The organism is Microbacterium sp. NPDC055442, from assembly GCF_053644215.1.
The window spans coordinates 473184-530032 of record NZ_JBSHLF010000002.1 but is presented as its reverse complement, the minus strand read 5'-3'; the positions used below and the strand labels follow the sequence as shown (position 1 = coordinate 530032).

The 56849-nt window shown below is 68.9% G+C and carries 52 protein-coding genes and 4 tRNA genes (1 of these 56 only partly in view); 36 read left to right on the top strand and 20 right to left on the bottom strand.

Annotated features, from left to right (window positions below; genetic code table 11):
* The first annotated feature begins 2 nt into the window (after positions 1 to 2).
* A complete protein-coding gene (ligA, locus tag ACWIBS_RS06995; protein ID WP_376127566.1) occupies positions 3 to 2387 on the top strand; it encodes an NAD-dependent DNA ligase LigA in 2385 nt (794 codons plus the stop codon).
* 153 nt (positions 2388 to 2540) lie between these two features.
* On the opposite strand, the gene ACWIBS_RS06990 is transcribed toward ligA, so the two are convergent.
* A complete protein-coding gene (locus tag ACWIBS_RS06990; RefSeq protein WP_376127564.1) occupies positions 2541 to 4241 on the bottom strand; it encodes a long-chain-fatty-acid--CoA ligase in 1701 nt (566 codons plus the stop codon).
* 55 nt (positions 4242 to 4296) lie between these two features.
* Here ACWIBS_RS06990 and gatC point away from each other — a divergent pair, with 55 nt between their 5' ends.
* The 6 genes from gatC to ACWIBS_RS06960 are packed head-to-tail and all read left to right on the top strand — an operon-like array spanning position 4297 to position 9886.
* The gene (gene gatC / locus ACWIBS_RS06985; RefSeq protein ID WP_376127562.1) at positions 4297 to 4596 is read left to right on the top strand and encodes an Asp-tRNA(Asn)/Glu-tRNA(Gln) amidotransferase subunit GatC; all 300 of its coding nucleotides are present in this window, start codon (positions 4297 to 4299) and stop codon (positions 4594 to 4596) included.
* Positions 4593 to 6116, top strand: coding sequence for an Asp-tRNA(Asn)/Glu-tRNA(Gln) amidotransferase subunit GatA (gene gatA / locus ACWIBS_RS06980; protein ID WP_376127560.1), 1524 nt, complete (start codon positions 4593 to 4595; stop codon positions 6114 to 6116). The genes gatC and gatA overlap by 4 nt, the downstream gene beginning before the upstream one ends.
* Positions 6116 to 7645 carry an Asp-tRNA(Asn)/Glu-tRNA(Gln) amidotransferase subunit GatB gene (gene gatB, locus ACWIBS_RS06975; protein ID WP_376127558.1) on the top strand — a complete coding sequence of 510 codons (1530 nt, stop codon included), beginning with the start codon at positions 6116 to 6118 and terminating at the stop codon, positions 7643 to 7645. The genes gatA and gatB overlap by 1 nt, the downstream gene beginning before the upstream one ends.
* Before the next feature lie 49 nt (positions 7646 to 7694).
* A complete protein-coding gene (gene dinB / locus ACWIBS_RS06970) occupies positions 7695 to 8954 on the top strand; it encodes a DNA polymerase IV (protein WP_376127556.1) in 1260 nt (419 codons plus the stop codon).
* A gap of 43 nt (positions 8955 to 8997) precedes the next feature.
* On the top strand, positions 8998 to 9318 hold the full coding sequence (locus ACWIBS_RS06965) for a hypothetical protein (protein ID WP_376127554.1): 321 nt from the start codon (positions 8998 to 9000) through the stop codon (positions 9316 to 9318).
* Positions 9293 to 9886 carry a nucleoside/nucleotide kinase family protein gene (locus ACWIBS_RS06960; protein WP_376127553.1) on the top strand — a complete coding sequence of 198 codons (594 nt, stop codon included), beginning with the start codon at positions 9293 to 9295 and terminating at the stop codon, positions 9884 to 9886. The genes ACWIBS_RS06965 and ACWIBS_RS06960 overlap by 26 nt, the downstream gene beginning before the upstream one ends.
* Before the next feature lie 4 nt (positions 9887 to 9890).
* On the opposite strand, the gene ACWIBS_RS06955 is transcribed toward ACWIBS_RS06960, so the two are convergent.
* The 6 genes from ACWIBS_RS06955 to ACWIBS_RS06930 form a co-directional block, all read right to left on the bottom strand.
* The gene (locus tag ACWIBS_RS06955; RefSeq protein WP_376127551.1) at positions 9891 to 10376 is read right to left on the bottom strand and encodes a DUF2017 family protein; all 486 of its coding nucleotides are present in this window, start codon (positions 10374 to 10376) and stop codon (positions 9891 to 9893) included.
* Positions 10373 to 10654, bottom strand: a complete 282-nt coding sequence (gene clpS / locus ACWIBS_RS06950; protein ID WP_376127650.1) for an ATP-dependent Clp protease adapter ClpS — start codon at positions 10652 to 10654, stop codon at positions 10373 to 10375. The genes ACWIBS_RS06955 and clpS overlap by 4 nt, the downstream gene beginning before the upstream one ends.
* 14 nt (positions 10655 to 10668) lie before the next feature.
* Positions 10669 to 11016 (bottom strand): metallopeptidase family protein, encoded by a 348-nt coding sequence (locus ACWIBS_RS06945; RefSeq protein ID WP_376127648.1) that lies wholly within the window; start codon positions 11014 to 11016, stop codon positions 10669 to 10671.
* Positions 11017 to 11042: 26 nt separating this feature from the next.
* Positions 11043 to 11118 (bottom strand) — tRNA-His (locus ACWIBS_RS06940).
* A 37-nt stretch (positions 11119 to 11155) separates the two neighbouring features.
* Positions 11156 to 11782, bottom strand: coding sequence for an oligoribonuclease (gene orn, locus ACWIBS_RS06935; RefSeq protein ID WP_376127550.1), 627 nt, complete (start codon positions 11780 to 11782; stop codon positions 11156 to 11158).
* Between the two features lie 39 nt (positions 11783 to 11821).
* Positions 11822 to 11894 (bottom strand) — tRNA-Arg (locus tag ACWIBS_RS06930).
* 109 nt (positions 11895 to 12003) lie between these two features.
* Here ACWIBS_RS06930 and ACWIBS_RS06925 point away from each other — a divergent pair.
* Positions 12004 to 12216 carry a methyltransferase gene (locus tag ACWIBS_RS06925; protein WP_376127548.1) on the top strand — a complete coding sequence of 71 codons (213 nt, stop codon included), beginning with the start codon at positions 12004 to 12006 and terminating at the stop codon, positions 12214 to 12216.
* Positions 12217 to 12223: 7 nt separating this feature from the next.
* Here ACWIBS_RS06925 and yczE read toward each other — a convergent pair whose 3' ends face one another.
* Positions 12224 to 12862 carry a membrane protein YczE gene (yczE, locus tag ACWIBS_RS06920; RefSeq protein WP_376127646.1) on the bottom strand — a complete coding sequence of 213 codons (639 nt, stop codon included), beginning with the start codon at positions 12860 to 12862 and terminating at the stop codon, positions 12224 to 12226.
* Between the two features lie 38 nt (positions 12863 to 12900).
* Positions 12901 to 13164 carry a hypothetical protein gene (locus tag ACWIBS_RS06915; protein ID WP_376127546.1) on the bottom strand — a complete coding sequence of 88 codons (264 nt, stop codon included), beginning with the start codon at positions 13162 to 13164 and terminating at the stop codon, positions 12901 to 12903.
* A 220-nt stretch (positions 13165 to 13384) separates the two neighbouring features.
* Here ACWIBS_RS06915 and ACWIBS_RS06910 point away from each other — a divergent pair, with 220 nt between their 5' ends.
* From ACWIBS_RS06910 to ACWIBS_RS06895, 4 genes are all read left to right on the top strand, one after another.
* Complete coding sequence (locus ACWIBS_RS06910) at positions 13385 to 13888, top strand: single-stranded DNA-binding protein (protein ID WP_376127544.1); 504 nt, start codon at positions 13385 to 13387, stop codon at positions 13886 to 13888.
* Positions 13889 to 13930: 42 nt separating this feature from the next.
* Positions 13931 to 14440 (top strand): DUF6993 domain-containing protein, encoded by a 510-nt coding sequence (locus tag ACWIBS_RS06905; RefSeq protein WP_376127542.1) that lies wholly within the window; start codon positions 13931 to 13933, stop codon positions 14438 to 14440.
* 61 nt (positions 14441 to 14501) lie between these two features.
* The gene (gene ettA, locus ACWIBS_RS06900; protein ID WP_376127540.1) at positions 14502 to 16181 is read left to right on the top strand and encodes an energy-dependent translational throttle protein EttA; all 1680 of its coding nucleotides are present in this window, start codon (positions 14502 to 14504) and stop codon (positions 16179 to 16181) included.
* Positions 16174 to 16668: an acyl-CoA thioesterase gene (locus tag ACWIBS_RS06895; RefSeq protein WP_376127539.1), complete on the top strand. Its 495-nt coding sequence runs from the start codon at positions 16174 to 16176 to the stop codon at positions 16666 to 16668. Before ettA ends, ACWIBS_RS06895 begins: the two co-directional genes overlap by 8 nt.
* 5 nt (positions 16669 to 16673) lie before the next feature.
* Here ACWIBS_RS06895 and ACWIBS_RS06890 read toward each other — a convergent pair whose 3' ends face one another.
* Positions 16674 to 17522, bottom strand: a complete 849-nt coding sequence (locus ACWIBS_RS06890; RefSeq protein ID WP_376127644.1) for an acyl-CoA thioesterase — start codon at positions 17520 to 17522, stop codon at positions 16674 to 16676.
* Positions 17523 to 17641: 119 nt separating this feature from the next.
* Between ACWIBS_RS06890 and ACWIBS_RS06885 the strand changes: the two genes are divergently transcribed.
* Positions 17642 to 18313, top strand: coding sequence for a hypothetical protein (locus ACWIBS_RS06885; protein WP_376127538.1), 672 nt, complete (start codon positions 17642 to 17644; stop codon positions 18311 to 18313).
* Between the two features lie 5 nt (positions 18314 to 18318).
* Here ACWIBS_RS06885 and ACWIBS_RS06880 read toward each other — a convergent pair whose 3' ends face one another.
* The 4 genes from ACWIBS_RS06880 to pepN all read right to left on the bottom strand — a co-directional run bounded on the left by ACWIBS_RS06880 (position 18319) and on the right by pepN (position 24214).
* Positions 18319 to 19983 carry an FAD-binding dehydrogenase gene (locus tag ACWIBS_RS06880; protein ID WP_376127537.1) on the bottom strand — a complete coding sequence of 555 codons (1665 nt, stop codon included), beginning with the start codon at positions 19981 to 19983 and terminating at the stop codon, positions 18319 to 18321.
* A gap of 27 nt (positions 19984 to 20010) precedes the next feature.
* Positions 20011 to 20478, bottom strand: a complete 468-nt coding sequence (locus ACWIBS_RS06875; protein ID WP_376127535.1) for a globin — start codon at positions 20476 to 20478, stop codon at positions 20011 to 20013.
* Positions 20475 to 21575, bottom strand: coding sequence for a mechanosensitive ion channel family protein (locus ACWIBS_RS06870; protein ID WP_376127642.1), 1101 nt, complete (start codon positions 21573 to 21575; stop codon positions 20475 to 20477). The genes ACWIBS_RS06875 and ACWIBS_RS06870 overlap by 4 nt, the downstream gene beginning before the upstream one ends.
* 74 nt (positions 21576 to 21649) lie before the next feature.
* Complete coding sequence (gene pepN, locus ACWIBS_RS06865; protein WP_376127533.1) at positions 21650 to 24214, bottom strand: aminopeptidase N; 2565 nt, start codon at positions 24212 to 24214, stop codon at positions 21650 to 21652.
* 133 nt (positions 24215 to 24347) lie between these two features.
* Here pepN and ACWIBS_RS06860 point away from each other — a divergent pair, with 133 nt between their 5' ends.
* From ACWIBS_RS06860 to ACWIBS_RS06825, 8 genes are all read left to right on the top strand, one after another.
* Positions 24348 to 25532, top strand: a complete 1185-nt coding sequence (locus ACWIBS_RS06860; RefSeq protein WP_376127532.1) for a ferrochelatase — start codon at positions 24348 to 24350, stop codon at positions 25530 to 25532.
* Between the two features lie 29 nt (positions 25533 to 25561).
* A complete protein-coding gene (locus tag ACWIBS_RS06855) occupies positions 25562 to 26098 on the top strand; it encodes a ribose-5-phosphate isomerase (protein WP_376127530.1) in 537 nt (178 codons plus the stop codon).
* Positions 26098 to 27096, top strand: coding sequence for an Fpg/Nei family DNA glycosylase (locus ACWIBS_RS06850; RefSeq protein WP_376127528.1), 999 nt, complete (start codon positions 26098 to 26100; stop codon positions 27094 to 27096). The genes ACWIBS_RS06855 and ACWIBS_RS06850 overlap by 1 nt, the downstream gene beginning before the upstream one ends.
* Before the next feature lie 16 nt (positions 27097 to 27112).
* A complete protein-coding gene (locus tag ACWIBS_RS06845; RefSeq protein WP_376127526.1) occupies positions 27113 to 27763 on the top strand; it encodes an FMN-binding negative transcriptional regulator in 651 nt (216 codons plus the stop codon).
* On the top strand, positions 27760 to 29256 hold the full coding sequence (locus tag ACWIBS_RS06840; protein ID WP_376127524.1) for an amidohydrolase: 1497 nt from the start codon (positions 27760 to 27762) through the stop codon (positions 29254 to 29256). Before ACWIBS_RS06845 ends, ACWIBS_RS06840 begins: the two co-directional genes overlap by 4 nt.
* A gap of 85 nt (positions 29257 to 29341) precedes the next feature.
* Positions 29342 to 30892 carry a multicopper oxidase family protein gene (locus ACWIBS_RS06835; RefSeq protein ID WP_376127522.1) on the top strand — a complete coding sequence of 517 codons (1551 nt, stop codon included), beginning with the start codon at positions 29342 to 29344 and terminating at the stop codon, positions 30890 to 30892.
* Positions 30873 to 32237 carry a sensor histidine kinase gene (locus ACWIBS_RS06830; RefSeq protein WP_376127521.1) on the top strand — a complete coding sequence of 455 codons (1365 nt, stop codon included), beginning with the start codon at positions 30873 to 30875 and terminating at the stop codon, positions 32235 to 32237. Before ACWIBS_RS06835 ends, ACWIBS_RS06830 begins: the two co-directional genes overlap by 20 nt.
* Before the next feature lie 20 nt (positions 32238 to 32257).
* Complete coding sequence (locus ACWIBS_RS06825; protein ID WP_376127519.1) at positions 32258 to 32920, top strand: response regulator transcription factor; 663 nt, start codon at positions 32258 to 32260, stop codon at positions 32918 to 32920.
* 151 nt (positions 32921 to 33071) lie between these two features.
* On the opposite strand, the gene ACWIBS_RS06820 is transcribed toward ACWIBS_RS06825, so the two are convergent.
* Positions 33072 to 33557, bottom strand: a complete 486-nt coding sequence (locus tag ACWIBS_RS06820; protein ID WP_376127517.1) for a Dps family protein — start codon at positions 33555 to 33557, stop codon at positions 33072 to 33074.
* Positions 33558 to 33715: 158 nt separating this feature from the next.
* On the opposite strand from ACWIBS_RS06820, the gene ACWIBS_RS06815 reads away from it, so the two are divergent.
* Positions 33716 to 35860: an acyltransferase family protein gene (locus ACWIBS_RS06815; RefSeq protein WP_376127515.1), complete on the top strand. Its 2145-nt coding sequence runs from the start codon at positions 33716 to 33718 to the stop codon at positions 35858 to 35860.
* A gap of 9 nt (positions 35861 to 35869) precedes the next feature.
* Positions 35870 to 36406, top strand: a complete 537-nt coding sequence (locus ACWIBS_RS06810; RefSeq protein ID WP_376127514.1) for a gamma carbonic anhydrase family protein — start codon at positions 35870 to 35872, stop codon at positions 36404 to 36406.
* Between the two features lie 17 nt (positions 36407 to 36423).
* Here ACWIBS_RS06810 and ACWIBS_RS06805 read toward each other — a convergent pair whose 3' ends face one another.
* Positions 36424 to 36792: a hypothetical protein gene (locus ACWIBS_RS06805; RefSeq protein WP_376127512.1), complete on the bottom strand. Its 369-nt coding sequence runs from the start codon at positions 36790 to 36792 to the stop codon at positions 36424 to 36426.
* 245 nt (positions 36793 to 37037) lie between these two features.
* Between ACWIBS_RS06805 and ACWIBS_RS06800 the strand changes: the two genes are divergently transcribed.
* Positions 37038 to 37301: a hypothetical protein gene (locus ACWIBS_RS06800; protein WP_376127510.1), complete on the top strand. Its 264-nt coding sequence runs from the start codon at positions 37038 to 37040 to the stop codon at positions 37299 to 37301.
* Between the two features lie 402 nt (positions 37302 to 37703).
* Here ACWIBS_RS06800 and ACWIBS_RS06795 read toward each other — a convergent pair.
* Positions 37704 to 37774, bottom strand: a tRNA-Gly gene (locus tag ACWIBS_RS06795).
* Between the two features lie 160 nt (positions 37775 to 37934).
* On the opposite strand from ACWIBS_RS06795, the gene ACWIBS_RS06790 reads away from it, so the two are divergent.
* The 5 genes from ACWIBS_RS06790 to clpX all read left to right on the top strand — a co-directional run bounded on the left by ACWIBS_RS06790 (position 37935) and on the right by clpX (position 42371).
* A tRNA-Pro gene (locus ACWIBS_RS06790) sits at positions 37935 to 38008 on the top strand.
* 85 nt (positions 38009 to 38093) lie between these two features.
* Complete coding sequence (gene tig, locus ACWIBS_RS06785; RefSeq protein ID WP_376127508.1) at positions 38094 to 39536, top strand: trigger factor; 1443 nt, start codon at positions 38094 to 38096, stop codon at positions 39534 to 39536.
* 130 nt (positions 39537 to 39666) lie between these two features.
* A complete protein-coding gene (locus ACWIBS_RS06780; RefSeq protein ID WP_376127506.1) occupies positions 39667 to 40251 on the top strand; it encodes an ATP-dependent Clp protease proteolytic subunit in 585 nt (194 codons plus the stop codon).
* A gap of 29 nt (positions 40252 to 40280) precedes the next feature.
* Positions 40281 to 40946, top strand: coding sequence for an ATP-dependent Clp protease proteolytic subunit (locus ACWIBS_RS06775; protein WP_376127504.1), 666 nt, complete (start codon positions 40281 to 40283; stop codon positions 40944 to 40946).
* A gap of 156 nt (positions 40947 to 41102) precedes the next feature.
* Positions 41103 to 42371, top strand: a complete 1269-nt coding sequence (clpX, locus tag ACWIBS_RS06770; protein ID WP_376127503.1) for an ATP-dependent Clp protease ATP-binding subunit ClpX — start codon at positions 41103 to 41105, stop codon at positions 42369 to 42371.
* Between the two features lie 18 nt (positions 42372 to 42389).
* Here the strand turns inward: clpX and ACWIBS_RS06765 are convergent, their stop codons facing one another.
* Positions 42390 to 44441 (bottom strand): M3 family metallopeptidase, encoded by a 2052-nt coding sequence (locus ACWIBS_RS06765; protein ID WP_376127501.1) that lies wholly within the window; start codon positions 44439 to 44441, stop codon positions 42390 to 42392.
* A 91-nt stretch (positions 44442 to 44532) separates the two neighbouring features.
* On the opposite strand from ACWIBS_RS06765, the gene ACWIBS_RS06760 reads away from it, so the two are divergent.
* Together ACWIBS_RS06760 and ACWIBS_RS06755 are read left to right on the top strand one after the other, a co-directional pair.
* A complete protein-coding gene (locus ACWIBS_RS06760) occupies positions 44533 to 45138 on the top strand; it encodes an ArsR/SmtB family transcription factor (protein WP_376127499.1) in 606 nt (201 codons plus the stop codon).
* Positions 45135 to 45377 (top strand): hypothetical protein, encoded by a 243-nt coding sequence (locus tag ACWIBS_RS06755; protein WP_376127497.1) that lies wholly within the window; start codon positions 45135 to 45137, stop codon positions 45375 to 45377. The genes ACWIBS_RS06760 and ACWIBS_RS06755 overlap by 4 nt, the downstream gene beginning before the upstream one ends.
* A 36-nt stretch (positions 45378 to 45413) precedes the next feature.
* Here the strand turns inward: ACWIBS_RS06755 and ACWIBS_RS06750 are convergent, their stop codons facing one another.
* A complete protein-coding gene (locus ACWIBS_RS06750) occupies positions 45414 to 45662 on the bottom strand; it encodes a hypothetical protein (protein WP_376127495.1) in 249 nt (82 codons plus the stop codon).
* Entirely contained in the window at positions 45662 to 48238 is a 2577-nt protein-coding gene (valS, locus tag ACWIBS_RS06745) for a valine--tRNA ligase (protein WP_376127493.1), read from the bottom strand. The genes ACWIBS_RS06750 and valS overlap by 1 nt, the downstream gene beginning before the upstream one ends.
* Before the next feature lie 163 nt (positions 48239 to 48401).
* On the opposite strand from valS, the gene ACWIBS_RS06740 reads away from it, so the two are divergent.
* The 5 genes from ACWIBS_RS06740 to ileS all read left to right on the top strand — a co-directional run.
* The gene (locus ACWIBS_RS06740; protein ID WP_376127491.1) at positions 48402 to 50027 is read left to right on the top strand and encodes an ABC transporter substrate-binding protein; all 1626 of its coding nucleotides are present in this window, start codon (positions 48402 to 48404) and stop codon (positions 50025 to 50027) included.
* Complete coding sequence (locus ACWIBS_RS06735; protein ID WP_376127489.1) at positions 50024 to 50992, top strand: ABC transporter permease; 969 nt, start codon at positions 50024 to 50026, stop codon at positions 50990 to 50992. Before ACWIBS_RS06740 ends, ACWIBS_RS06735 begins: the two co-directional genes overlap by 4 nt.
* Positions 50989 to 51801, top strand: a complete 813-nt coding sequence (locus ACWIBS_RS06730; protein WP_376127487.1) for an ABC transporter permease — start codon at positions 50989 to 50991, stop codon at positions 51799 to 51801. Before ACWIBS_RS06735 ends, ACWIBS_RS06730 begins: the two co-directional genes overlap by 4 nt.
* The gene (locus tag ACWIBS_RS06725) at positions 51798 to 53345 is read left to right on the top strand and encodes a dipeptide ABC transporter ATP-binding protein (protein WP_376127485.1); all 1548 of its coding nucleotides are present in this window, start codon (positions 51798 to 51800) and stop codon (positions 53343 to 53345) included. The genes ACWIBS_RS06730 and ACWIBS_RS06725 overlap by 4 nt, the downstream gene beginning before the upstream one ends.
* A gap of 188 nt (positions 53346 to 53533) precedes the next feature.
* Positions 53534 to 56849, top strand: partial view of an isoleucine--tRNA ligase gene (ileS, locus tag ACWIBS_RS06720; RefSeq protein WP_376127483.1) — the 5' portion only. The gene runs 257 nt beyond the window's last position; only the first 3316 of its 3573 coding nucleotides appear in the window; the start codon lies at positions 53534 to 53536; its stop codon lies beyond the right edge, outside the window.

Genomic DNA, 56849 nt, shown 5'->3' with positions numbered 1-56849 from the left:
ACGTGTCGGAGAACATCTCGCGAGAAGACGCCCGGGCTGAGGCTGAGCGCCTGACGGGGCTCATCCTCGATGCGAAGGACGCCTATTACGGGCGCGACACGTCGATCGTCGATGACGCCACGTACGACGGGTGGATGCGGAGCCTCACCGAGCTCGAGCGGCTCTATCCCGAGCTGCAGGGGCAGGACTCACCCACGCAGATGGTCGGTGCCGCTGAATCGACGGGCCTCGACACGATCGAGCACGCCGAGCGCATGCTCAGCCTCGACAACGTGTTCTCGATCGATGAGCTGCGGGAGTGGGCCGGCAAGACCCAAGCGGCGGTCGGTCGCGAGGTCGCGTGGCTCACCGAGCTCAAGATCGACGGACTCGCGATCAACCTGCGCTACGAGGACGGAGTGCTCACATCGGCGGCCACACGCGGTGACGGACGCGTCGGCGAGATCGTCACCGAGAACGCGGTGAAGGTCACGGGGATGCCCGCGCGGCTGACGGGCACCGGGCATCCGCCGATCGTCGAAGTGCGCGGCGAGGTCTTCATCCCGGTTGCCGCCTTCGAGAAGCTCAACGCGGCGCAGGCTGACTTCCGCGAGCGGGCATTCGCCGAGTCGCTCGCACGGTGGGACGCCCGCACGACCGCGAAGAAGCCGTTCGACGAGGAGAAGGCACGCATCGCAGCGGCCCGACGCTTCCCTTCCTTCGCGAATCCGCGCAATGCGGCCAGCGGCGGTCTGCGGCAGCAGCTCGGCAAGAAGGAAGGGCTCGAACTCGAAGCCGGCATCATCCGGATCGAGTCCCTCCGGCTCTATGTCCACGGCATCGGGGCGTGGTCGGAACCGCCGGTTGCGACGCAGAGCGAGGTCTACGGACTCCTCGCCGCTTGGGGGCTCCCCACCAGTCCGCGCACGAAGGTGTGCGACAGCATCGACGAGGTCGCCGACTTCGTCGCCCACTACGGCGAGCACCGTCACGATATCGAGCACGAACTCGACGGCATCGTCGTCAAGGTCGACAACCTCGCCGATCATGCCGAGCTCGGCGCGACGAGCCGCGCACCGCGCTGGGCCATCGCCTACAAATACCCGCCCGAAGAAGTCCAGACCACACTCCTCGACATCGTCGTCTCAGTGGGCCGCACGGGACGCGCCACACCGTTCGCCGTCATGGCGCCCGCGCACGTCGCGGGATCGGTCGTGCGTCAGGCGACGCTCCACAACAAGGACGTCGTGCGTGCCAAGGGCGTGCTGATCGGCGACACCGTCGTGCTGCGCAAGGCGGGCGACGTCATCCCCGAAGTGCTCGGGCCCGTCGTCGAGCTGCGGGACGGCACGGAGCGCGAGTTCGTCATGCCCGAGCGGTGCCCCGAGTGCGGGTCGCTGCTCGCCCCCGCGAAGGAAGGCGACATCGACCTGCGCTGCCCGAACACGAGATCGTGCCCGGCCCAGGTGCGCGGTCGCGTCGAGCACATCGGGTCGCGCGGCGCACTCGACATCGAGGTCCTCGGCGAAGTGACGGCCGCCGCGCTCACGCAGGCGGAGCCTCCGGCCGTCGCACCGCTTGTGACCGAGGCCGGTCTGTTCTCGCTGACGCTCGAAGACCTCGTGCCGATCTCCGTGATCGTTCGCGACGCCGAGACGGGCCAGCCGAAGATCGACGAGACTACGGGCGAGCCCGTGCGGCGCACGCCGTTTCAGAAGCTCGGGCCTGCGCAGTATCCGCCAGGGAGCGAACAGCTGGATGCCGCAGCCCGGCGTCGCGCGGGCATCCGCAAGGACCACCGAGAAGTCCTCCCGTCGGAAGCCGCGCTCAAGCTGCTCGCCGAACTCGAAAAGGCGAAGACGAAAGAGCTGTGGCGGCTCCTCGTATCTCTGAACATCCGTCACGTCGGCCCTGTCGCCGCCCGTGCGCTCGCGCAGTGGTTCGGGTCGCTCGACGCGATCCGTGACGCGAGCCTCGAAGATCTCGCCGCGGTGGAGGGCGTGGGCGACATCATCGCGGTGTCGCTGCGAGACTGGTTCGCCGTCGACTGGCACCGGGAGATCGTGCGGCAGTGGTCGGATGCGGGTGTCCGGTGGGCGACGCCGGGTCATCCGGGCCCGGGTGCGGTCTCGGCGGGCGGTGTGCTCGAGGGGCTCACGGTCGTCGCGACGGGATCGCTCGACGGCTTCACGCGCGAAGGCGCTCAGGAAGCGATCATCGCGGCGGGTGGCAAGGCCGCGTCGAGTGTCTCGAAGAAGACCGACTTCGTCGCGGCGGGCCCCGGCGCCGGATCCAAGCTCGCCAAGGCGGAGGACCTCGGCGTGCGCATCATCGATGCGGCGCAGTTCCGCATCCTCGTCGAGCAGGGGCCCGCCGCCCTCGACGTGCTCGACCCCGACGCGGGGTAGCGGCACGAGCCTGTGTCGTAGGTATGGTCTCCTCCTCTGCCATCGAGAGAAGAGGGGCATCGGACGCGGATACTCGCGCACGACGGCTGGAGACATTGCACAAGCTCATGGAGTCCGAGTGATCTTCGTCTCGGCGCTGGGCGGCGGCTGCGACTAGGAGCCGGACGTGAGGGTGAGCAGCCGGTCCCGCACCTGCCTGCGTAGCACCTTGCCGATGAGGGACTTCGGCAGTTCATCGACGACGAAGACACGGCGGGGCACCTTGTAGGGCGTGAGGATGCCGCGAGCGAACTCCCGGATCGCGTCCACATCGACGTCCTCGCCGCCGTCCACGACGATCGCCGCGACGACCTCTTCGCCGGAGTGTTCGCTGGGCAGCCCGACGACGGCGGCATCCTCGACCTGGGGATGCTGACGCAGGGCGATCTCGACCTCGGTCGGAGCGACGTTGAAGCCGCCCGTGATGATGAGCTCCTTGATCCGGTCGACGATGCGCACGAAGCCGGCATCGTCGATCTGGACGATGTCTCCCGTGCGGAACCACCCGTCCGCGAAGACCCGTTCGGTCTCCTCGGGCTTGCCGTAGTAGCCCTGGAACACCTGGGGTCCGCGGACGATCAGTTCGCCGCGCTCGCCCGGCGGGACGTCGACGGTCGGCTCGTCGGGATCGACGACGCGCGCTTCGGTGCCGGGCAGCGGAAGCCCCACCGTCCCCGGCACGCGGTTGGCGGCGACGGGATTGGCCATGAGGACGGGCGAGCATTCGCTCAGGCCGTATCCCTCGACCAGATAGCCGCCCGTGGCCTCCTCGAACGGCACGACGAGTTCGTGCGGAAGCGCCATCGCGCCCGAGATCGCGACCTCGGTCCCCGCGAGCGAGACGCCCCTCTCTCGCGCGGCTGCGAGCAGCCGGTCGGCGATCGGCGGGACGAGCGGCAGGAAGGTCGCGGGGTGCTTCTTCGTGACCTCGAGCACCATGTCGGGGTCGAACCGTGGGAACAGCACGAGCCGCGCGCCCATCGACATCGCGAAGGTCAGACACAGCGTCAGCCCGTAGGCGTGGAACATGGGCAGCACGGCGTACACGACGCATCCGGGACCCCGCACGATGGACGGCACCCAGGCGCGCGCCTGCGCGGCGTTCGACAGGAGGTTCCGGTGCGTCAGCGCGGCCCCCTTGGGGGTGCCGGTCGTGCCGCTCGTGTACTGGATGAGCGCGAGGTCGTCCGTACCGGGCCGCGGATGCGTCGCCGGCAGCGGCGCGGAGGCGACGACCTGATCCCAGGGGATGGTCCCCGATACGCGTTCGTGAAGAGCCGTCCGGGCCTCGCGGGCCTTCGCGATCGGCAGCTTGAGAGCGAGACGCGTCGCGAACGGCATGGCCTTCGTGACGTCGACCGAGACGATCGAGCTCACGGAGAGGTCGGCCGGGAACTCCTGCACCGTCGCGACGACCTTCGACCACACGATGGCGTGTTTCGCGCCGTGGTCCTCGAACTGCTTGCGCAGCTCTCGCGGCGTGTAGAGCGGATTGTGCTCGACGACGACGGCGCCGAGCCGCAGGATCGCATAGAACGCGACGATGTGCTGCGGGCAGTTGGGCAGCACGATCGCGACGGGGTCACCCGCGCGCACCCCCAGCGCTTTGAGTCCCGCCGCCGCGCGCTCGATCTGCTCGTGCATGTGCCGGTAGCTCGTCTCGCGTCCGAAGAACTGCAGGGCGACGGCATCCGGATAGTCCCGCACCGACGCGTCGACGATGTCGACGAGCGAGCCGGAGACGGGATCGAGGTCGGCAGGCACTCCCTCGGCGTAGCTGGCGATCCACGGGCGGGGCGGGTTGTATGTCGTCACGGCGGACAGCCTATTCCGGTCGGGTGCGCGCCGCGCGCGCTCGTAGGATGGAGGGGTGTCGGAAATCACCCCAGATCTCGTGCGCCATCTCGGCGTGCTCGCCCGCATACAGCTGAGCGACGAGGAGGTCGAGCGCCTCACGGGTCAGCTCGACGTCATCGTCGACAACATCGCGAAGGTGTCGCAGGTCGCGACGCCCGACGTGCCCGCGACGAGTCACCCCGTTCCGCTGCAGAACGTCTTCCGCTCGGATGTCCCCGGCGACATGCTGACGATCGCTCAGGTGCTCCAGAATGCTCCGGATGCCGCGGACGACCGCTTCCGCGTCACGGCGATCCTGGGGGAGGAGCAGTGAGCGACCTCACGCGGCTGAGCGCCGCAGACCTCGCGGCCCGGATCGCCTCGGGCGACGTGTCCAGCGTCGAGGTGACGCAGGCGCACCTCGACCGGATCGCGGCCGTCGACGGCGATGTGCACGCGTTCCTGCATGTCAGCGATCACGCGCTCGATGTCGCGGCCGACATCGACCGTCGCCGTGCGGCGGGGGAGCGGCTCGGACCCGTCGCGGGCGTCCCGCTCGCGATCAAGGACGTCCTGGTGACGACCGACATGCCGTCCACGAGCGGCTCGCGCATCCTCGAGGGCTACATGTCGCCCTACGACGCGACCGTCGTCGCGCGTTCACGCGCGGCGGGACTCGTGCCGCTCGGCAAGACGAACATGGACGAGTTCGCGATGGGCTCCTCGACGGAGCACTCCGCGTACGGACCGACGCGCAACCCCTGGGACCTCGAGCGGATCCCGGGTGGATCCGGCGGAGGGTCCGCCGCGGCCGTCGCGGCGTTCGAAACGCCGCTCGCGCTCGGCTCCGACACCGGCGGATCGATCCGTCAGCCCGCACACGTGACGGGCACCGTCGGCATGAAGCCCACGTACGGCGGCGTGAGCCGCTACGGTGCGATCGCACTGGCCTCTTCACTCGACCAGGTCGGGCCCGTCACGCGGACGGTGCTGGATGCCGGACTCCTCCACGACGTCATCGGGGGACATGATCCCCACGACTCCACGTCGCTCACGGATGCCTGGCCGTCGTTCGCCGATGCCGCCCGCGAAGGTGCATCGGGCGACGTCCTCAAGGGGCTGCGCGTCGGCGTCATCCGGGAGCTTCCCGACAGCGGCTTCCAGTCGGGTGTCGCGGCGTCGTTTCGGCAGGCGCTTGCGGCGATGGAGGCGCAGGGCGCCGAGATCGTCGATGTCAGCGCGCCCCACTTCGAGTACGGCGTCGCCGCCTACTACCTGATCCTCCCCGCCGAGGCGTCGAGCAACCTCGCGAAGTTCGACTCCGTGCGCTTCGGCATGCGGGTCACGCCGCACGCATCCGCGACGGTCGAAGAGGTCATGGCCGCCACGCGTGAAGCCGGCTTCGGCGACGAGGTCAAGCGCCGCGTCATCCTCGGCACGTACGCGTTGTCGGCCGGCTACTACGACGCCTACTACGGCTCGGCGCAGAAGGTCCGCACCCTCATCCAGCGCGACTTCGACGAGGCGTTCGCGCAGGTCGACGTCATCGCGACGCCCTCCGCACCGACGACGGCGTTCAGGCTCGGTGAGAAGATCGACGACCCGCTGCAGATGTACCTCAACGACGTGACGACGATCCCGGCGAACCTCGCGGGCGTGCCGGGCATCTCGATCCCATCCGGTCTCGCGGCCGAGGACGGCCTGCCCGTCGGCATCCAGTTCCTCGCCCCGACCCGCGAGGACGCGCGCCTGTACCGAGTGGGGGCCGCCGTCGAGGCGCTTCTCGTGGATTCCTGGGGTGGACCGCTTCTCGACAGAGCACCGTCCCTCGATGCGAGCGGAGGTGCTCTCTGATGGCGAAGGCCAAACTGATGGATTTCGACAAGGCGCTTGAGCAGTTCGAGCCGGTGCTCGGCTTCGAAGTGCACGTCGAGCTCAACACCGAGACGAAGATGTTCTCGTCGGCGGCGAACCCTGCGAACTCCGCGAACCACGACGCGGCGCCGAACACGCTCGTCGCTCCCGTGGACATGGGCCTGCCGGGGGCGATGCCGACCGTCAACGAGACCGCCGTGCGCTACTCGATCAGCCTGGGGCTCGCACTCGGCTGCTCGATCGCACCCTCGAGCCGGTTCGCGCGGAAGAACTACTTCTACCCCGATCTGGGCAAGAACTACCAGATCTCGCAGTACGACGAGCCGATCGCGTTCGAGGGGTCCGTCGACATCGAGCTCGCCGGCGGCGACATCGTCACCGTCCCGATCGAGCGCGCGCACATGGAAGAGGATGCCGGCAAGCTGACGCACGTCGGCGGGGCGACCGGCCGCATCCAGGGCGCCGAGTACTCGCTCGTGGACTACAACCGCGCCGGAGTGCCGCTCGTCGAGATCGTCACGAAGCCGATCTTCGGCGCCGAGCACCGTGCGCCCGAGATCGCGAAGGCCTACGTCGCGACGATCCGCGACATCGTGATCTCGCTGGGCATCTCGGAGGCCCGCATGGAGCGGGGCAATCTGCGCTGCGACGCGAACGTGTCGCTGCGCCCCCGGGTCGCGGCCGGTGAGCCCGCCGCACCGCTCGGCACGCGCACCGAGACGAAGAACGTCAACTCGATGCGCTCCGTCGAGCGGGCCGTCCGGTACGAGATCCAGCGTCAGGCCGCGATCCTCGCGGCGGGCGGCACGATCACGCAGGAGACCCGCCACTGGCACGAGGACACCGGCACGACCTCTCCGGGTCGTCCGAAGTCGGACGCCGACGACTACCGCTACTTCCCCGAGCCGGATCTGCTGCCCGTCGCCCCGTCGCTCGAGCTGATCGACGAGCTGCGCGCAGCGCTGCCCGAACCGCCGGCCGTGCGTCGCCGGCGTCTGAAGGGCGATTGGGGCTTCACCGACCTCGAGCTTCAGGACGTCGTCAACGCCGGACTCCTGGCCGAGGTCGAGGCCACGGTCGCCGCCGGCGCGTCTCCCGCCGCCGCGCGCAAGTGGTGGACGGGCGAGCTCTCGCGCGTCGCGAACGCCGAGGGCAAAGAGCCCGCCGAGCTCGTCGAGCCCGCGGCGGTCGCCGAGCTGCAGACGCTCGTCGACGCGGGCACGCTCACCGACAAGCTCGCTCGTCAGGTGCTCGAGGGCATGATCGCGGGAGAGGGTACGCCGCAGCATATCGTCGATGCGCGCGGCCTCGCCGTCGTGTCCGACGACGGTGCGCTCATCGCCGCCATCGACGACGCGCTCGCCGCGCAGCCGGACGTGCTCGCCAAGATCCGCGACGGCAAGGTGCAGGCCGCCGGTGCCGTGATCGGCGCCGTCATGAAGGCCATGCGAGGACAGGCGGATGCCGCGCGGGTGCGCGAGCTGATCCTCGAGCGCGCGGCAGGATGACCATTCTCCTCGGGCGCCGGATGTCGGTGCCCGAGGAGAGAATGGACGCATGGGGCGAGGCGACGGCAGCGGACGGATGGTGTCACCGCAGGGTGCGGATGACACCGGCACCGGCATCCTGCATGTCGACATGGACGCCTTCTACGCGGCCGTCGCCGTGCTCGATGATCCGACGCTCGCCGGCAAGCCGATCATCATCGGCGCACCCGAGAGCCGCTCGGTCGTCTCGAGCGCGTCCTACGAAGCACGCCGCTTCGGGGTGCGCTCGGCGATGCCGGTCGGGCAGGCGCTCCGGCTGTGTCCCACGGCGATCGTCGTGCCGCCGCGCTTCGACCGCTACCTCGCGCTTTCCGCGCAGGTCATGGGCGTCTTCCGCGATGTCACACCGCTCGTCGAGCCGCTGTCGATCGACGAGGCCTTCCTCGACGTGCGCGGTGCGCGAAGGCTGTGGGGCAGTCCCGGAACGATCGCTCGGATGCTGCGCGCCCAGGTGCGCGCCGAGACCGGCCTGACGTGCTCGATCGGCGTCGCCGCCACGAAGCACATCGCGAAGATGGCGTCGACCCTGTCCAAGCCCGACGGCCTGCTCATCGTGACCCCTGCCGATACCGCGGCGTTCCTGGCGCCGCGCCCCGTACGAGCGCTGTGGGGCATCGGCCCCAAGGCGGGCGACGCGCTCGAACGCCGCGGCATCCGCACCGTCGCCGATGTGCTCGAAGAGCCGCGGGAGGTGCTCGATCGCGCTCTCGGCCCGGCGCTCGGCGATCGCCTGTGGCATCTCGCACGAGGGATCGACCCGCGCCCGATCGACACGACACGGGTGGAGAAGAGCATCGGGCACGAAGAGACCTTCCGCGACGACATCGCCGACGAGACGATTCTGAGAGCCGAGCTGCGTCGCCTCGCCGATCGCGTGGGTGCGCGTCTGCGGCAGCACGGATGGGAGGCGTCGACCGTGTCGATCAAGGTGCGCTTCGCCGACTTCACGACGGTGACGAGGTCTCAGACGCTCGCCGAGCCCACGGCCGTCGGGCAGCGGATCGGCAGCGCCGCTCACGACCTGTTCGCCGGTGTCCACCGGGGCCTTCCGGTGCGGCTCGTGGGCGTGCGCGCAGAGAAGCTCAGCCCCTCGGGCTCGGGCGCACCCGCCCTGTGGGATGACGACGACGGATGGCGGCGGATCGAAGGCGCACTCGACGGAGCCGCGACGAAATTCGGCCGGAACGCGATCACGCGGGCGACTCTGCTCGGTGCGCGCCGAGACGGCGGCTCCCAGCCCTCGCACCCTCGACCGCCGTCGGCGTCGTGATCCGGCTCTGGGCACGATCGACGCGGGCGGGTAGCGTGGAGGCATGCCCAACATCGCTCTCGAACTCTCCAAGCAATCCGTCTCGCTCGGCGTGAAGAGCGCCTATGGCGAACCCCAGGACGTCAACGGTGTCACGTTCATTCCGGTCGCTCTGACGTGGTCCGGGTTCGGCGGCGGCTCCGATGACGAGGGGAACGGCGGCGGCGGAGGCGGCGGCTATTCGGTCCCCGTGGGCGCCTATGTCCGCAAGGGCGACGACCTGCGCTTCGAGCCGAACCTGGTTTCGCTGCTGGCGGTCGCGATCCCGTTCGTGTGCGTCGCCGGGCGTGCGCTCAGCCGTGTCATCCGCGCCCTCAAGAAGTAGCACCGACGTCGTCGGCCGGGCGCTGACCGCTGCGACATCACGGATCCTGCAGGCCGTCGAGGCGATCGAGGCGCCCAACCCCGTCATCCTCATCGACGGACGCAGCGGCGCCGGCAAGTCGTCGCTCGCGCTGCGCACCGCCGCGGAGTGGCCGGGCGCGGGCCGTGTGCAGCTCGTCGCGCTGGATTCGCTGTATCCCGGTTGGGACGGACTCGAGCTCGGCGTCGAACGCGCACGTGTCGACATCCTGCGCCCGCACGCGCGGGGCACGATCGGGACCTGGAACCGGTGGGACTGGCACGAAGAGCGTGAGGCCGAAGCCCATGCCGTCGACCCGGCCCTTCCGCTCATCATCGAGGGCGCCGGCATCCTCACGCCCGGAACGGCGCTCCTTGCCGATGTCCGCGTGTGGTGCGAATCGCCCTCGGTATCACGCCGTCGACGGGCGCTCGAGCGCGACGGTGACAGCTACCGGCCGCACTGGGAGCGATGGGCGGAGCAAGAGCAAGCCCACATCGAACGCAACGACCCGGCCGCGCTCGCGACAGTCCGCGTCGAGATTCCCTGACCGCTCAGCCCCCGTCGACGGCGCGGACGAGCCCGTCGAGTCGGTAGCCGAGCCAGTCGTAGATACCGAATCGCGGATCCTCGGGGTGGTGGTCGTCTTCGTCGCTGATGTCGAGGCGCGTCGCGAGCACGAGGCGCACCGCCGACAGCGTACGCAGCCATGCGCGCGCCTCGTCGGGATCGAGGCGGAGCTCGACGGCTTCGACGAGGCGAGGATCCTCCGGATCCTCGGGCAGCTCGCCGATCGCGGCGAGAGAGGCGAGGACGACCGTCGCGTCCTCGGAGCGCCGGGCGAGCAGTTCGCGTTCGGTGAGCGAGCGGAACTCTCTCGCTGCCTCCGGGTCGGAGTACGCATCGGGGACGAGGCGGCGAAGCGCGGGGTCTCCGACGACGTCGCTCTCGGCGAGCAGCCGGTCGAACTGGTTCACGAGGTCGGCGAGGTGCGCCCCTTCGATGCGGGCGAGTTCGAGAACGATCGTCCGTTCGGTCATGGTGCCTCCCGGATCGTGGCCCACAGGCCGTAGTCGTGCATGGCCTGCGTATGCAGCTCCATCTGCTCGCGCGCCCCCTCGGCCACGACCGCATGACCGTCGTGGTGCACCGCGAGCATGAGCCGTTCCGCCTCGCTCCGCGCATAGCCGAAGTACTCACGGAAGACGTGCGTGACGTAGCTCATCAGATTGACCGGATCGTTCCACACGACCGTCTGCCACGGGCGCGGACGGTCGACCAACTGCTGTGACGTGGGGGAGCGGTCGGTGTCGGGCAGAACCGTCGGGGTCTTCACGCCCACCCCAGTTCGTGCAGCCGATCGTCGTCGATGCCGTAGAAGTGGGCGATCTCGTGGACGAGGGTCGTGTGGATCTCATCGCGCAGTTCGTCGAGCGTCTCGCACGTGATCAGATGCGGCTCGCGGTAGACGATGATCCGATCGGGGAGCTCACCGCCGCCGTACTGGCCGCGCTCCGTCAACGCCCATCCGTCGTACAGACCGAGCAGATCGAGACTGCCGTCCTCGGGCCGATCTTCGACGACGAAGACGACATTGTCGAGGCCGTCGACCATCTCATCGGGCAGCCTGTCGAGCTCGTCCACGACGAGTTCCTCGAATGCCGCGGCATCCATCTCCATACGATGCCCCATGGCCTCGCTTCTCTTGGGGTGAGTAACGGGGCTCGAACCCGCGACATCGGCCACCACAAGGCCGCGCTCTACCAACTGAGCTATACCCACCATGTCTCCCGCTTTCGCGAGCAACCAGAAGATTCTCTCATACCTCCGACGAGAATGACGAAACGGCCGCGGCCGCAGCGGCACGCGCGTCGTCGCTCGTCGGGCCGGGCTCGGGAACGAACACCGCCCGCCGATAGTAGACGAGCTCGCGAATCGATTCGAGGATGTCGGCCAGGGCGCGGTGACCGCCGTCCTTGGCCGGCGCGTGGATGTATGCGCGCGGATGCCACCGTCGTGAGAGCTCCTTGATGCTCGAGACGTCGACGTTGCGGTAGTGCAGCCATCGATCGACTCGGGGCATGTACTTCGCGAGGAACATGCGGTCGGTGCCGATCGTATTGCCGGCGAGGGGCGCTTTGCCCTGCTGCGGCACGAACCGCTGGATGTATTCGAGAGCCTGGAACTCCGCGTCGGCGACGGAGACGCCGCCGGGGATCTCGGAGAGCAGGCCCGACTTCTCGTGCATCGCGGTGACGAAGTCGTTCATGTGCTCGAGCGCCGAGGCATCGGGCTTGATGACGATGTGGAAGCCCTCGTCGAGGGGTCGCAACTCGAAGTCCGTCACGACGATCGCGATCTCGACGAGTTCATCGACCTCGAGATCGAGACCGGTCATTTCGCAATCGATCCAGACAAGCCGGTCATTCTCAGAGGCACCCACCATGGGACCCATCCTAATGACGGGACGGACACTCGATTTCGGCCCCCCAGAGGTGATTCGAACACCTGACCGGCGGATTAGAAGGCCGCTGCTCTATCCACTGAGCTACTGGGGGTCAACGTCATCAAGGGTAGCGGCCGCTCACAGCGGCCGGGAATCGGCGGATGCGCTGGTTCTTTCCCCGCGGGCGGCGTAGCGTCTGGTGCATCGGAAGGAGTTCGATGATGAGCACGACCGAGACATCACACGCATTGTGGGTCGCATACGGTGCCGGCGGAGTGGTCGGCAGCATCCGCAAATCCGACGAGGGGTACACCGTCACGATGGCCGGAGCGCCCGCTGCCGCCGGAACATACCCTTCGATGGATGTGGCGAAGCAGGCGCTGCACGCCCGGATGGCACCGGGGAGTGACTGGCCGAAGTTCCTCGAGCACTGAGCGGCGCTCAGGGCGAAGGAGGAAGCGCCTCGTCTGCCGTGAGCGTGGTGGTCGCCCGCGTGCCGCGGGCCGGGCGACGGGTGTCCAGCAGCGGAAGGGCGACATGCACGAGGGGGCCGATGAGAACGGCGAACAGGACCGTCCCAAGCCCGACCGTGCCGCCCAGCAGCCACCCCACGAACAGCACCGTGAGTTCGACGGCGGCGCGGCACACCCAGATGGGCCAGCGCAGCCGCGTGTGCATGCCGGTCATCAGACCGTCGCGCGGACCCGGTCCGAAGTGGGCGCCGATGTACAGCCCCGACGCGAGCGCCACGAGCAGGATGCCGGCGAGCAGGACGGCGATCTGCGCGAGCAGCCCCTCGATCGGCGGGACGACGGTGAGGACCGCCTGCATGCTGGTGCCGACGACGAGGATGTTCGCGATCGTGCCGACCCCCGGCTTCTGACGCAGCGGGATCCACAGCAGCAGCACGAGAAAACCGAGCAGATTCGTGATCCAGCCGATGCCGACGCCGGTGTGGATCGAGATGCCTTCGGCCAGGACGGTCCACGGGTCGACACCCAAGCCCGCCTGAACGGTGAGCGCGCACCCGGCACCGTAGAGCAGCAGCCCGATGAGCAGTTGGATGACGCGGCGTGGCACAAGCACCATCCAACCCCATATTCGTGCGCCCGGAGCGGTCAGCGCGTGTAGCGCAGGCAGTCCAGGGCGTCGTCTATCGACCAGAAGTCGCCGAGGTCGCGGAAGGCGCGCGAGCCGACGTGGAACCGACGCGCACGGTAGCGAGTGCCCCCCGTACTGTTCCGTGCCTGGACGTGACCGATGACGCGGCCCGTCGGATCGAGGACGCGCCAGAGCGCGGGCGCGGCGGATGCGAGTCGGAGCGGGGTGGGCCGACGCGGACGCGGAGCGACCGCGACCGGTGGGTGGAGCTGGATGGACATGTGCTCTCCCTTCCTCCGTCGAACATAGATGCGACCTCGGACATCGCCGTGGCGGTCCGATTCCTCCCCAGGTGGGGACGCTCGCCGTTCTCTCCCCAGATCCGGCGGCCCCGCGGAGGACGCGGTTCGCGCGGACCAAGGTGGGACAGCAGTGGTGCCGGCCGGGCACGCCGGCACCACTGCGAGCCAACCGACCAAGGCTCCGAGCAGAGGAGAAGAAATGAACGGAACGACCATCACGGTCGCGGGGAACATCGCGACGGATCCGGAGCAGCGAAGCACAGCGGGCGGCGTCCCCTACACGCGATTCCGAATCGCGTGCGGGGAACGTCGTCGTGACAAGACGACCGGCGAATGGGCTGACGCGGGTACCAACTGGTACACCGTCTCGGTCTTCCGATCACTCGGCGAGAACGCCGCGCGGTCCCTGCGGAAGGGGCAGCGCGTCCTCGTGTCGGGAAGGCTGCGCATCCGAAACTGGGAGACTGCGCAGAACCACGGGACAGAGGCCGAGATCGACGCCGAGGCGATCGGTCACGATCTGCGCTGGGGGACGACGACGTTCGAGAAGACGGCCCACGCCGGCGGCGCACCGTCGTCGCCATCGCGCGAATGGGAGAATCCATCCGTTCCGCGCACGGACGACGCCGTCGACGCGGGCTGGCCGCTGGTCACCGTCCCGGCGGGAGACACCGCGGAATCCCACGAAGAGGTGCCCTACTGAGCCGCCGACGGCCGCCGGGGACGGCGCCTCTAGACTGTTCCGGTGCCCCGATCCACTCAGAAGGACTCTGTTCGAGTCCGCCGTGCGACGGCGACAGCGGCCGCGGTATGCGCCGGTCTGCTGGTGCTGAGCGGATGCACCGACACCGCCCCCGCCCCGGTTGAGTCGGCGACGGGGAGTGCGCCCCCGACACCGACCGAGACGCCGACGCCCGACGCGGTCGTGTTCCTTCCCGACGGCACAGCCTCGGACAATCTGCCGATCTTCCGCCAGGTCGTCGAGGCCGTGTGGGCGGGGGAGCACAACGACGCGGGCCGCGCCTACATCGACGCGCTCACCGCGGCCGGATTCGACAGGGCGGCGATGGAGGTCACGGAGGACCTCTCGACCGTCGGGCACCGCGCCGAGAGCCTGCAGTTCTCGGTGCTGTGGGGATCCGAATGTCTCATCGGGCAGGTCGGTCCCGCGACCGGCGATCCCGTCGCCACGGTCGTCGACGCACTGGCCGAAGGCGGATGCCTCATCGGGCGCACGCGGCCGATCGACTGGTGACCTGCTCACGGCCGGTAGGCTGGGGGGCTGACGTCCGCAGTCCAAGGAGAGCAGGATTCGCATGGCTGAGTACATCTACTCGATGGTCCGCGCCCGCAAGGCGGTCGGCGAGAAGCTGATCCTCGATGACGTGACGATGGCGTTCCTCCCCGGAGCGAAGATCGGCATGGTCGGCCCCAACGGGGCCGGAAAGTCCACGATCCTCAAGATCATGGCGGGCCTGGACACGCCGTCCAACGGCGAGGCGAAGCTCAGCCCCGGGTTCACGGTCGGCATCCTCATGCAGGAGCCCGAACTCGACGAGTCCAAGACGGTGCTGGAGAACATCCAGGACGGCATCGCGATCAAAGCGAAGCTCGACCGGTTCAACGAGATCTCCGCGCTGATGAGCGACCCCGATGCCGACTTCGACGCGCTGCTGGCCGAGATGGGCACGCTGCAGGAGGAGATCGACGCCGCTGACGCCTGGGACCTCGACTCGCAGCTCGAGCAGGCGATGGACGCGCTGCGCACGCCCCCCGGCGATGCGTCGGTCTCGAACCTGTCCGGCGGTGAGAAGCGTCGGGTCGCGCTGACCAAGCTGCTGCTGCAGAAGCCCGACCTGCTGCTGCTGGACGAACCGACGAACCACCTCGACGCCGAGAGCGTGCTGTGGCTCGAACAGCACCTGCAGAAGTACACCGGCGCCGTCATCGCCATCACGCACGATCGCTACTTCCTCGACAACGTGGCGGAATGGATCGCCGAGGTCGACCGCGGTCGCCTCATCGGCTACGAGGGCAACTACTCGACGTACCTCGAGAAGAAGCGCGATCGGCTCGAAGTGCAGGGCAAGAAGGACGCCAAGCTCGCCAAGCGACTCGCCGACGAGCTGGAGTGGGTCCGCTCCAACCAGAAGGGCCGCCAAGCCAAGTCCAAGGCGCGCCTGGCCCGTTACGAGGAGATGGCCTCCGAGGCCGAGCGCACGCGCAAGCTCGATTTCGAGGAGATCCAGATCCCGCCGGGCCCGCGACTCGGCGGCGTCGTGATCGAGGCGAAGAACCTGCAGAAGGGGTTCGACGGCCGCTCGCTCATCGACAACCTGAGCTTCAGCCTGCCGCCCAACGGAATCGTGGGCGTCATCGGGCCCAACGGCGTCGGGAAGACGACGCTGTTCAAGACGATCGTCGGCCTCGAGCCGCTCGACGGCGGCCAGCTCAAGATCGGCGAGACCGTCAAGATCAGCTACGTCGACCAGTCGCGGGGGAACATCGACCCGAACAAGACCCTGTGGGAGGTCGTGTCCGACGGACTGGACATCATCACGGTCGGAAAGATCGAGATCCCGTCGCGCGCGTACGTCTCGAAGTTCGGGTTCAAGGGCCCTGACCAGCAGAAGAAGGCCGGCGTGCTCTCGGGTGGCGAGCGAAACCGACTCAACCTCGCTCTCACGCTCAAAGAGGGCGGCAACCTCCTGCTGCTGGACGAGCCGACGAACGACCTCGATGTCGAAACGCTGCAGTCGCTCGAGAACGCGCTGCTGGAGTTCCCCGGCTGCGCCGTCGTGATCACGCACGATCGCTGGTTCCTCGACCGCATCGCGACCCACATCCTCGCGTACGAGGGAACCGAAGAGAACCCGGACAACTGGTACTGGTTCGAGGGTAACTTCGACGCGTACGAGCAGAACAAGATCGAGCGCCTCGGGCCCGACGCGGCCAAGCCGAACCGCTCGGCATACCGCAAGCTCACGCGTGACTGACGCCGCCGGTCTCGGCCGAGTGCACATCCCGATCCATCTGCGGTGGGGAGACCTCGACGCGCTCGGCCACGTCAACAACACATCGATGCTCAAGCTGCTCGAAGAGGCTCGTCTGCGCGCCTTCTGGCTGCCCGAAGGCGATGCCGAAGCCGCCCCGACCGCGATCTTCGACATGACGGTGCTCGAAGGCGGCGGCGAGCGCGCGACCCTCGTCGCCCGACAGGAGATCGAGTACCTGCGTCCCGTGCCCTACGGGCACCGGCCGCTCGACGTGCAGCTGTGGATCAGCAAGATCGGCGGTTCGAGCATCGAGGTCTGCTTCGAGGTGTTCAGCCCGCTGGGCGATGATCCGCAAGTGCTCTACGCCCGGTCGTCGGCCGTCGTGGTGCTCGTGGACGTCGCCGCCGGATCGCCGACGCGCCTGACCGCGCACGAGCGATCGACATTGTCGCCGTTCCTCGGCGACCCGATCCGCTATCGTCGCTGATCCGCTCAGCCCTCGCCCGGCACCCGCACCATGACCTCCTGAGCGACGCTCGCGATGAGTACGCCCTCGCGCGAGTAGATGCGCCCGTTCGCGAGCCCGCGACCGCCGCGCGCGCTGGGGGACTCCTGGACGTAGAGCATCCAGTCGTCCACGCGCCCCGGACGGTGCCACCACATCGCGTGATCGAGACTCGCGACCTTGAGTCCCGGCGTCGCCCACGGAATGCCGTGCGCGCGCAGGATCGCCTCCTGGATGGTGAGATCGCTGAGGTACGCCAGGGCTGCGCGGTGGAGGGCCGGATCGTCGGGCACCGCGCTGCGCACCCGCATCCACACCGCCTGCTCGGGGCGATGCTCGCCGGTCACCTTCGTGTAGATCGGCGATGCGACGTGGCGCAGATCCAGCGGCCGATCCGTGTACATCCGCTTCGTCATGGGATGCAGCCCGTCGAGCTGTGATTCGACGTCGGGCAGGTCCTCGGGGTCGGGCACTCCGGTGGGCATCGGAGCCTGATGCTCGAGCCCCGTGTCCTCGTCCTGGAAGGAGGCGATCATCGAGAAGATCGGCACGCCCTCCTGGAACGCCTGCGTGCGACGAGTCGAGAACGAACGACCGTCGTGGATGCGGTCCACCGCGAACGTGATGTGCGCGTCGGCGTCACCGGGGCGCAGGAAGTACCCGTGCATGGAATGCACCGTGCGGTCGTCGGGAAGCGTCCGTGACGCCGCGACGATCGACTGCGCGAGCACCTGCCCGCCGTAGACGCGTCCGAGCGGCATCGACTGCGACACGCCCGTGAAGATGTCTTCGGTCGTGCGCGCTTCGGAATCGGCGAGGTCGAGCACGGCCAGCATCGAAGCGACAGGATCCGCCTGCGTTCTCGCGTGCGTGGGCTCGGGGGCATCCGTCACTGGGGTCTCCATCTCTGGTCGGCCGGAGTCTCGCCCCGCTGCCGCTTGGTAGTTTAGGTCGGATGTCCCCACGTCTTGTCTTCGGCGACGCGGCTTCGGCTGCCGATGCGCTCACCTTCGCCGGCCGCGCGGCCGTTCTCGGGGACGGCGCCGTGCGGCTGCGCGGCGCGGACGGCGTGCTCGCGATGACCAGCGCGCCCCTCGCGCCGCGCGGGCTGATGGATTCCACGCCCACGGTGCTCGGGATGCGGGTGCTCACGGTCGACCCCGAACTGGTGTGCGACATCGTCGTCGAGGCGAGCGAGCTGCGCGCGGCCGATGACGATGCCACGGCCGTCGTGCTGCCGGAGACCGGTCTCTCGCCGGCATGGACGGGTGTCTCGCCGCCGCGCGGCGGCTGGCAGCAGGGCGAAGCGATCGCCGCGGCCACACTCGCGTCGCGGGCGCAATGGGGCATCGCCGCGGTCGCCGAGGCGGTGCCGCGCGACGCGGGCGAAGACGCCGTGCGCGCCGTGCGCGCATCGGTGTGGGGGAGCCCCGACGAGGCGCTCGACGGGCTGCCGCTGGGGGTGGCGTTCGCCGCCTTCGGGCTCGGCTTCATCGGAGGCGAGGAGCACGCGGTCATCCGCACGGCGGGTGCCTGGACGAGACTCACGCTCGCGCGCGGCCACGTCCTCGTACGCGGTCCGGTCCGCAGCGGGCTGACGGAGGTCCGCCCCACGGGGCGGTCCTGATCCGGTCAGACGGAGGCCGCCATCGCGCGACCCGCGATCCGTCCGGAGAACAGGCATCCCCCGAGGAACGTCCCCTCGAGAGCCCGATAGCCGTGCATGCCGCCGCCCCCGAACCCGCTCGCCTCCCCGGCCGCGTAGAGGCCGGGCACGGGGTCGCCCTGTGACGACAGCGCGCGAGCGGCGAGGTCGGTCTCGATGCCGCCGAGCGACTTGCGCGTCAGGACGTGCAGCTTGACGGCGATGAGGGGACCGGCCGCGGGGTCGAGGATCCGATGCGGTGCTGCCGTTCGGATGAGGCGGTCACCGCGGTAGGCGCGCGCCGAGCGCAGCATCGCGATCTGCGCATCCTTCGTGAAGTCGTTGTCGACCGCCCGATCGCGGGCTTCGACCTCGAATCGGACACGAGCCGCATCGATCAGGTCGCCGCCCGGCAGAGCCTGCATGCCCCGGATGAGGTCGTCGAGCGAGTCGCGCACGACGAAGTCCGCGCCGCGGTCCATGAACGCCTGCACGGGTCCTGCGGCGCCCTTCCCGAGTCGGGAGCGGGCGAGCAGCGCGAGGTCCTTCCCGGTCAGGTCCGGATTCTGCTCGCTGCCCGACAGCGTGAACTCTTTCTCGATGATCTTCTGCGACAGCACGAACCACGAGTGATCGTGTCCCGTCCCGCGCAGGTGGGCGAGGGTTCCGAGCGTGTCGAATCCGGGGAAGAGCGGCACGGGCAGACGATGTCCCGTGGCGTCCAGCCAGATCGAGGACGGTCCCGGGAGGATCCGGATGCCGTGATCCGGCCAAACCGGGTCCCAGTTCTGCAGACCCTCGACGTAATGCCACATGCGGTCCTCGTTGATGAACCGGGCACCCGCACTCTGCGCGGGTCCGACCATGGACCCGTCGACGTACGCGGGGACACCGGTCACCATCGTCATCGGTGGCGTGCCCAGACGCGGCGGCCAGTGTCGCCGGACGAGGTCATGGTTGCCGCCGATGCCTCCCGCCGCGATGAGCGTCGCGCTCGCTGCGATCTCGAACGAGCCGACCACGTCCCGCGAGGACGCATGCCCCCGGGCCGCCCCCGAGGGAGCGAGCACATCGCCGATCGCGCCGGTGACGACGCCGTCGGTGAACGACAGCGAGCTGACCCGGTGGCGCGGCAGGATGGTGATGCGGCCGACCGCCTCGGCCTGTTCCACGGCGGCGCGAAAAGGCGCCACGACGCCGGGCCCCGTGCCCCACGTGACGTGGAATCGGGGAACCGAGTTGCCGGGGCCCGTCGCGGAATAGCCGCCGCGCTCGGCCCACCCGACGATCGGGAAGAAGCCGACGCCCTTCTCGCGCAGCCAGGAGCGCTTCTCGGCATGAGCGAAGTCGAGGTAGGCCTCGGCCCAGCGGCGTGGCCAGGCGTCTTCGTCGCGGTCGAAGCCGGCGGTGCCGAGCCAGTCCTGGCGGGCGAGGTCGAGCGAGTCCGCGATGCCCATGCGGCGTTGTTCCGGTGAGTCGACGAAGAACAGTCCGCCGAACGACCACCAGGCCTGCCCGCCCAGGTTGACCCGCGGCTCCTGATCGATGATCACGACCTGCTTGCCGGCGGCGGCGGCTTCGCCCGCTGCGACGAGCCCCGCAAGACCCCATCCGATGATGAGCACGTCGGTGCTGCGGGTCGTGGTGGGCATGGCGACTCCTTCGTCGGTGGACGTCTCTCAGTCGGCGGCCGGAGACTCCGGGGTGAGCACGATCGATGCCGAATCGCGGCCGTCCGGAGACGGGCCGATTTCGGTGGGCTCGAACGTGTTGACCATGGCGTGCGCAGCGCGCTCGAGATAGTCCCACAGCGTCGCCTCGTGCAGGGGCGAGAGGGAGAGCTCGTCGACGGCGACCCGCATGTGGGCGAGCCAGCGGTCCCGCGCGTCGGGGTTGACGTGGAAGGGCGAGTGGCGGGCTCGCAGGCGAGGGTGGCCGCGTTCCTGGCTGTAGGTCGTCGGCCCGCCCCAATACTGCTCCAGGAACAGCAGCAGGCGGCGTTCGGCGGGCCCCAGATCCTCCTCGGGATACATCGGCTTCAGCACGTCGTCGTCGGCGACCCCGCGATAGAAGACCTCGACGAGACGCGTGAACGTCGCGTGGCCGCCGATCTCGTCGAAGAAGGTCGGGGATGCGGCATCCGTCATGAGTCCTCCGGAGGTGTGTCGGGTGTTGCGGGCGGCGTCTTCGGCGTCCGCTTCGGCTTCCACACCGGCCGGGCAGCCGACGCAGGGCTGATCGTGGCCTGCGGCTTGGTCCGGGGCGGATTCGAGCCGCGCACGCGGCCGGCACTCTCGAGACCGCTCAGCATGACCGTGCTGAGCTGCGGGACCGAGACACCCAGATCGTCCATCGAGCGCTTGATACGCACCCGCAGCTCACGGGCGACGTCGTCCTTCGCGTTCGCGCGCGTCTTCATGACCAGACGGATCACGAGCGCGTCACCGGTCACCGATTCGAGTCCCCACACCTCGGGGTTCTCGAGGATGCGCGTGCGCCACTTGGGATCCTTCGCCAGTTCGCCGGCGGTGTCGAGCATGGTCTGCTCGACCGCGTCGATATCGCTGTCGGCGGGAACGGCGAGGTCGATGATGACGCGCGACCAGCCCTGCGAGAGGTTGCCGATCCGCAGGATCTCGCCGTTGCGCACATACCAGAGCGTGCCGTTGACGTCGCGCACGTGCGTGATGCGGACGCTGACGTATTCGACGATTCCGGTGGCCAGCCCCAGATCGACGACGTCACCGATGCCGACCTGGTCCTCGGCGACGATGAAGATGCCGTTGAGCACGTCCTTGACGATGTTCTGCGCGCCGAAGCCGAGGCCCGCGCCGATCGCGGCGGTGAGAAGCGTGAGTGAGGCGAGGGCGTTGGGCGCGAGCACGTTGACGATGAGCAGCAGCGCGACGATGACGATCGAGACGTTGACGATGTTCTGCAGGATCGACCCGAGCGTCCGGGTGCGCTGCACGAGGCGGACCGATGCGAGAGGCGACCGCTCGAGCGCCATCGTGTCGGTCACGTCGGCCTTCGTCTTGGCGCCGTTGACGATGCGATGCACGACGCGACGGATGACCAGTCGCAGCGCCCACGCGATCAGGAACGCCACGACGATGATGCCCGCGACCCGCAGAATGTTCCAGCCGGATTCGACGAGGAACGCCAGCACCTGTTCCCAGAAATGAGGATCGGTGATGACCGGCGCATCCGGGTCGGGCGCGGTCGTGTCGGCGAGGGTCCACATCATCGCCCCGATCCTAACGACGGATGCCTCGGCTTCGCCTGAGTGCGAGAGCCGAGGCATCCATGATCACGCGTCTACTCGGCGTCGCGATCCTGCACGTCGAGAGCGCGCTCGACGCCCGCGAGGTTCTCGGCGACGAGACGGCGCAGCGCCGGCGGCGCGTCCAGGTGCGACGCGAGCCATGCGCGCGTCGCGTCGCGCAGCTCGATGTCCGCGAGCGCGGCCGGGTAGAGCCCGAAGATCAGGTACTCCGCGATCTTGTACGTGCGCGATTCCCAGACCGGCAGCAGCATGTCGAAGTACGCCGGCACGAAGTCGCGCAGCAGATCCCGGCTCGCCGGGTTGCCGAATCCCAGAGCCGCCGCGCGCACGAGCGTGTTGGGCAGATCGTCGTTGCCGACGAGGGCATCCCACGCTGCGCGCTTGGCTTCGCCCGTGGGCAGCGCGGCCTTCGCCTGTGCGGCGAATTCCCCGCCCTTCGCCGTGTTGTCGCCGGCGAGTGCGGCGTCGATGTCCTCCGCCGTGACGAGACCCCCCGCGGCGAGCGAGACGAGCAGCTGCCAGGACAGGTCGGTGTCGATCTCGAGCCCCGTGAGCACGTCCTCGCCGTCCCGCAGCCGACGCACCTGCTCCCACTGCGCGGTCGTCGACGCGGCGGCGGCGAACGACGTCGCGAACTGCAGCTGGCTATCGCTGCCGGCCTCGGCGGTCGCGGCGAGCTGCCAGAGCGCGTCGGCGACCTTCTTCCGGGTGGCGTCGCGCGTCTCGGGTGCGACGTACGAGTTCGCCGCGAGCAGCAGCTGCGCCAGCGTCGTGCGGACCGTCGTCGATTCGGTCTCGGACGCGATGTTGCGCAGCACCAGGTCGACGTAGTCCGAGGCCGAGGCTTCGGCGTCGCGCGTCTGATCCCAGGCAGCGCCCCACACGAGCGAACGCGCGAGAGGGTCGTGGATCTTGCCGAGGTGGTCGATCGCCGTCTGCAGGGAACGCTCGTCGAGACGGATCTTCGCGTACGCGAGGTCGCCGTCGTTGAGCAGCACGAGATCGCCGCGTGAGACGCCCTTCAACTCGGGCACCTCGGTCAGATCTCCGTCGACGTCGAGCTCGAGATCGTGCACGCGGACGAGTGCGTCGTCCTGGAGCCGGTAGATGCCCACGCCGAGGCGGTGCGGCCGGATCGTGGGGTAGTCGGCGGGCGCGGTCTGGACGATCGCGAACCGCGTGATCAACCCGTCGACGTCGGTCACGATCTCGGGGGAGAGGGTGTTGACCCCCGACGTCTCGAGCCATTTGCGCGCCCATGTCGTCAGGTCGCGGCCGCTGGTCTCCTCGAGTTCGGCGAGCAGATCGCCGAACTCGGTGTTCGACCACTCGTGCTTCTTGAAGTATGCCGCGACGCCCGCGAAGAACTGCTCGATGCCGACCCAGGCGGCGAGCTGCTTGAGGACCGAGCCGCCCTTGGCGTATGTGATGCCGTCGAAGTTGACCTGCACGTCTTCGAGATCGGTGATCTCGGCGACGACGGGATGCGTCGAAGGCAGCTGATCCTGGCGGTAGGCCCAGGTCTTCTCCATCGCGTTGAACGTCGTCCACGCCTCGGTCCACTCCGTGGCCTCGGCGGTCGCGATCGTGGAGGCCCACTCCGCGAACGACTCGTTGAGCCAGAGGTCGTTCCACCACTTCATGGTGACGAGATCGCCGAACCACATGTGGGCGAGCTCGTGCAGGATCGTGACGACCCGGCGCTCCTTGACGGCGTCGGTCACCTTCGAGCGGAAGACGTACGTCTCGGTGAACGTGACGGCACCGGCGTTCTCCATCGCACCGGCGTTGAACTCGGGCACGAAGAGCTGGTCGTACTTCGCGAAGGGGTACGGGTAGTCGAACTTCTCCTCGAAGTACGCGAAGCCCTCACGCGTCTTGTCGAAGATGTAGTCGGCGTCGAGGTGCTGCCAGAGGCTCTTGCGGGCGTACACGCCGAGCGGGATGACACGACCCGACGTGCTCGTCAGCTCGGAGAACGTCGCCTCGTAGGGGCCCGCCACGAGCGCCGTGATGTACGACGAGATCGGCGGCGTCGACTCGAACGTCCACGTGGCCGTGCCGTCGCCGTGACGCTTCGGCTCGGGAGTGGGGGAGTTCGAGACGACCTTCCACGGTTCGGGAGCGGTCACGGTGAACTGGAACGTCGCCTTGATGTCCGGCTGCTCGAAGACGGCGTACATGCGCCGCGAATCGGGCACCTCGAACTGCGAATACAGGTAGACCTCGCCGTCGACGGGGTCGACGAAGCGGTGCAGGCCTTCGCCCGTGTTGGTGTAGAGGCAGTCGGCGTCGATGACGAGCTCGTTCTGAGCGGCGAGCTCCGTCAGCGCGATGCGCGAGTCGGCGAACGCCGAGACCGGCACGTCGCGCCCGTTGAGCGTGATCGAGTGCACCTCGCGCGCGATCAGGTCGATGAAGGTTTCGGCACCCTCGAGCGCGCCGAAACGGACGGTCGTGCGCGATCCGAAGACCTCGTCGCCCTTCGTGAGGTCGAGTGCGACGTCGTACGTGATCGCGTTCAGCGCGGTCGTCGAGGGGCGGATGACGGCGCGGCGTTCCTGCGCCTCGATCCGAGTGAGGTTCTCTCCAGGCACTGCGATGCTCCCGTGGTCTGTGGATCGGGTCGATGCCGGACGCGGGTGGCGACGGCGGCAACCCGAACAGCCTACGTCAGCGGGTCCGCGCTCCGCGGGCCGAGAACGCCTCGCACGCTGTCAGGATGGACGCATGACGATTCGCGAAGGCCAGCACGTTCCGTTCGCGTCGGATGCCGCGGCGTCCGGAGCCCCCCATGTCGAGACGCCCCTGGCCTATGACGGTCTGCTTCTGGCAGGCTTCGGCGGTCCGGAGGGACAGGACGACGTCATCCCGTTCCTGCGCAATGTCACCCGCGGTCGTGGGATCCCCGACGAACGCCTCGAAGAGGTCGCGCACCACTACCGCCACTTCGGCGGGATCAGCCCCATCAATGCGCAGAACCGGGCGCTCAAGGCGGCCCTCGAGGCCGAACTCGCCCGGCGCGGCATCGACCTGCCGGTGTACTGGGGCAACCGCAACTGGGCGCCGTACCTCGAAGAGGCGGTCACCGAGGCTGCGGCCGCCGGCGACACGACGCTGCTCGCGCTCGCCACGAGCGCCTACTCGTCGTTCTCGAGCTGCCGCCAGTACCGCGAGGACTTCGCACGCGTGCTGACGGCGACCGACCTCGCGGCATCCGTCACGATCGACAAGGTGCGCCAGTTCTTCGACCACCCGGGGTTCGTCACGCCCTTCATCGACGGCGTGCGCGACGCGGTCTCGGGTTTCCTCGCCGACGGCATCGACGCCGCAGCCGTGCGCGTGCTGTTCTCGACCCACAGCATCCCGACGGACGACGCCGAGCGGTCGGGACCGCGCGACGGTGATCTCGGACCGCTGGGCGCCTACCCCGCGCAGCATCTCGCCGTCGCCGAGGTCGTCATGGCCGCGGTCGCCGCCGAGATCCCCGCCGCGGCGACGGTCGGGTGGGAGCTGGTGTACCAGTCCCGCTCGGGTCCGCCCACGCAGCCCTGGCTCGAGCCGGACATCAACGACGTCATCGAGAAGCTGCCCGCCGACGGTGTCGCCGCCGTCGCGATCGTCCCGCTCGGGTTCATGAGCGACCACATGGAAGTGCTGTGGGACCTCGACACCGAGGCGATGGAGTCCGCCGAGGAAGCGGGTGTGCGCGCCGTCCGCACGCCGACCCCCGGCATCGACCCCGTCTTCGTCTCGGGCCTGATCGACCTCGTCGAAGAGCGGCTGCGGGGGACTCCCGCCGCTGATCGCCCCCACCTGACCGACCTCGGGCCGTGGCTCGACGTGTGCCGCCCCGCGTGCTGCGAGAACATCCGCGCGGGGTTCAAGCCGGCCGCCGCGGGAGTCGCGCCCTGACGCCGGTGCCCGTCCCTAGGATGGGTGCCATGCGCATCCACATCGCGACCGATCACGCCGGCCTCGAGTTCTCCACGCAGCTCCAGCACCACCTCGCAGAGAAGGGCCACGAGGTCGTCGACCACGGCCCGATCGAGTACGACGCCGTCGATGACTACCCCTCGTTCTGCATCCGGGCGGCGCAGGCCGTCGCGCGGGACCAGGCCGACGGCGTCGAGACGCTCGGCGTCGTCTTCGGAGGTTCGGGCAACGGCGAGCAGATCGCGGCCAACAAGGTGCGCGGCATCCGCGCGGCGCTCGTGTGGAGCATCGCGACGGCAGAACTCGCCCGTGAGCACAACGACGCGAACGTCATCGCGATCGGCGCCCGCCAGCACACGTTCGACGAGGCGACGACCTTCATCGACCGCTTCATCGCGACCCCGTTCCCGGGAGATGAGCGTCACGTGCGCCGGATCGGGCAGATCGCCGCGTTCGAGATCGACGGATCGCTCGAACCCGACCCCCGTGCCGCGATCGCCGTCGGCGGCGAGTCCGCCGACGCGATGGACCCCGAGGCGGGCTGATGCCCGAGGGGCATTCCGTCCACCGCATCGCCCGTCAGTTCGACCGCAATTTCGTGGGGCGCATCGTCGCCGCCTCGAGCCCTCAGGGTCGCTTCGCCGACGGAGCAGCGGTGATCGACGGTCGCACGGTGACCGCCGTCCGTGCCGTCGGCAAGCAGATGTTCCTCGAGTTCGACGACGGCATCTGGCTGCGCGTGCATCTGGGCATGTACGGCGCATGGGACTTCGCGGGCGAGATCGTCGCGGATGCCACGATCGCGGCCGCCAACGGACGCATGGGGCAGACGAATCAGCGCGGCACCACCGACGCCGAGCCGATCATGGATGCCGCGGGCGAGAACTCGCTGACATCGATCGGCGCTCCCCGCCGTGCGCGCGTGCACGTGCGCATGTCCGAGCAGACGACGGGCCTGTCCGGCGAAGACGACGAGTGGCCGCCGCCGGTCGTCGGGCAGGTGCGGCTGCGGCTGCTGACCGACACGACGTGCGCCGATCTGCGCGGGCCGACGGCGTGCGCGCTGCAGACGCCCGACGAGATGGCGGCGACCATCGCGAAGCTCGGCCCCGACCCGCTCGTCGACGACGTCGCCGAGGGGGAAGAGCGATTCGTCGCCGTCGTGCGCCGCAAGCCCACCCCGATCGGGCTGCTCCTCATGGACCAGGCGGTCGTGAGCGGCATCGGCAACGTCTACCGCGCCGAGATGCTGTTCCGCGCCCGCCAGAACCCGCACACTCCGGGTCGTGACGTGCCCGAAGAGACCGTGCGCGAGCTCTGGCGCGATTGGGTCAGGCTGCTGTCGATCGGGGTCGAGACCGGTCAGATGATGACGATGGACGACCTGAGTGCCGACGAATGGCGCGCCGCCATGGCCAGCCGCGACGACCGCCACTGGGTCTACCACCGGGCGGGGCTTCCGTGTCGCATCTGCGGCACGTCCGTCGTCGTCGAAGAGGCGGCCGGTCGCAAGCTCTACTGGTGCCCGAATTGTCAGCGGTGAAACCTAAGCTGAGGGGATGCGTCAGAACCCGAGCTTCGCGATGACCGACCTCGCCGAGCTGCGACGACTCATCGACGAGAATCCGTGGGTCACCCTCGTGAGCAAGACCGATGACGGCCTCGTGGCGTCCCACTACGCCGTACTGCTGGACGACACGCGCGACGACCTCACGATCGTGGGCCACGTCGGTCGTCCCGACGATCTGATCCACGGCCTCGGCGAGCGGGAGCTGCTCGTGGTCGTCCAAGGTCCGCACGGATACATATCGCCCGGGTGGTACGACGGCGGCACCCAGGTGCCGACCTGGAACTTCGTCTCGGCACACCTCACCGGCATCCCCGAGATCCTCTCGCACGACGAGAATCTGAGCGTGCTCGACGGGCTCGTCGAGCGGTTCGAACGGGGGATGCCGCAGCCCCGGCTGATGTGGGAGCCGCCGAACGATCCCGCCGCGGTCGAACGTCTGGCGAAGGGGACCGTCGGCTTCCGGCTGACGCCGTCGAAGGTCGTCGCCAAGCGCAAGCTGAGTCAGAACAAGTCGACCGACGTGGTCGAGACGATCATCGCCGAGCTGGCGGGAGACGCGCCGTGGGCGAATCCGTCACTCGCCGCCGAGATGCGTCGCGCGCACGACGCGATGGCCGCGGCCCGCGGAGCGGGAGCATGAAGGGCGCGCGGATCGCGACGATCGCGAACGCCCGCATCGCCGGTGCCGGGCGCGAGTTGCTTCCCGATGAGGGGCCCGTCGACGTCTTCGTCTCAGACGGGCGCATCGCCGACATCGCCCCGGCGGGTGCTCTGGCGCACCGAGGCGAGACGCTTCACGCCGACGGGTCCTGGCTCGTGCCCGGGCTGTGGGACCACCATGTGCACGTCGTGCAGTGGGCACTCGTCGCGCAGCGAGAAGCACTCGGCGCCGCCGCGAGCGCGCGCGAGGCGGCACGAATCATGGGGAGTGCGCCGGTCCTCGCCGACGGACGACGCGTGGGCGTCGGTTTCCGCGACGCCCTCTGGCCGGACGCACCGACGCGCGAGATGCTCGACGCCACGACCGGCGACATCCCCACCTACCTCATCAACGCCGACGTGCACAGCGTGTGGCTCAACTCCGCCGCCCTGCGCCGTGAGGGCCACCCGCCGGACGGCGACGGCATGCTCCGCGAGGAGCCCGCCTTCGAGATCTCCCGCCGGCTCAACGCCGTCGACGCGGCCGTGGCCGACGACCTCGTCGCCGCGATGGCGCGGGATGCCGCCTCCCGCGGTGTCGTCGGCGTCGTCGATCTCGACATGTCGTGGAACGAGGACGCGTGGGTACGTCGTCTGGCATCGGGGTTCGACACGCTGCGTGTCGAGTACGGCATCTACCCGCAGTTCCTCGACCGCGCGATCGCCGACGGGCTGCGCACCGGCGACGTCGCCCGCGGGGCGGCATCCGATCTCGTTCGCGTCGGCCCGCTCAAGGTCATCACCGACGGCTCGCTCGGCACGCGCACCGCCGCCTGTTCGCATGCCTACCCCGAGGACCCGTCCCACCGCGGTCTGCTCACGGTCGACCCCGGCACACTGCGGAGCCTCATGACGCGTGCGACCGGGGCGGGCATCGCCTGCGCGATCCACGCGATCGGTGACGTCGCGAACTCGCACGCGCTCGACGCGTTCGCGGCGACGGGAGCGTGGGGCACGATCGAGCATGCCCAGCTCGTCGCGCACGCCGACATCCCGCGGTTCGGTCGCCTCGGCGTCGGGGCGAGCGTGCAGCCCGAGCATGCGATCGACGACCGTGACATGACCGACGCGATCTGGGCCGGCCAGACGGCGCTGCCCTACCCGCTGCGCGCGCTCGCCGACACGGGCGCGAACCTGCTGTTCGGGTCGGATGCTCCCGTCGCGCCGCTCGACCCGTGGGCGGCGATGGCCGCCGCCGTCTTCCGCAACCGCGACGGCCGTGAGCCGTGGCGTCCCGAGGAGGGTGTCGATCGCGCGACGGCATTGGCGGCATCGACACACGGCGGCTCGGCGAAGGGCGCACGCATCGAGGTGGGCGCCGTCGCGGACCTCGCGCTGACCGAGCACGATCCGCTCGAGGCGACCGAGGCGCAGCTGCGTGGCATGCGCGTGGCGGCGACGCTGCTCGCCGGACGCGTGACGCACGCGGGGTAGGCGGCGGAGGGCGGGGGCTGTCCCCCCGATACCTTCGGATGCTGCTCGGATGCCGCGGGACGCACGTTCTCGCGACGCTGGATGAGTGTCCACAGCTTCGCCCACGCCACCCGTCTCACCCGCGCCGTCACCGCACCGGCGCCGTAGGCGTCTGCTCGCCGTGCTCGTCGCGGTGCCCCTCGTGGCGGCGGTCGCGACGGGCTGCCTGTGGGCGCTGACCGAGGTCGGTCGCACGGCGCCCCCCGCCGCCGGCACGACGACGTTCGACACCGAACTCGCGATCCCGCCGCTGGACGAAGGCCGTATGGAAGACGGCGTGCGCGTGTTCGACCTCGTCGCGCAGGAGGGGGCGAGCGACATCGTCTCGCAGGGGACGACGCGGACGCTCGGCTACAACGGCGCACATCTGGGTCCGACGCTCGCCGCGCAGCGCGGCGAATCGGTGCGGGTCGATGTCACGAATGAGCTCGGCGACCCCACGACCGTGCATTGGCACGGCATGCACGTGCCCGCAGCGATGGACGGGGGACCGCACAACACCATCGCGTCGGGCGGTTCGTGGCGCGCCGAGTGGACCGTCGACCAGCCGGCAGCGACCCTCTGGTACCACCCGCACCTGCACGGGCGGACGCGTGAGCAGGTCGACGCAGGCCTGGCGGGTCTGTTCCTGCTGCGCGATGACGAGGAAGCCGGGCTCGATCTGCCGCGCACCTACGGCATCGACGACGTGCCGCTCATCGTGCAGGATCGCCGCTTCCACAGCGACGGCTCCTTCGACGGACGGGTCGGGACGACCTTCGACGGTGCGCTCGGGGACACGATCCTCGTCAACGGCACGGCATCGCCGTACCTCGAGGTCACGACACAGCGTGTGCGGCTGCGGATCGTCAACGGGTCGAGCGCCCGCATGTACCACTTCGCCTTCGCCGACGACCGCGTCTTCCAGCTGATCGGGACGGACGGCGGACTTCTGGATGCACCGGTCGATGCCACCGGCATCCCGCTGTCTCCCGGAGAGCGTGCCGAGATCGTCGTCCACGTCACGGCCGGGGAGCGGATCGTGCTCGGGTCGACGTCGCCCGATCCGCAGCTGCACGCGGGCGCGGACTCGTTCGACGTCCTGGAGCTGCGCGCCGCGGCATCCCTCGCGCCGTCGCCGGATGTGCCCGACAGACTCGTGATACTGCCCGCCGTCGCGGCCGAGGACATCGCCGCAGAGCGGACGTTCGAGCTGTCCGGGCACAACATCAACGACCGGCAGATGGACATGGGCCGCGTCGACCACGTCTCCATCGTCGACACGAACGAGCTGTGGACGGTGCGCAACATCAATCCGCTCCCGCACTCGTTCCACGTCCACGACACGCAGTTCCGCATCGTCGACGTCGACGGCGCACCGCCGCCCGCCCGTCTCGCGGGGTGGAAGGACACGATCGCTCTCGAGTGGAGACGCGAATACCGCCTGCTCGTGCGATTCAGCGACCATGCCGACCCCACGACGCCGTACATGTACCACTGCCACCTGCTGTGGCACGAGGACCAGGGCATGATGGGACAGTTCCTGGTCGTCGAACCGGGCCAGACACCGGCCCTGAAGCGTCCCGAAGGAGACAGCGATGACCACCACGACCACTGACGTCCGCCCGGCCCGACGAGGGTTCTGGGCCGGCTACGGCTCGCTGTGGAAGCACGTTCCGGGAAGCGCCGTCTATCTGATCGCCGTCTTCGCGGTCGCGATGGCATCGATCAGCGTCCTCGTGCCGCTGTTCGCGGCGGGCGCCGGTCTCATCGTCCTCGTCGTCGGTCTGCCGATCATCGTCCTGTCGCTCGTCGTCGCCCGCGGATTCGGCGTCGCCGATCGCTTCATCCTGCGATTGACGGGGCTGCCTGCCATCGAGGAGCCCGTCTGGAGCCGTGATCGGCCGGATCAGAACGGGTTCTGGATGACGGTGACCCGGCCGATCCGGAATGTGCGGTACTGGCTCTCGCTCGTCCACGGCACGATCGTGAATCCCGTCGTGAGCGCAGCGACGTTCTCGGTCACGATCGCGTGGCTGAGCGTGAGCCTGGGCGGGCTCACCTATTGGTTCTGGAGTGTGTTCGTGCCTCGCGAGGGCGCGCCGTGGGGCGAGTACGTCGCCGACGCGCTGCCGTGGCTGTTCGGCGGGTGGGACGGGCGCGTCGTGGAGTCCGTGCTCTACCTCCTGGCCGGAGCGCTGTTCACGATCACCCTGCCGTGGGTGATGCGAGGACTCGCGGTCGTGCACCACGCCATCGCGGCGGGCATGCTCGGCCGGTGGCGTTCGGACGACCTCGCCGACGAGGTGCGCGCCGAAGCGGCAGCGCGCGGAGCCGCCGTGCACGCGGAGGATGTCGCCCTACGCCGACTCGAGCGCGACATCCACGACGGACCCCAGCAGCGGCTCGTGCGTCTGCAGATGGACCTCGCCGCCCTCGAGCGCCGGGCCGAAGCGGGCGACGCGGATGCTGCCGCCGATCTCGCCCGTGAGGCTCGCACGCACGCCAAGGCCGCTTTGGACGAACTGCGGGCTCTGTCCAGCGGAGTCGCGCCGCCGCTCCTGCAGGACCGCGGCCTGTCCGCAGCGCTCGCCGCCGTCGCAGCGGCGACGCCCCTCACCGTGCACGTCGATCTCGCGCCGGATCTGGACACGGCTGTGACCCCCGAGGTCGCCCGCACCGTGTACTTCACGGTGTCCGAGCTCATCACGAACGCGATCAAGCACGCACGAGCCACCGCTGTGACGCTGCGCGCCGTCGTGCGACCCGCGACACCGGACACGCTCGCGATGCTCGACGTGTGGGTCGTCGACAACGGTGCCGGGGGCGCACGGATCACCTCCGGCCACGGTCTCGAGGGCCTGCGTGAGCGGACGGCGGGGCTGCGCGGTCACTTCGTGGTGGACAGCCCGGTCGGCGGTCCCACGTCGGTCGGCGTGCACATCCCGATCGCCGGGCCGTGATCCGTGCCTATCCTGAACGGATGAGTTCCGCCCCCGACCGCCCCGCCCGGGTCGTCCTCGTCGAGGACTCCGTTCTGCTCCGCGAAGGGCTCGTGCGTCTCTTCGACGAGGCCGGTTACGTCACGGCCGGCGCGTTCGGTGATGCCGAGGACATCGTCGCTCGTGTCGCTGCCGCCGATGCCGACGTCGCGATCCTCGATGTGCGGCTCCCACCCGGTTTTCGAGACGAGGGGATCCGCGCCGCCCTGGCGCTGCGCGCGGCTCTGCCCCGTGTCGGCATCCTCGTCCTCAGTCAGTACGTCGAAGGCGTGTACGCGCGCGAACTGCTCGCGGGCGGCGACGGGAGTGTCGGCTACCTGCTGAAGGACCGTGTCACCTCACTCGAGGAGTTCACGGATGCTGTCGAGCGCGTGCGCGCCGGAGGTACGGTGCTCGACCAGGACGTCGTTCGCCAGCTCATCGCCGCGCGGCCCGATCCTGTCTCATCGCTCACGCGCCGTGAACGCGACGTGCTCGAGCTCATGGCGGAGGGTCGCAGCAACGGCACGATCGCGCAACGGCTGTTCATCGGCGTGGGCGCCGTCGAGAAGAACGTGCGGGCGATCTTCCAGAAGCTCGGCCTCGAGGATTCCGGGTCCGACCATCGCCGCGTGCTCGCCGTACTGGCGTTCCTTCAGCGATAGGGGCCGGCACGCGAACGGGGCCGAGGCCCGAAGGCCCCGACCCCGTCATCGAGTAGCGCCGCCGGCGCGTGCACCCGGTCATCGAGTAGCGCCGCCGGCGTGTGCACCCGGTCATCGAGTAGCGCCGCAGGCGCGTATCGAGATGTCGCGCCTACTCGGCCAGGTGCGCGAAGAGGAACCAGCGGTCCTTCTCGAGCGTCTCCTTGATGGCGATCGCGACGTCCTGGCTCGTCAGATCGATCTCGTCGAGGCCGTCGATGGCCGACTGCGTGTCGGCGATCACCCGGTCCATGTCGGTGATGACGTTGCGGATGAGCGCTTCCCACTGGGTGAATCCCGCCGGGACGGCGGTCGTGGCGGTCTTCTCCGCGATCGTCGCGACACGCGCATCGACCGGCAGGCCGAGAGCGACGATGCGCTCCGCGGCCTGGTCGGCGCCGGCCTGCGCGTTGGCGACGACCGAATCGAGAAGCTCGTGGATCGCGATGAAGTTCGTGCCGCGCACGTTCCAGTGCGCCTGCTTGCCGTTCACAGCGAGGCCCTGAAGCCCGAGGACCACGGGGGTGAGGAACTGAGCGGTCGCAGCGGCGACGGTGGGGTCGGCAGCGGTCGCGGGGGTCGTGTTCGTCTTGGTCATGTCTCTCGCCTCCATACAGGTCGGATGCTGCGCGCCCGCGCAGGTGTTCCAACGAATCCAACGCTACTCAACCGGCATCATTCCGCAAGCAAGAGAAGGCTCCGCTAACCGCGCGGAGCCTGCGCGGCAAGCGCGGCTGTCTCGACTAACGTCGAGGCGTGCCTTCTGCCGATCATGATCTCGGTCCCCAAAACCTGCGCAAGCCCTCACGCGTGGTGCTGCGTCAGCCGGACGACCGCTCGCCGGAGCACGCCGAACCGTCCCGGTTCCTGCCGCACGTGCAGGGCCTGCGCGCCATCGCCGTGCTGTTCGTCGTGCTCTACCACTTCTGGCCGGCGAGGCTCTCGGGTGGCTACGTCGGCGTCGACATCTTCTTCGTCATCTCGGGCTTCCTCATCACGGGGCACATCATGCGGGAGCTCACCGCGACGGGCACAGTGCGTCTCGGGCAGTTCTGGGCCCGCCGTGCGCGACGTCTGCTGCCGGCATCCCTGCTCGTGCTGCTCGTGTGCGCTCTCGCGGCCGCGACCCCGTATCTGACGCCGACGTCGGCTCTGCCGAATGAAATTCAGGAGATCCTCGCCTCGACGTTCTACGTCGAGAACTGGTTCCTCGCGCTCACCTCGGCGGACTACCTCAACCACGCGGGCGATCCGACGACGGTCCAGCACTACTGGACGCTGTCGCTCGAAGAGCAGTTCTACGTCATGTGGCCGCTCATCATGCTGCTCGGCGCATGGATGGGCGTGAAGCTCTTCCACGGCGCGCGGCGACGCGCCGTGCTCGTGACCCTCGGCGTCGTGACGGTCATCTCGTTCATCTTCTGCGTCGTCTTCACGATCACCGACCCCGCGCCGGCGTACTTCGTGACTTTCGGGCGCATGTGGCAGTTCGGCGTCGGAGCACTCGTCGCGCTCATCCCGATGCTGCGGGTGCGCCATGCGCTGGGCAGTTTCGTCCTGGGCTGGGGCGGCGTGCTCCTGCTGCTGTACGTGGCCTTCGAGTTCGACGCGCAGACGCCGTTCCCGGGCTATATGGCGGTGCTGCCGACGCTCGGCGCCGCAGCCATCATCGCGGCATCCAATACCGATCGCTGGTGGTATCCGACGCGCATCCTGTCTCTGCGCCCCGCCCAGTTCGTCGGCGACATCTCGTACTCGCTGTACCTGTGGCACTGGCCGCTCATCGTCATCGCGCCGTCCGTGCCGTTCTGGGGACTCACGATCTATCACCGGGTCGCCCTGCTCGTGCTGTGCTTCGTGCTCGCGTGGCTGACGAAGATCTTCGTCGAGGACCCGGCGCGCAGCTGGAAGGTGCTCACCTCGCGTCCCGCGCGCGTGACGCTGTGGTCGTCGCTCGCCGCGATGCTGCTCGTGGCCGGCACGGCTGTCGGCGCGTGGGCGATCAACGCCCCGGCCTACGATTCAGGCGTGCGCGAGATCGCCGAGCTGCGCGAGAACCCCCCGGAGTGCTTCGGAGCGGCGGTCGTGCTCGACGACGCGTGCGGCGAGACGGATGCGGGGGACACGATCCTGCCCGCGCCGGGCTTCGCGGGCATCGATCGTCCGGGGGATCCCCAGTGCTTCATCCAGCTGAACGACGCCCGGCCCGTGTCGTGCGAGTTCGGGTCGGACGACCCGGATGCCCCGCGGATCGCTCTCGTCGGCGACAGTCACGCCTATCAGCTGCTGTCGACGTTCCAGAGGATGGCCGACGACAACGGCTGGCACCTCACGACCTGGTTCAAGGGCGCGTGCCCGTGGAGCACGACGCCGCTGTCGACTCCCGGAGCGTTCGGCGAGGCGTGCACCGAATGGCGCGATGGTGTGCGGGCGGCGCTGGGTGACCGCGATATCGACGCCGTCTTCACCGCCGCGATCGCGACGACGCCCTACGCCTCGGCCGGCTACGACTCGTCGTTCGACGCGGCCGTCGCGGGGTATCGGGGCGCGTGGGGAGAGGTGCTCGATCGCGGCATCCCCGTCATCACCGTCGTCGACAACCCCGTGTGGGAGACGGACCCCAACAAATGCCTGCGCACGCGGGCGCAAGCGGATTGCGACGGACCCCGGTCGGAGCTGCTCGTCGCCGAGGATCCGCTGCGCGAGGCGGCATCCGGGATCGAAGGGGTCACGCTGCTCGACTTCACCGACGTGTTCTGCGATGACGCGAGGTGCTGGCCCGTCGTCGGAGGTGCCAACATCTACCGCGATCAGGACCACCTCACGGTGACGTTCGCCGACACGCTCGCGCCGGCGTACACGGCGGCGATCGAGGACGCACTCGCGGCACGAGCGCAATAGGGTCGGATCATGACCGTTGCCGAAGGTGCCTCCATCCTGTCCGTCGGCGGCTCCGCGCCGCAGCTCGACCCGTCGGCCTTCGTCGCCGCCGGCGCCCGCGTGATCGGCGCCGTGACCCTCGGCCCGGGCGCGAGCGTCTGGTACAACGCCGTGCTGCGCGCAGACGGCGACACGATCACGGTCGGGCAGGGCAGCAACCTGCAGGACAACGTCTCGGTGCACGTCGATCATGGCTCGCCCGTCGTGATCGGCGAGAACGTGTCGGTCGGCCACAACGCCGTCGTTCACGGCTGCACGATCGAAGACGGCTCGCTCATCGGGATGGGCTCGGTTGTGCTGTCGGGCGCCGTGATCGGGGCGGGCTCGCTCGTCGCTGGGGGAGCCGTCGTGCTGGAAGGGATGATCGTGCCACCCGGATCGCTCGTGGCAGGAGTGCCCGCGAAAGTACGACGCGAGCTCACCGCCGAGGAGCGCGACGGCATCCTGCGAAACGCCGACGCCTACCGCGCACACACCGCCGAGCACGAAGGCGCTGCTCCCGCCTGAGGCCTTCGGTCGGCGCTTCAGACGCTCGCAGGCCAGGTGCCGGCGACCCCGACGATCGCGGCGGCGAGGATCACGATCCAGGCGAAGAAGGTGTGGACGACCTGTCGCCGACCCCGCTTGACGCGCTTATCGAACTCTGTGGCGAGACGGTCGGCTTCGGCCTTGTAGTGGATGAACCGCTCGTCATGCGACGCGCGGCGCTCGTGTGCCGTTTCGCCCACGAGTGGTTCGCGCAGAGCCTGTTCGGCGGGGGCCAACTCGTCGCGGTACTTTCTTCCGGCCGCGTCGATCTCAGAATCCCACGAGCGCCACGCCGCACCGAGGGTGAACACCTGATAGGCGCTGCCGATGAGCCAGAGCCACGCAGCCACGAAGGTCAAAGTCACTGCTGGATGCTAGCGGCTACGGCACGTCGAGCTGGCGCGCGAGCTGTACGCGGCAGCGCATCCCAGACTCAGTCCGCCTCTCGTGGGGCGCTCCTGATCACCAGTCTCTGATGCTGACGCTCGGTCACGTCGGGAGGTCGAACACCGGCAACACGGTGGTAGCGGCGCTGGGGGACGCTATCTCGACGGCAGCGACTGTCTGGTGGCTCTACCTGTAGGTGATCGTCTAGCTCTAGAGTCGCGGCATGAGTCGCCCGCTCCCTGAACGCTCCGGATTCGCGATCGCCCTGGCCGTCGGTTCAGCCATTACATGCATTGGCAGCGCGATTTACGTCATGATGCTCGCCATCAAGCTGGCGGAGTCCGGCTCGGCAGACGGATCGGACATCTTCGGCATCGTCATCTTCGCCCTGCTCGCGATCATCATGGGCGCCCAGGCGATCATCTGGTCCCGAACTGCTCCCCAGAATCGAGCTTCCTCACGAGGCGAGCCGGTGACGCCCGAGTGATTCGTCGCGTGAAAGACCTAGTGCGCGCTGATACGGCCGCCCGGGTCGCACGCAACTAGCCGCAAGCGACCCGTTGGGAACTCGCGGCGACGAAGCGGCACGAGCCGCGCGTTCCACACATCGCGGAGGAGCCGAACGCGGTGCTCGCGAGTGCGATGGATACCCCCTCGGGCGACGCTTTTCGGCGCACCTGTTGGCACGCGGGTGGCGCGACCGGAGCTGCCAGAGGCAGTGGAGAGGCGCAAACTCCCACGAGTTTCCGAGGGAGATGGAATGGAGTGGCTGATGGGAATCGTCCCCACCGCCCTCCGCGGCGGGGGCCCACCCGCAAGCGACCCGCTTCCTACGGCACCCACGCAAAAGCTCCGCCGCACCGCCTACGGCGGCACGTCGGAGCTTCGGAGGGGCTGACGGGAATCGAACCCGCATCATTAGTTTGGAAGACTAAGGCTTTACCACTAAGCTACAGCCCCGCTGCCGGCGGAATCCCGCCAGCTGTCGCGACGGCAAGCCGCGACGTCGACCAGTCTAACGGAATCGATCGGCCGCTCATGACACGCGGAAGGAGCGAACCGCGAGGGTCGGCTAGACTTCTCAGGGCCGTTTCGTGTCCGCATACGTGCGCGACCTGCCCGGGGCGTAGCTCAGCTTGGTAGAGCGCCCGCTTTGGGAGCGGGAGGTCGCAGGTTCAAATCCTGTCGCCCCGACGTCACGACCCCGCTCGGGGATCCGAGACCCCAGACCTTCATCCGCCGCGGCCGAGTGCGGTCCAAACGAGGAGAACGAACAGGCATGGTCAACAGCACCGTCGAGAAGCTCAGCCCCACCCGGGTCAAGCTCAACATCACGGTCAGCCCGGACGAGCTCAAGCCGAGCATCGCGCACGCGTATGAGCACATCGCGAAGGACGTCCAGATCCCGGGATTCCGCAAGGGCAAGGTCCCCGCGCCGATCATCGACCAGCGCATCGGACGCGTTGCGGTGCTCGAGCACGCGGTGAGCGACGGGCTCGACGGCTTCTTCCGTGACGCCGTCGCCGCGAACGAGCTGCGCGTCATCGGACGCCCGAACGCCGAGGTCACCGAGTGGCCGAACGAGAAGGACTTCTCGGGTGACCTCGAGGTCACGATCGAGGTCGACGTGCGCCCCGAATTCGAGCTGCCCGCCTTCGACACCATCACCGTCGAGGTCGACGCCGTCGAGACCGACGAGGCAGCCATCGACGAGGAGCTCGACCGTCTGCGGGGCCGGTTCGGCACCCTCATCGCGGTCGACCGCCCCGCCGCGACCGGTGACTTCGTCGAGCTGGACCTGGTCGCCACGATCGGCGACACCGAGATCGACCGCGCCGAGGGCGTGTCGTACGAGGTCGGATCGGGCGAGCTGCTCGAGGGCATCGACGAGGCCGTCGACTCCCTCACCGCCGGTGAGGACACGACCTTCCGCTCGAAGCTCGTCGGAGGAGACCACGCCGGTGAAGAGGCCGAGGTCTCGGTCACGGTCACGGCGGTCAAGGAGCGCGAGCTGCCCGACGCGGACGACGACTTCGCCCAGATGGCGAGCGAGTTCGACACGATCGCCGAGCTGCGCGAGAGCCTCGCCGAGCGCGTCGGTCAGCAGTCGGTCTTCGCGCAGGGCGCGGCCGCTCGCGACAAGTTCATCGAGAAGCTGATCACCGAGATCGACATCCCCGTTCCCGCTCAGCTCATCGAGGACGAGGTGCACAACCACCTCGAGGGCGAGAATCGTCTCGACGACGACGTGCACCGCGCCGAGGTCGCCGAGGCGAGCGAGAAGCAGTTCAAGACGCAGATGCTGCTGGACAAGCTCGCCGAAGAGTCCGACGTGCAGGTCTCGCAGGAAGAGCTCACGCAGTACCTCATCCAGTCGGCTTCGCAGTACGGCATGGCGCCGCAGGAGTTCGTCAACGCCCTGCAGGAGGGCAACCAGCTGCCCGCCATGGTCGGCGAGGTCGCCCGCAACAAGGCGCTCGCTGTCGCTCTCGGCAAGGTCACCGTCGTCGACACGAACGGCAAGCCCGTCGACCTGACCGGTTTCGTCGCCGTCGAGGACGAGCCGGCTGCTGAGGAAGACGTCGTCGAAGAGGCGCAGGAGATCGCGGATGCCGCAGCCGACGCTGACGAGGTGATCGAGGCCGAAGAGGCCGAGAAGCCCGCGAAGAAGGCGGCGGCCAAGAAGGCACCGGCCAAGAAGAAGGCCGCTGACAAGGAGTAAGTCGCGTTCGCGACACGAAGGGTGGATGCTGCGGCATCCACCCTTCGTCTTTGCCCAGGGCGAACACGCGCGGGTCGCCGGCGGCGCGCCGGTAGATTCGATGCGACGACCACGGAATCAGGAGTGTCACATGGCCGAACCACTTGTCGCGACGAGCGTCTTCGACAGGCTGCTGAAGGACCGCATCATCTGGCTGGGGTCGGAGGTGCGCGATGAGAACGCCAACGAGATCTGTGCGAAGATCCTGCTGCTCGCCGCCGAGGACTCCGAGAAGGACATCTACCTCTACATCAACTCGCCGGGCGGCTCGATCACCGCCGGTATGGCGATCTACGACACGATGCAATTCGTGCCCAACGACATCGTGACGGTGGGCATCGGCATGGCGGCGTCGATGGGCCAGCTGCTGCTGACCGCCGGCACGAAGGGCAAGCGCTACATCACGCCCAACGCCCGCGTCCTGCTGCACCAGCCGCACGGCGGCTTCGGCGGAACGGCGAGCGACATCCAGACGCAGGCGCAGCTGATCCTCGACATGAAGAAGCGACTCGCCGAGATCACGGCGGCCCAGACCGGCAAGACGGTCGAGCAGATCAACGCCGACGGCGACCGCGACCGCTGGTTCCGTGCCGACGAAGCGCTCGAGTACGGCTTCGTCGACCACATCCGCGAATCGGCCACCGACGTCATCGGCGGCGGCGGAACCGCGAACTGACCCGGCTGACGGCGAAAGAGAGAAACCGAATGCACACCCCGACTGTCGGCATCCCGCAGGGACTTCACATGCCCAGCAGCCGCTACGTCCTGCCTCAGTTCGAAGAGCGCACGGCCTACGGCTACAAGCGTCAAGACCCGTACAACAAGCTCTTCGAGGACCGCGTCATCTTCCTCGGCGTGCAGGTCGACGATGCGTCGGCCGACGATGTCATGGCGCAGCTGCTCGTGCTCGAGTCGCAGGATCCTGACCGCGACATCATCATGTACATCAACTCGCCCGGTGGGTCGTTCACGGCCATGACGGCGATCTACGACACGATGCAGTACGTCTCGCCGCAGATCCAGACCGTCGTGCTGGGTCAGGCCGCCTCCGCCGCGGCCGTGCTGCTCGCCGCGGGTGCACCCGGCAAGCGGCTCGCGCTGCCGAACGCGCGCATCCTGATCCACCAGCCTGCGATGGGTGAGGCGGGGCACGGCCAGGCCTCGGACATCGAGATCCAGGCGCAGGAGATCATGCGCATGCGGACGTGGCTCGAGGCGACGCTCGCGCACCACTCGAACAAGCCCGTCGAAGAGGTGCACAAGGACATCGATCGCGACAAGATCCTTTCGGCCGAAGAGGCTCTCACGTACGGCCTCGTCGACCAGGTGCTCACGACTCGCAAGCGCGGTCAGGCCGCCATCACGAGCTAGGGGATGCCACGCAGCCCCGCCGTCCGGAAGATTCGGGCGGCGGGGCTGCGTCGTCGGTGCGGGCTTCCATTTGCCGCGTAGCAATCCCGCGTCATGTCCTACCTTGCGGTTAGGCTCGGAGAACGGCCGGAATCGGTCCGACAGAGGAGGAGCGTCATGGCACGCATCGGTGAGAGCGCCGACCTGTTCAAGTGCTCTTTCTGCGGAAAGAGCCAGAAACAGGTGCAGCAGCTCATCGCGGGCCCCGGCGTCTACATCTGCGACGAGTGCGTCGAGCTGTGCAACGAGATCATCGAAGAGCGCATGGCGGAGTCCTCGTCGGGCGTCGTGTCCGACTTCGATCTGCCGAAGCCCCGCGAGATCTTCGACTTCCTCGAGGAGTACGTCGTCGGGCAGGAAGACGCCAAGCGCGCTCTGTCCGTCGCGGTCTACAACCACTACAAGCGCGTGCGGGCCCACGGCACGCTGCAGTCCGCAGAGCAGCGCGCCGAAGAGATCGAGATCGCCAAGAGCAACATCCTGCTCCTCGGTCCGACCGGCTGCGGCAAGACCTACCTCGCGCAGACGCTCGCGAAGCGCCTGAATGTTCCGTTCGCGGTCGCCGATGCGACGGCTCTCACCGAGGCCGGCTATGTCGGTGAAGACGTCGAGAACATCCTGCTCAAGCTGCTGCAGGCGGCCGACTTCGATACGAAGCGCGCCGAGACGGGCATCATCTACATCGACGAGGTCGACAAGATCGCGCGCAAGGCCGAGAACCCCTCGATCACGCGCGATGTGTCGGGGGAGGGCGTCCAGCAGGCGCTGCTGAAGATCCTCGAGGGCACCGTCGCGTCCGTGCCGCCGCAGGGCGGGCGCAAGCACCCGCACCAGGAGTTCATCCAGATCGACACGACGAACGTGCTCTTCATCGTCGCGGGCGCATTCGCCGGGCTCGAAGAGATCATCTCGGCGCGCGTCGGCAAGCACGGTGTCGGCTTCGGCGCCCCGCTGCACAACAAGGGCGACGACCTCACGCTGTTCAGCGAGGTCCAGCCCGAGGATCTGCACAAGTTCGGGCTCATTCCCGAGTTCATCGGGCGGCTCCCCGTCGTGGCATCCGTCACCCCGTTGGATCGAGCGGCGCTCATGGAGATCCTCACCGAGCCCAAGAACGCGCTCGTCAAGCAGTATCAGCGCATGTTCGAACTCGACGACGCGACCCTCGAGTTCGATGTCGAGGCGCTCGAGGCGATCGCCGACCTCGCCGTAGCACGCAAGACGGGCGCACGCGGACTCCGTGCGATCCTCGAGGACGTGCTCGGTCCGATCATGTTCGAGATCCCCTCGACCGACGACATCGACAAGGTCGTCATCACGCGCGCCGCCGTCGAAGACGGAGCGACCCCCACGCTCGTGCTGCGAGAGAAGCGCAAGAGCGCCTGACCCACGGGTGTCGCCACGTCAAGTGGTGAGACCGCGCCGTTCGAGCAACGGCTCGATCCGCGCGTCGCGGCCACGGAAGTCGCGGTACGCCTCGAGCGGGTCCTTCGAACCGCCGACGCCCAGCAGGCGCTCACGGAACCGGTCGCCGTTGGCGCGGGTGAGGCCGCCGTTCTCGCGGAACCATTCGACGGTGTCGGCGTCGAGCACTTCGCTCCAGATGTACGAGTAGTACCCGGCGCTGTATCCGCCCGCGAAGATGTGCGCGAAGTACGCGGAGGAGTACCGCGGGGGGATCTCCGGCAGGCCGAGTCCGATGTCGGCGAGAGCGGCCTGCTCGAAGGCGGAGATGTCACCGATCTCGGCGGCCTGCTCGGGCGTGAGCGAGTGCCAGGCCTGATCGATCCAGGCTGCCGCGAGGTATTCGCTCGTCGCGAAGCCCTGGTTGAACGTGCCCGAGGTCGTGAGCTTGTCGACCGCATCGGCGGGCAACGGCTCGTCGGTGTCGATGTGCCGCGCGTAGGACGCCAGGATCTGGGGCCAGTAGATCCACATCTCGTTGACCTGGCTGGGGAACTCGACGAAGTCGCGGAAGACGTTCGTTCCCGCGAAGTGCGGATAGGTCACCGTCGCGAACAGCCCGTGCAGTGCGTGACCGAACTCGTGGAAGAGGGTCGTCACCTCGTCGAGGGTGAGCAGCGTGGGCTCGCCGGGCGACGGCTGCGAGACATTGAGGTTGTTCACGACGATGGGCGCCGTGCCGCGCAAGCGGGACTGGAGCACGATCGAGTTCATCCACGCACCGCCGCGCTTGGTGTCGCGCGTATAGAGGTCGAGGACGTACAGCCCGAGCACCGAGCCGTCGGTGTCGTGCACCTCGAACACCCGCGCCTCGGGGTGGTAGGCCCGCACGTCGTGGCGCTCCACGAACGTGACGCCGTACAGCTCGGTGGCCGCGCGGAAGACGCCCTCGTGCAGCACGCGCTCCGCTTCGAACCACGGGCGCAGAGCCGCCGTGTCGAGGTCGTACCGTGCGGCTCGCACACGCTCGGTATAGAACGCCCAGTCGTGCGCTTCCAGAGCGAACGGCTCGGGCCCGTCGGCGATGATCGCCTGCAGGTCGGCGCGCTCCCGCCTCGCGTTGCGTGCGGCGGGCATCGCGAGGCTTCGCAGCAGGTCGTGCACGGCGGCGGGGGAGCCGGCGGTCTCGTCCGAGGTCACATACTCGGCGTGCGTCTCGAAGCCGAGCAGCCGGGCACGCTCGGCGCGCAGGGCGACGATCTCCCGGAGCACATCACTGTTGTCGTGCTCGTTGCCGCGGCATCCGCGTGCACGGGAGGCCTCCATGATCCGGCGCCGGGACTCGCGGTCGGTGAGCGAAGCGAGGTAGGGGTGACCCGTGAACAGGGGCAGCGTCACGACGTACGCACCCTCGAGCCCCCGATCGCGCGCGGTCCGCGCCGCGGCCGACAGCTCTCCTTCGCTCAGGCCCGCGAGCTCTTCTGCGTTGTCGAAGACGACGGCGAGGTCGTTGGTATCGGCGAGGAGATTCTTCTCGAAGATCGTCGTGAGCACCGACAGCCGCGTGTTGATCTCGGTGAGCCGAGCCTTCGCTTCGTTGTCGAGCCCCGCTCCGGCGCGCGACATCTCGCGGTAGCGCCGCTCGACGAGATAGCGCTGCTCGGGCGTGAGGTCGAGATCGTCCAGGTCGTCGTGCAGTGTGCTGATGCGCCAGAAGAGCTGGGCGTCGAGCTGGATCGCGTCCTGGTGGGCTGCCATGAGCGGAGCGAGCGTCTCTTCGATCTGCTGGATCTCGTCGGTGGCGTCGGCCGAGGAGACCGTGTAGAACGCGTGGGCGACGTCGGCGAGCAGTGCGCCACTGGATTCGAGCGCCACCAACGTGTTCTCGAAGGTCGGCATCGAGCGCACGCGTGTGATCGCGTCGATTTCGGCACGATGCGTCGCGAAGGCTTCCTCGAAGGCCGGGAGGTAGTGCTCGGGTCTGATCGCCCCGTAGTCGGGCAGGCCGAAGGGGAGCGAAGACGGCGAGAGCAGCGGATTGTCAGAGGCCATGCGCTCAACGATAGCCCGGACGCCGAGAATGCCCGCGAGTCTTTGCAAAGAGACACTTGCAAAGACCTCTTTGCATCATTACTCTCGAAACATGGTCGAGAAGATGAAGGATGCCGCACCGCACGAGCGCGTCGACCGCGTGCTCGACGTCGGTGCGTTGCGTGCCCTCGCTCACCCGCTGCGCGTGCGCATCTACGACATCCTCAGCCAGTTCGGCCCGCAGACGGCGAGCTCTTTGGCCGATCGACTGGGGGAGTCCAGCGGTGCCACGAGCTATCACCTACGCGCCCTCGCCAAGCACGACCTCATCCGTGAGATCGAAGGACACGGCACGGGTCGCGAGCGGTGGTGGGAGCGACCCCAGGGCTCGATCACGATGACGAACCCGAGCACCGTGAAGACGCCCGCCGGGCGTGCGGCGACCGAAGTCGTGGTGGGCGAGTTCTATCGTCAGCGCGAAGAGCAGCTGCGGGCGTACCTGCACGCGAGTCTTCGTGCCGACCCCGAGACGTGGAAGTCACTGCTCACGTCGACGACCGCGAACCTCACCGAAGCGCAGTTCACCGAACTCGCCGACAGCGTGCGGCAGCTCATCGATGAGACCGTCGAGAAGTACCGCGACCAGACCGGACCCGGCGTGCGGCTGTTCAGTATCCGCACCGACATCTTTCCCATCGACGAGGCAGATCCGTCATGACCACGATGCCCACACCCTGCTCCCACCTCGCTCCGACGCGCTTCGAGCGTCTCCTGCTCGGCCTCGCTGCGAGACTCGAAGGCGTCGCGAGCACGCGCGCGACACGACGCGCCGCTCGTGGAGCCGCGCTCCCCGCGCAGATTGCCGCTCGTCGAGCCGCGCTCGCGCTGCAGATCGCCGCGAGTGACCGGCGCACCGACGCACAAGCGGCCAGCGGCATCGGGATGCTGCCGCGATGACGCCGTCCGATCGCTCCTGACCGTCGGGCGTGATCGTCAGGCGAACTCGTCGTCGGGATCGGACCTGACGACGGGCTCACCCGCCGCGTCCAGCGTCACGAAGACACCCGTGTCGAGTTCGGCGATGGGGCGCCCCTCGACCCACGTGAGGGTCCAGCGGGGTCGCGGCTGGCCGAGGTCGTCGGCAGGGATCGCCTCGTCGACCGAGCGGATGCCGCGCACGAGCGCGTCGGGCACCGAACGAGGCGGTTCGTCACCCGAGGTCCAGCGTGTTCCGAGCTGCATCAGGCCTCCTCGGCAGGAACGAGCACGACGTCGCCCACGACGAGCTCATCGCCGTCCGCGTAGGCGATCTCGCCGATGCGCCCGACGGCCTTGAGGTCGCCTTCGGCCGATCGGATCGCATCGAGGGATGCCGCGGGAGCGGCGATCGTCAGCTGCTCGACCGCCGTCTTCTGCGAGGCCTTCGCCTCGGTCTTCGCGCGGCGAACGCCGATCAGTGCGGCACTCACGGCCGCGAGCACGGCCGGGTCGCCGTCGATCCCGAGCGGCTGCGGCCACTCCGCGTTGTGCACGGACCCTTCGTTGAACCACGACCACGATTCCTCGGCGGCGAACGCGAGGACCGGGGCGAACAGGCGCAGCAGCGTCGACAGCGCGATCCGCAAGGCGAGGGCGGCGGACGGCTGGCCCACGTCGGTCTGGTTGTAGGCGCGCTCCTTCACGAGCTCGAGGTAGTCGTCGCAGAACGTCCAGAAGAACGACTCGGTGAGTTCGAGCGCCCGCGCGTGGTCGTAGCCCTCGAACGCCTTCGTGGCCTCGCGGACGACGTCGTCCAGAGTCGCGAGCATCGACGCGTCGACCGCGTGCGTGATCTCAGCGCCCTCGGGCACGGGGAACGACAGCACGAACTTCGACGCGTTCAGCACCTTGATCGCCAGGCGACGCCCGATCTTGACCTGCGTCGGGTTCTGCGGATCGAAGGCGGCATCGGCGCCGAGCCGGCTCGACGCCGACCAGTAGCGCACCGCGTCGGTGCCATGCGAGTCGAGGATGTCGGCGGGCGTGACGACGTTGCCCTTCGACTTCGACATCTTCTTGCGGTCGGGGTCGACGATGAAGCCCGAGATCGCGGCATCCGTCCAGGGGGACCGACCGTCTTCCAGCGCACTGCGCAGCATCGTCGAGAACAGCCAGGTGCGGATGATGTCCTGGCCCTGCGGGCGCAGATCGAACGGGGCGACGAGGTTCCACAGCTCCTCGTCGCGCTGCCAGCCGCCCGCGAGCTGCGGTGTGAGCGACGAGGTCGCCCACGTGTCGAAGATGTCCTTCTCGGCGTCGAAGCCGCCCGCGACGCCGCGCTGGTCCTCGCTGTACCCCGGCGGCACGTCGATCGTCGGATCGACCGGCAGCGAGGCGAGATCGGGGGTCAGCACGCGGTCGTAGTCCCGTTCGCCGTTCTCATCGAGGGCGTACCAGACCGGGATCGGCACGCCGAAGAAGCGCTGACGCGAGACGAGCCAGTCGCCCGTGAGCCCGCCGACCCAGTTCTCGTAGCGGACGCGCATGAAATCGGGATGCCACGCCATGCCGGTACCGAGAGCGATGAGCTTCTCGCGCAGCGCCTCGTCGCGGGCACCGTTTCGGACGTACCACTGGCGCGTCGAGACGATCTCGAGCGGGCGGTCGCCCTTCTCGAAGAACTTCACGGCGTGCGTGAACGGCTTGGGTTCGCCGTCGAGGTCGCCGGAGGCCCGCAGCAGGTCGACGATCGCCTTCTTGGCGCTGAACACGGTCTTGCCCGCGATCTCGGCGTAGGCCGCCTTGGCGGCATCCGTCACGATGACATCGGGTGCGTCGGCGATGACGCGGCCGTCTTTGCCGAGGATCGTGCGGTTGGGCAGATCCAGTTCGCGCCACCAGATGATGTCGGTGACATCGCCGAAGGTGCAGATCATGGCGATGCCCGAGCCCTTGTCCTTCTGGGCGAGCGGGTGCGCGAGGACCGGCACTTCGACGTCGAACAGGGGCGTGCGCACGGTCGAGCCGAACAGCGGCTGGTACCGCTCGTCGTCGGGGTGCGCGACGAGCGCGACGCAGGCGGCGAGCAGCTCGGGACGGGTCGTCTCGATGTGCACGTCGCCCGAGCCGTCGGTCTTGTGGAACGCCACTCGGTGGTAGGCCGCGGGCTGGTCGCGGTCTTCGAGCTCGGCCTGTGCGATCGCGGAGCGGAAGTCGATGTCCCACAGCGTCGGGGCGAGAGCCTGGTACGCCTCGCCGCGCTCGATGTTGCGCAGGAAGGCGAGCTGGCTCGTGCGGATCGTGTCATCCGAGATCGTGCGGTAGGTCTGCGTCCAGTCGACGCTGAGGCCGAGCTGGCGGAACAGCGCCTCGAACTGCTTCTCATCTTCGAGCGTGAGGCTCTCGCACAGCTCGATGAAGTTGCGGCGGCTGATCGGCACCTGGTCGGCGGCCTTCGTGCTCTTGTTGGTGCCGCCCTGGAACGGAGGCGTGAACTCGTGGTCGTAAGGCAGCGACGGGTCGCAGCGCACGCCGTAATAGTTCTGCACGCGACGCTCGGTCGGCAGGCCGTTGTCGTCCCACCCCATCGGGTAGAACACCGTCTTGCCGCGCATGCGCTCGAAGCGCACCTTGACGTCGGTGTGGGTGTAGCTGAAGACGTGCCCGATGTGCAGCGATCCGGATGCCGTCGGGGGAGGGGTGTCGACCGAGTACACACCGTCGCGGCCCCGCTCAGCGGCACGGGCACGGTCGAACAGGTACGTGCCCCGCTCCTGCCACGCGGCATCCCATTTCGACTCGAGACCTTCGAGAGCGGGCTTGTCGGGGATCGTGGACATGTGAAGGTCTCCTCGCCGTATGTGCGGCACCGTGTGAGCGTGCCTGAGTATGGGATGCCCGATGATTCTATCGAGCGCACGCTCGCGGGCGGACACCGCATAGTGAACCGGGTCCAAGAAGTGCGTTAGCGTATTCACGTCCCGACACCAGCGAGGTTTCCGCATGCTCACCCACCGCTCATCCGCCTCCCGCCTGCTGCGTGCGGCCGCTCTCACCGCCGCGGCTGCACTCGTTCTCAGCGCATGCGCATCGGGCGACGAGGCAGACACGGAAGACGCCGGCGGTGAGGTCGTCTGGGCCATCGAGGGCGCGAACCTGTCCGCAGGACACATGGACCCGCAGACCAGCCAGCTCGACGTCTCGGCGATGGTGCAGCGCGTCGTGCTCGACTCGCTCGTCTTCCAGAACGCGGACGGCTCCTTCTCACCGTGGCTCGCCGCGGACTGGGAGATCTCTGACGACGGTCTGCAGTACACCTTCGACCTGCGCGACGATGTCGTCTTCCACGATGGCGAGCCCTTCGACGCGGCGGCGGTCAAGGGCAACTTCGATCGCATCGTCGACCCCGACACCGCGTCCGCGCAAGCCGCGGCCATGCTCGGCGCGGATTTCTACGCCGGCACCGAGATCGTCGACGACCACACCGTGCGAGTTTCGTTCACACAGCCGTATGCACCCTTCCTCCAAGCCGCCAGCACGGCACAGCTCGGGTTCTACTCGCCGGCCGCGCTCGCTGCCGACGCGGAGCGGCTCGCGGCCGGCGGGCCCGACGTCACGATCGGGACGGGCCCCTTCGTGCTCACCGACTACACGCCCGATCAGGAGATCGTCTACACGCGCAACGCCGACTACACGTGGGGCCCCCACGGGCAGGGCGCACCGCAGATCGAGACGCTGCGGGTGAGCATCATGCCCGAGCCGGCCGTGCGCGCGGGTGTCATCGGCAGCGGCGAGGTCGACCTCGCGAGCCAGCTGCCGCCGAGCGTCATCGCCGATCTCCCCGACGAGCTCACGATCGACTCCGTCGAGCTGCCGGGCCTGCCGTATTCGCTCTACCTCAACGAGCAGTACGGCGTGTTCGCCGACGAGCGCGTCCGCCAGGCGTTCGCGCTGGGCATCGACATCGAGCCCGCGGTCGAACAGGTCTTCTTCGGGCAGTATCCGCGCGCGTGGAGCATCCTCGCCTCGACGACCCCGGGATACGAGCCTGCCGTCGAGGGGACGTGGGCGTTCGATCCCGATGCGGCCGCCGAGCTGCTCGACGCGGCCGGCTGGACCGGACGCGACGCCGACGGCTACCGGACGAAGGACGACGCGCGGCTTTCGGCCCGCTGGATCGCCTGGACACCCGTGCCCGACGACCGCGCGGCGCTGGCGAACGCGATCCAGTCCGACCTGCGTGAGATCGGGTTCGAGCTCGTCCGCGACGTGCTGGAGCCGGGCGCGTACAACGAGCAGTACGGCCCGAAGACCTTCGACCTCACCGACTGGGGTTTCTCGGGAGTCGACCCCGATCTGCTGCGCAGCCATCTGCACACCGACGGCTTCCAGAACGCGTCGCAGGTGTCCGATCCCGCCATCGATGCGCTCCTGGACCGCGGCGTCGCGACGAGTGACGTCGACGAGCGCGCCGAGATCTACCGCGAGCTGCAGCGCTGGAACGCCGAGTACACCGCGATCGTGCCGCTGTACGTGCCGTCGTCCATCACGGCCGTCTCGCCGGCGATCAGCGGAATCGCATACGACCTCTACGGCCGGCCCCTGTTCTACGACGTCACGCTGGAATGAGACCGGCGGGGCGCGTCCTCGCGCGGATCGGCGGTCTGCTCGCGGGGCTGATCGTCGTCCTGTGGGGAGCTGCGACCCTGGCGTTCGTCGCGATGCGGCTCATCCCCGGGGATCCGGTCGACGTCATGCTGGGTCCGCAGGCCCAGGTCTCGGATGCCGTCAAGGACGGCATCCGTCGAGAGCTGGGTCTGGACCAGACCCTCGCACAGCAGTACGCCCAGTACATGGGCCGGCTGCTGCGCGGAGACCTCGGGGAGTCCTATCAACTGCGGATGCCGGTGGCCGATGTCATCGGCAGGCAGCTGCTGCCCACCCTGCAGCTCACCGGTCTCGCGCTCCTGATCGCACTCGTCCTCGCGCTCGTGGTCGCCATCACGGTGCGTCGCCGCGCCGCGCGCATCGTCGTGGCCGGTGTCGAACTGGTCATCCTGTCCTCTCCCGTGTTCTGGATCGGACTCGTCCTGCTCACGGTGTTCGCCTTCACGCTGGGCTGGTTCCCCGTCACGGGGTCGAGGAACGCGGCATCCCTCGTCCTGCCCGCCGTCACGCTGGCGCTGCCCACGGCCGCCCTGCTCGGACAGGTGCTGCGCGACGGCATCGAGGCCGCCGAGCGGCAGCCGTTCGCCGTCACGGTGCGTGCACGCGGTGCGAGCCCGAGCAGACTCCTGCTGCGGCACACGCTGCGGCACGGTGCCACAGGGGCCCTCACGCTCGCCGCCTATCTCGTCGGCACGCTGCTCGGCGGTGCGGTTCTGGTCGAGACGGTGTTCGGCCGGCCGGGGCTGGGCCGGGTCACCCTCGTGGCGATCACCGATCGCGACCTGCCCGTCATCGGCGGCATCATCCTGCTCAGCGCGCTCGTGTTCGTCGTGATCAACATCGTCGTCGAGCTGACGGCGGCGGTCATCGACCCTCGGCTGCGCCGACCGGCCATCGCCGATCACGCGAGGGGCGGTATGCCGTGAACCGTCGTCAGGTCGTGGCACTCACCGCCGCGGGCGCTGTGCTCGCCGTCTTCATCGCGATGGCGATCGCGCCGTCGCTGTTCACGCCGTTCGACCCGCTGCAGACCGATGTGCGCGCCGCCCTCCTGCCGCCGAGCCCGGACCACGTCTTCGGCACCGACCAGAGCGGACGGGACATCTTCGCGAGAGTCGTCTACGGCGCGCGCTCGTCTCTCTCGATCGGCGCGATCGCGGTGGGCGTCGCGCTCATCGTCGGCCTCGTCGTCGGCACGGCGATCGGTGCGGCACCGCGCGTCGTCGATGCCGTCGCCGTACGCGCGCTCGACGTCGTCCTCGCCTTTCCCGAGTTCCTGATCGCGCTCGTCGTCGTCGCGGTCCTCGGGCCCGGTCCCGTCAACGTCGCCATCGGCGTCACGATCGCCGTCATCCCCGTCTACGTCCGGCTGGCCCGCGTACAGACGCGTACGCTCCTCGCGGCCGATCACGTCGAAGCCGCCGCGCTGCTCGGTGTGCGGCGCCCGGTCGCCATCTTCCGTCACGTGGTGCCCGGCGTGCTCGGCGCGCTCAGCGTGATCGCGACGATCGGGTTCGGCACGAGCATCCTCGCGGCGGCGGGGCTGAGCTTCCTCGGCCTCGGGCCGCTCGAGCCCACGCCGGAGTGGGGGCTCATGCTCTCGGGAGGGCGCAACGTGCTCGCTCAGGCCTGGTGGATCGCCGTCTTCCCGGGGCTCGCGATCACCCTCACGGTGATCTCGGCGACGATCGTCGGACGCACGCTGCGCGCCGCGGCGGAAGGACGCACCGCATGAGCGCCCTCGACCTGCGGAATCTGCGGATCTCGTTCGGCCCGCGCACGGTGGTCGACGGCGTCGACCTGACCGTGGAGCCCGGGGAGTGCGTCGCGGTGGTCGGCGAGTCCGGCGCCGGCAAGTCGCTCACGGCGCTCGCCCTGCTCGGGTTGACACCCCCCGGTGCCCGTGTGGGCGCCGACCGTCTCGAGATCGACGGCGTCGACCTGCGCCGGGCGGGTGAGCGCGCGTGGCGCGAGGTGCGCGGCGACCGCATCGCGCTCGTCTCGCAGGACGCGCTCGTCTCGCTCGACCCGCTCGCCCGCATCGGCGCGGAGGTCGCAGAGCCGCTCGAGATCCACACGCGCCTCGACCGTCGCCAGCGCGCGCAGCGCGTGCACGAGCTGCTGCTGCGGGTCGGGATGCCGCATCCCGATCGCCGTGTGCGCCAGCGCCCGCATGAGCTCTCCGGCGGTCTGCGTCAGCGTGCACTCATCGCCTCTGCGCTCGCCGCTGCGCCCCGCGTGCTCGTGGCGGATGAACCGACGACGGCACTCGACGCGACCGTGCAGGCACGCGTGCTGGGCCTGCTGCGTTCGCTGGTCGACGAGGGCGTCGGGCTGCTCCTGATCAGTCACGATCTCACGGCCGTCGCGCGCGTCGCGGATCGGATCATCGTCATGCGAAACGGGCGGGTCGTCGAGACGGGTCCGGCAGCACAGGTGCTGCGCGACCCCCAGCATCCCTACACCCGCGAACTCGTCGACGGCACGACCATCCCGCCGGCCGAATCTCCCGCGGGGGGCGCTGTCGTGCTCGCGGCCGACGGACTGCACAAGACCTTTCGCGGCTCGACCGCCGTCGACGATGTGACCTTCACGGTGCGTGCCGGGCGCTCCCTCGGCATCGTCGGCGAGTCGGGCGCCGGCAAGTCCACCGTCGCGCGGCTCCTGCTCGGCGTCGAGACGCCCGACCGCGGCACGGTGTGCTTCGACGACGCGCCATGGAACCCGGCCCGTGAGCAGGACCGCAGGCCTCGTCGCCCCCGCATCCAGCTCGTGCATCAGGACACGCGCGCCGCCTTCGATCCGCGCTGGACGATCGGCAGATCACTGCGCGAAGCGCTCGCGGCGGGCGGTGTTCCCGCGGGACGACACGCTGCACGGACGGCCGATCTGCTGCAGCTGGTCGAACTCGATCCCGAGCTGGCAGGGCGCCGTCCGGGGCAGCTCTCGGGCGGTCAGCGGCAGCGGGCGGCGATCGCCCGAGCCCTCGCGACCCAGCCCGATGTGCTCGTGCTCGACGAACCCGTCTCGGCGCTGGATGTCTCGGTGCAGCGGCGCGTCCTCGAGCTGCTGGCGCGGTTGCGGCGCGAGCTGAGGCTGACGACGGTGCTCATCTCGCACGACCTCGCCGTCGTGCGAGGGCTGGCCGACGATGTCCTCGTCATGAAGGACGGCCGCGTCGTGGAGCGGGGGGTGACGACCGACGTCTTCGACCGGCCGCAGCATCCCTTCACGATCGAGCTCGTCGCGGCGTCGGCGCGGTCGGATAGAATCACCTGAGCAGCATCGATCCGGCCATCACCGGGGAGCTCTCGGAAGAACGGCGCGAGCCCGGTAGAACCGAGCGGGTCAGGCCCGTGACAGCCGCAGTGAGAGTGGCCGGCAACGGCAACGCGGGGTGGTACCGCGGTCCTTTCCGAAGGGTCGTCCTCGCAGGAACCGGCGACCACGACACCTGCGAGAGACCCATGACCTACCCCCGCCCTTCGGCAAGCTCCGACCCTTCGACGAGCTCAGGGACCGCGACGAGCTCAGGGACCGCGACAAGCCCAGGGACCCGCGGGAGTGCCTTCGGACCCGCAGCGGTCGTGCCCAGCCCGCGCTTTCCCGAGATCGAGCGCGACGTGCTCGCCTTCTGGAAGGACGACGACACCTTCCGCGCGTCGATCGAGAACCGTGAGGGCGCCGACGAGTGGGTCTTCTACGACGGGCCGCCGTTCGCCAACGGCCTGCCGCACTACGGCCACCTGCTGACCGGCTATGCCAAGGACCTCTTCCCGCGCTTCCAGACGATGCGGGGCAAGAAGGTCGATCGCGTCTTCGGCTGGGACACGCACGGCCTGCCGGCCGAGCTCGAGGCGATGAAGCAGCTCGGCATCACCGAGAAGGCCGAGATCGAGGCCATGGGCATCGACGTCTTCAACGACAAGGCGCGGTCATCGGTGCTCGCCTACACGCGCGACTGGGAGGACTACGTCACCCGTCAGGCCCGCTGGGTCGATTTCGAGCGCGGATACAAGACGCTCAACCCCTCGTACATGGAGTCCGTGCTCTGGGCCTTCAAGACGCTGCACGACAAGGGACTCGCCTATGAGGGGCACCGCGTGCTGCCGTACTGCTGGCGCGACGAGACCCCGCTGTCGGCGCACGAGCTGCGCATGGACGACGACGTCTACCAGATGCGCCAGGACCCGTCGGTCACCGTGACCTTCCCGCTCGTCGGCGCGAAGGCCGAAGCCCTGGGCCTCACGGGCGTGCGGGCGCTCGCGTGGACGACGACCCCCTGGACCCTGCCGACGAACCTCGCGCTCGTGGTCGGCCCCGACATCCGCTACGTCGTCGTGCCCGGCGGTCCCGCGGGCGCCGCCGACGTGCAGCCCGGTGACGAGCCGCTCGAGGCGACGGCGCACCGCTATCTGCTGGCCGAGCCGCTGCTCGCCGGTTACGCGAAGGACCTCGGCTACGATTCCGCTGAGGCGGCGCAGGACGCCGTCGTGCAGAGCGTCCTGGGCGCCGAGCTCGAGGACGTCGCCTACGACCGTCTCTTCGACTACTACGCGGATGCCGCCACCTGGGGCACCGAGCGCGCCTGGCGGATCCTCGTCGACGACTACGTCACGACCTCGGACGGCACGGGCATCGTGCACCAGGCACCGGCCTTCGGTGAGGATGACCAGCGGGTGACCGAGGCCGCCGGCATCCCGCTCATCATGAGTCTCGACGACGGCGGGCGCTTCCTTCCGCATGCGACGGATGTCGCCGGCGAGCTCTGGATGGACGCGAACACGCCGCTCGTGCGCCTGCTGCGTCAGAACGGGCGGCTGCTGCGCCTCGCGAGCTACGAGCACTCGTATCCGCACTGCTGGCGCTGCCGCAACCCTCTCATCTACCGTGCCGTGTCGAGCTGGTTCGTGCGCGTGACCGACATCAAGGACCGCATGCTCGCGAACAACGAGCAGATCACGTGGGTGCCCGAGAACGTCAAGCACGGTCAGTTCGGCAAGTGGCTCGAGGGTGCGCGCGACTGGTCGATCAGCCGCAACCGGTACTGGGGCTCACCCATTCCGGTGTGGAAGAGCGACGACGCGGCGTACCCGCGCGTCGACGTGTACGGCAGCCTCGACGACATGGAGCGCGACTTCGGACGTCTCCCTCGTGACCCCGAGGGCAACGTGGATCTGCACCGGCCGTACATCGACGACCTGACCCGCCCGAACCCCGACGACCCGACAGGGCGGTCGACGATGCGCCGCATCGAAGACGTCTTCGACGTGTGGTTCGACTCCGGATCGATGCCCTACGCGCAGGTGCACTACCCGTTCGACAACCGCGAGTGGTTCGACTCGCACGCCCCGGCGGACTTCATCGTCGAGTACATCGGCCAGACGCGTGGCTGGTTCTACGTCATGCACGTCCTGTCGACGGCGCTGTTCGATCGCCCCGCGTTCACGGGGGTGTCGTGCCACGGCATCGTGCTGGGCAGCGACGGGTACAAGATGTCGAAGTCGCTCAAGAACTACCCTGACGTGTCCGAGGTCTTCGACCGCGACGGCTCCGACGCGATGCGCTGGTTCCTCATGTCCAGCTCGGTGCTGCGCGGCGGAAACCTCGTCGTCACCGAGGAGGGCATCCGCGCCGCCGTGCGGGAGTTCATGCTGCCGCTGTGGAGCACGTGGTACTTCTTCGCGACCTACGCCAACGCGGCGGCGCCGGGCGGTTACGAAGCCACCTGGCGCACCGACTCGACGAACGTGCTCGACCGGTACATCCTGGCTCTCACGGGCGATCTCGTGCGCGGAGTCGCGGCTGATCTCGAGGGTCTCGATTCGACGTCGGCGGCGGCGAAGCTGCGCGACTTCGCCGAGGCGCTGACGAACTGGTACATCCGCCGCTCGCGCGACCGTTTCTGGGTGGGGGTCGACCCTTCGACAAGCTCAGGGACCGCGGGCGCAAGCTCAGGGACCGCGGGTACAAGCTCAGGGACCGCGGGTGCAAGCTCAGGGACCGCGGGTGCAAGCTCAGGGACCGCGGGCGCAAGCTCAGGGACCGAGGCGTTCGACACGCTCTACACGGTGCTCGAGACGCTCACCCGCGTCGCGGCTCCGCTCATCCCGCTCGTGGCCGAGCAGGTGTGGCAGGGGCTGACCGGCGGACGCAGCGTCCACCTGCAGGACTGGCCCGATGCGGGCCTGTTCCCGCAGGCCGCCGACATCCGCAGCGCGATGGATGCGGTGCGCGAAGTCTCCAGCGTCGCGAACGCCCTCCGTAAGCGCGAGGGCAAGCGCGTTCGGCTGCCCCTGCCGATGCTGACGGTCGTCGCGACCGACGCGGGCGCGTTGGGACAGTTCGACGACATCCTCCGCGACGAGCTGAACGTCAAGGCGGTCGAGCTCGTCGACCAGCGCGACGACACGGCAGCCGGGTACGGCATCACCCATCGTCTGTCGGTCAACGCCCGGGCCGCCGGGCCGCGCCTGGGCAGAGACGTTCAGCGCGCGATCCAGGCGGCCAAGGCCGGCGACTGGTCCGAGGAGGACGGCACCGTGACCGCCGGGGGCTTGGCCCTGCAGCCGGGTGAGTACGACCTCGTGCTCGAGACGGCAGGACGCCCCGAGGGTGAGGCGCTTGCGCTTCTTCCGAGCGGCGGATTCGTGCTGCTCGACACGACGACGACGCCCGAGCTCGAGGCCGAGGGTCTCGCGCGCGACGTCATCCGCGCCGTGCAGGACACACGCAAGGCCGCCGGATTCGATGTCAGCGATCGCATCCGTCTACAGATGCTCT

Bases quoted from the DNA above. Each gene is read 5' to 3' on its own strand.
- gatB (WP_376127558.1), top strand. From the start codon at position 6,116: ATGGCGAAGGCCAAACTGATGGATTTCGACAAGGCGCTTGAGCAGTTC.
- dinB (WP_376127556.1), top strand. From the start codon at position 7,695: ATGGGGCGAGGCGACGGCAGCGGACGGATGGTGTCACCGCAGGGTGCG.
- ACWIBS_RS06965 (WP_376127554.1), top strand. From the start codon at position 8,998: ATGCCCAACATCGCTCTCGAACTCTCCAAGCAATCCGTCTCGCTCGGC.
- ACWIBS_RS06955 (WP_376127551.1), bottom strand. From the start codon at position 10,376: ATGACCGAACGGACGATCGTTCTCGAACTCGCCCGCATCGAAGGGGCG.
- ACWIBS_RS06945 (WP_376127648.1), bottom strand. From the start codon at position 11,016: ATGGAGATGGATGCCGCGGCATTCGAGGAACTCGTCGTGGACGAGCTC.
- orn (WP_376127550.1), bottom strand. From the start codon at position 11,782: ATGGTGGGTGCCTCTGAGAATGACCGGCTTGTCTGGATCGATTGCGAA.
- ACWIBS_RS06925 (WP_376127548.1), top strand. From the start codon at position 12,004: ATGAGCACGACCGAGACATCACACGCATTGTGGGTCGCATACGGTGCC.
- ACWIBS_RS06915 (WP_376127546.1), bottom strand. From the start codon at position 13,164: ATGTCCATCCAGCTCCACCCACCGGTCGCGGTCGCTCCGCGTCCGCGT.
- ACWIBS_RS06910 (WP_376127544.1), top strand. From the start codon at position 13,385: ATGAACGGAACGACCATCACGGTCGCGGGGAACATCGCGACGGATCCG.
- ettA (WP_376127540.1), top strand. From the start codon at position 14,502: ATGGCTGAGTACATCTACTCGATGGTCCGCGCCCGCAAGGCGGTCGGC.
- ACWIBS_RS06890 (WP_376127644.1), bottom strand. From the start codon at position 17,522: ATGCTGGCCGTGCTCGACCTCGCCGATTCCGAAGCGCGCACGACCGAA.
- ACWIBS_RS06885 (WP_376127538.1), top strand. From the start codon at position 17,642: ATGTCCCCACGTCTTGTCTTCGGCGACGCGGCTTCGGCTGCCGATGCG.
- ACWIBS_RS06880 (WP_376127537.1), bottom strand. From the start codon at position 19,983: ATGCCCACCACGACCCGCAGCACCGACGTGCTCATCATCGGATGGGGT.
- ACWIBS_RS06875 (WP_376127535.1), bottom strand. From the start codon at position 20,478: ATGACGGATGCCGCATCCCCGACCTTCTTCGACGAGATCGGCGGCCAC.
- ACWIBS_RS06870 (WP_376127642.1), bottom strand. From the start codon at position 21,575: ATGTGGACCCTCGCCGACACGACCGCGCCCGACCCGGATGCGCCGGTC.
- ACWIBS_RS06860 (WP_376127532.1), top strand. From the start codon at position 24,348: ATGACGATTCGCGAAGGCCAGCACGTTCCGTTCGCGTCGGATGCCGCG.
- ACWIBS_RS06855 (WP_376127530.1), top strand. From the start codon at position 25,562: ATGCGCATCCACATCGCGACCGATCACGCCGGCCTCGAGTTCTCCACG.
- ACWIBS_RS06850 (WP_376127528.1), top strand. From the start codon at position 26,098: ATGCCCGAGGGGCATTCCGTCCACCGCATCGCCCGTCAGTTCGACCGC.
- ACWIBS_RS06845 (WP_376127526.1), top strand. From the start codon at position 27,113: ATGCGTCAGAACCCGAGCTTCGCGATGACCGACCTCGCCGAGCTGCGA.
- ACWIBS_RS06840 (WP_376127524.1), top strand. From the start codon at position 27,760: ATGAAGGGCGCGCGGATCGCGACGATCGCGAACGCCCGCATCGCCGGT.
- ACWIBS_RS06830 (WP_376127521.1), top strand. From the start codon at position 30,873: ATGACCACCACGACCACTGACGTCCGCCCGGCCCGACGAGGGTTCTGG.
- ACWIBS_RS06825 (WP_376127519.1), top strand. From the start codon at position 32,258: ATGAGTTCCGCCCCCGACCGCCCCGCCCGGGTCGTCCTCGTCGAGGAC.
- ACWIBS_RS06820 (WP_376127517.1), bottom strand. From the start codon at position 33,557: ATGACCAAGACGAACACGACCCCCGCGACCGCTGCCGACCCCACCGTC.
- ACWIBS_RS06810 (WP_376127514.1), top strand. From the start codon at position 35,870: ATGACCGTTGCCGAAGGTGCCTCCATCCTGTCCGTCGGCGGCTCCGCG.
- ACWIBS_RS06800 (WP_376127510.1), top strand. From the start codon at position 37,038: ATGAGTCGCCCGCTCCCTGAACGCTCCGGATTCGCGATCGCCCTGGCC.
- tig (WP_376127508.1), top strand. From the start codon at position 38,094: ATGGTCAACAGCACCGTCGAGAAGCTCAGCCCCACCCGGGTCAAGCTC.
- ACWIBS_RS06780 (WP_376127506.1), top strand. From the start codon at position 39,667: ATGGCCGAACCACTTGTCGCGACGAGCGTCTTCGACAGGCTGCTGAAG.
- ACWIBS_RS06775 (WP_376127504.1), top strand. From the start codon at position 40,281: ATGCACACCCCGACTGTCGGCATCCCGCAGGGACTTCACATGCCCAGC.
- clpX (WP_376127503.1), top strand. From the start codon at position 41,103: ATGGCACGCATCGGTGAGAGCGCCGACCTGTTCAAGTGCTCTTTCTGC.
- ACWIBS_RS06765 (WP_376127501.1), bottom strand. From the start codon at position 44,441: ATGGCCTCTGACAATCCGCTGCTCTCGCCGTCTTCGCTCCCCTTCGGC.
- ACWIBS_RS06760 (WP_376127499.1), top strand. From the start codon at position 44,533: ATGGTCGAGAAGATGAAGGATGCCGCACCGCACGAGCGCGTCGACCGC.
- ACWIBS_RS06755 (WP_376127497.1), top strand. From the start codon at position 45,135: ATGACCACGATGCCCACACCCTGCTCCCACCTCGCTCCGACGCGCTTC.
- ACWIBS_RS06750 (WP_376127495.1), bottom strand. From the start codon at position 45,662: ATGCAGCTCGGAACACGCTGGACCTCGGGTGACGAACCGCCTCGTTCG.
- valS (WP_376127493.1), bottom strand. From the start codon at position 48,238: ATGTCCACGATCCCCGACAAGCCCGCTCTCGAAGGTCTCGAGTCGAAA.
- ACWIBS_RS06740 (WP_376127491.1), top strand. From the start codon at position 48,402: ATGCTCACCCACCGCTCATCCGCCTCCCGCCTGCTGCGTGCGGCCGCT.
- ACWIBS_RS06735 (WP_376127489.1), top strand. From the start codon at position 50,024: ATGAGACCGGCGGGGCGCGTCCTCGCGCGGATCGGCGGTCTGCTCGCG.
- ACWIBS_RS06725 (WP_376127485.1), top strand. From the start codon at position 51,798: ATGAGCGCCCTCGACCTGCGGAATCTGCGGATCTCGTTCGGCCCGCGC.